General features: G+C 55.6%; 51 protein-coding genes and 8 pseudogenes (2 of these 59 cut by a window edge). 27 read left to right on the forward strand and 32 right to left on the reverse strand.

What is annotated here, in order from left to right:
* Positions 1-787: the 3' portion of a LysR family transcriptional regulator gene (locus tag J3P79_RS15530; RefSeq protein WP_045156204.1), read on the forward strand. 125 nt of this gene lie to the left of the window's left edge; the window shows 787 of its 912 coding nt (coding positions 126-912); its start codon lies beyond the left edge, outside the window; its stop codon occupies positions 785-787.
* A gap of 23 nt (positions 788-810) precedes the next feature.
* Here the strand turns inward: J3P79_RS15530 and J3P79_RS15535 are convergent, their stop codons facing one another.
* The gene (locus tag J3P79_RS15535; protein WP_434611496.1) at positions 811-1,674 is read right to left on the reverse strand and encodes a methyl-accepting chemotaxis protein; all 864 of its coding nucleotides are present in this window, start codon (positions 1,672-1,674) and stop codon (positions 811-813) included.
* A 42-nt stretch (positions 1,675-1,716) separates the two neighbouring features.
* Positions 1,717-2,742: pseudogene (locus J3P79_RS15540) on the reverse strand (methyl-accepting chemotaxis protein); the annotation flags it as partial.
* A 431-nt stretch (positions 2,743-3,173) separates the two neighbouring features.
* Here J3P79_RS15540 and J3P79_RS15545 point away from each other — a divergent pair.
* Positions 3,174-4,331 carry an alpha/beta hydrolase family protein gene (locus tag J3P79_RS15545; RefSeq protein ID WP_434603902.1) on the forward strand — a complete coding sequence of 386 codons (1,158 nt, stop codon included), beginning with the start codon at positions 3,174-3,176 and terminating at the stop codon, positions 4,329-4,331.
* A 289-nt stretch (positions 4,332-4,620) separates the two neighbouring features.
* The gene (locus J3P79_RS15550) at positions 4,621-4,839 is read left to right on the forward strand and encodes a DUF7660 family protein (RefSeq protein WP_434603904.1); all 219 of its coding nucleotides are present in this window, start codon (positions 4,621-4,623) and stop codon (positions 4,837-4,839) included.
* A gap of 558 nt (positions 4,840-5,397) precedes the next feature.
* On the opposite strand, the gene J3P79_RS15555 is transcribed toward J3P79_RS15550, so the two are convergent.
* From J3P79_RS15555 to J3P79_RS15565, 3 genes are all read right to left on the reverse strand, one after another.
* Entirely contained in the window at positions 5,398-5,727 is a 330-nt protein-coding gene (locus J3P79_RS15555; protein WP_434603906.1) for a hypothetical protein, read from the reverse strand.
* A gap of 75 nt (positions 5,728-5,802) precedes the next feature.
* On the reverse strand, positions 5,803-6,528 hold the full coding sequence (locus tag J3P79_RS15560) for a ferritin-like domain-containing protein (RefSeq protein WP_434603908.1): 726 nt from the start codon (positions 6,526-6,528) through the stop codon (positions 5,803-5,805).
* Entirely contained in the window at positions 6,525-7,700 is a 1,176-nt protein-coding gene (locus J3P79_RS15565; RefSeq protein ID WP_434603910.1) for a hypothetical protein, read from the reverse strand. The genes J3P79_RS15560 and J3P79_RS15565 overlap by 4 nt, the downstream gene beginning before the upstream one ends.
* Positions 7,701-7,997: 297 nt before the next feature.
* Here J3P79_RS15565 and J3P79_RS15570 point away from each other — a divergent pair, with 297 nt between their 5' ends.
* Positions 7,998-8,681 carry an SOS response-associated peptidase family protein gene (locus J3P79_RS15570; protein WP_434603912.1) on the forward strand — a complete coding sequence of 228 codons (684 nt, stop codon included), beginning with the start codon at positions 7,998-8,000 and terminating at the stop codon, positions 8,679-8,681.
* Between the two features lie 490 nt (positions 8,682-9,171).
* Here J3P79_RS15570 and J3P79_RS15575 read toward each other — a convergent pair.
* The 3 genes and pseudogenes from J3P79_RS15575 to J3P79_RS15585 all read right to left on the reverse strand — a co-directional run bounded on the left by J3P79_RS15575 (position 9,172) and on the right by J3P79_RS15585 (position 11,304).
* Positions 9,172-10,148 (reverse strand): annotated as a pseudogene (locus J3P79_RS15575) (saccharopine dehydrogenase family protein).
* Positions 10,145-10,546, reverse strand: a complete 402-nt coding sequence (locus J3P79_RS15580) for a VOC family protein (RefSeq protein WP_434603913.1) — start codon at positions 10,544-10,546, stop codon at positions 10,145-10,147. The pseudogene J3P79_RS15575 and the gene J3P79_RS15580 overlap by 4 nt, the downstream one beginning before the upstream one ends.
* 14 nt (positions 10,547-10,560) lie before the next feature.
* Entirely contained in the window at positions 10,561-11,304 is a 744-nt protein-coding gene (locus J3P79_RS15585; protein ID WP_434603915.1) for an SDR family NAD(P)-dependent oxidoreductase, read from the reverse strand.
* Between the two features lie 139 nt (positions 11,305-11,443).
* Between J3P79_RS15585 and J3P79_RS15590 the strand changes: the two genes are divergently transcribed.
* Positions 11,444-12,337, forward strand: a complete 894-nt coding sequence (locus J3P79_RS15590) for an AraC family transcriptional regulator (protein ID WP_029240836.1) — start codon at positions 11,444-11,446, stop codon at positions 12,335-12,337.
* Positions 12,338-12,342: 5 nt separating this feature from the next.
* Here J3P79_RS15590 and J3P79_RS15595 read toward each other — a convergent pair whose 3' ends face one another.
* Together J3P79_RS15595 and J3P79_RS15600 are read right to left on the reverse strand one after the other, a co-directional pair.
* A complete protein-coding gene (locus J3P79_RS15595; RefSeq protein ID WP_434603918.1) occupies positions 12,343-12,561 on the reverse strand; it encodes a nuclear transport factor 2 family protein in 219 nt (72 codons plus the stop codon).
* Positions 12,562-12,603: 42 nt separating this feature from the next.
* Positions 12,604-12,807 carry a hypothetical protein gene (locus tag J3P79_RS15600; protein WP_434603920.1) on the reverse strand — a complete coding sequence of 68 codons (204 nt, stop codon included), beginning with the start codon at positions 12,805-12,807 and terminating at the stop codon, positions 12,604-12,606.
* A gap of 122 nt (positions 12,808-12,929) precedes the next feature.
* Here J3P79_RS15600 and J3P79_RS15605 point away from each other — a divergent pair, with 122 nt between their 5' ends.
* Positions 12,930-13,313, forward strand: a complete 384-nt coding sequence (locus tag J3P79_RS15605) for a winged helix-turn-helix transcriptional regulator (protein ID WP_434603922.1) — start codon at positions 12,930-12,932, stop codon at positions 13,311-13,313.
* 14 nt (positions 13,314-13,327) lie between these two features.
* Here the strand turns inward: J3P79_RS15605 and J3P79_RS15610 are convergent.
* From J3P79_RS15610 to tnpA (J3P79_RS15625), 4 genes and pseudogenes are all read right to left on the reverse strand, one after another.
* Positions 13,328-13,660: pseudogene (locus J3P79_RS15610) on the reverse strand (hypothetical protein); the annotation flags it as partial.
* A 31-nt stretch (positions 13,661-13,691) separates the two neighbouring features.
* Positions 13,692-15,224: an IS66 family transposase gene (tnpC, locus tag J3P79_RS15615; RefSeq protein ID WP_434603924.1), complete on the reverse strand. Its 1,533-nt coding sequence runs from the start codon at positions 15,222-15,224 to the stop codon at positions 13,692-13,694.
* A gap of 63 nt (positions 15,225-15,287) precedes the next feature.
* Entirely contained in the window at positions 15,288-15,452 is a 165-nt protein-coding gene (tnpB, locus tag J3P79_RS15620) for an IS66 family insertion sequence element accessory protein TnpB (RefSeq protein WP_434603926.1), read from the reverse strand.
* Between the two features lie 9 nt (positions 15,453-15,461).
* Entirely contained in the window at positions 15,462-15,782 is a 321-nt protein-coding gene (gene tnpA / locus J3P79_RS15625) for an IS66-like element accessory protein TnpA (protein WP_434603928.1), read from the reverse strand.
* Between the two features lie 176 nt (positions 15,783-15,958).
* Between tnpA (J3P79_RS15625) and J3P79_RS15630 the strand changes: the two genes are divergently transcribed.
* Complete coding sequence (locus J3P79_RS15630) at positions 15,959-16,228, forward strand: DUF6555 family protein (protein ID WP_434575625.1); 270 nt, start codon at positions 15,959-15,961, stop codon at positions 16,226-16,228.
* 445 nt (positions 16,229-16,673) lie between these two features.
* On the opposite strand, the gene J3P79_RS15635 is transcribed toward J3P79_RS15630, so the two are convergent.
* The 3 genes from J3P79_RS15635 to J3P79_RS15645 form a co-directional block, all read right to left on the reverse strand.
* Positions 16,674-17,996 (reverse strand): APC family permease, encoded by a 1,323-nt coding sequence (locus J3P79_RS15635; RefSeq protein ID WP_434603930.1) that lies wholly within the window; start codon positions 17,994-17,996, stop codon positions 16,674-16,676.
* Between the two features lie 913 nt (positions 17,997-18,909).
* Positions 18,910-20,616: a diguanylate cyclase gene (locus J3P79_RS15640; RefSeq protein ID WP_434603933.1), complete on the reverse strand. Its 1,707-nt coding sequence runs from the start codon at positions 20,614-20,616 to the stop codon at positions 18,910-18,912.
* Positions 20,617-21,122: 506 nt separating this feature from the next.
* Positions 21,123-22,058, reverse strand: a complete 936-nt coding sequence (locus J3P79_RS15645) for a LysR substrate-binding domain-containing protein (RefSeq protein ID WP_434603936.1) — start codon at positions 22,056-22,058, stop codon at positions 21,123-21,125.
* Positions 22,059-22,202: 144 nt separating this feature from the next.
* On the opposite strand from J3P79_RS15645, the gene J3P79_RS15650 reads away from it, so the two are divergent.
* The 5 genes from J3P79_RS15650 to tnpC (J3P79_RS15670) all read left to right on the forward strand — a co-directional run bounded on the left by J3P79_RS15650 (position 22,203) and on the right by tnpC (J3P79_RS15670) (position 26,578).
* Positions 22,203-23,402, forward strand: a complete 1,200-nt coding sequence (locus J3P79_RS15650) for an MFS transporter (RefSeq protein ID WP_434603938.1) — start codon at positions 22,203-22,205, stop codon at positions 23,400-23,402.
* Positions 23,403-23,926: 524 nt separating this feature from the next.
* Positions 23,927-24,166, forward strand: a complete 240-nt coding sequence (locus tag J3P79_RS15655; RefSeq protein WP_434603940.1) for a hypothetical protein — start codon at positions 23,927-23,929, stop codon at positions 24,164-24,166.
* A 136-nt stretch (positions 24,167-24,302) separates the two neighbouring features.
* Positions 24,303-24,635, forward strand: a complete 333-nt coding sequence (gene tnpA, locus J3P79_RS15660; RefSeq protein ID WP_003173944.1) for an IS66-like element accessory protein TnpA — start codon at positions 24,303-24,305, stop codon at positions 24,633-24,635.
* Positions 24,632-24,967 carry an IS66 family insertion sequence element accessory protein TnpB gene (tnpB, locus tag J3P79_RS15665; RefSeq protein WP_003177794.1) on the forward strand — a complete coding sequence of 112 codons (336 nt, stop codon included), beginning with the start codon at positions 24,632-24,634 and terminating at the stop codon, positions 24,965-24,967. The genes tnpA (J3P79_RS15660) and tnpB (J3P79_RS15665) overlap by 4 nt, the downstream gene beginning before the upstream one ends.
* An 81-nt stretch (positions 24,968-25,048) precedes the next feature.
* Entirely contained in the window at positions 25,049-26,578 is a 1,530-nt protein-coding gene (tnpC, locus tag J3P79_RS15670) for an IS66 family transposase (RefSeq protein ID WP_042944682.1), read from the forward strand.
* 17 nt (positions 26,579-26,595) lie between these two features.
* On the opposite strand, the gene J3P79_RS15675 is transcribed toward tnpC (J3P79_RS15670), so the two are convergent.
* Complete coding sequence (locus J3P79_RS15675; RefSeq protein ID WP_003429427.1) at positions 26,596-27,054, reverse strand: winged helix-turn-helix transcriptional regulator; 459 nt, start codon at positions 27,052-27,054, stop codon at positions 26,596-26,598.
* A 96-nt stretch (positions 27,055-27,150) separates the two neighbouring features.
* Between J3P79_RS15675 and J3P79_RS15680 the strand changes: the two genes are divergently transcribed.
* From J3P79_RS15680 to J3P79_RS15690, 3 genes are all read left to right on the forward strand, one after another.
* On the forward strand, positions 27,151-28,098 hold the full coding sequence (locus J3P79_RS15680) for an aromatic alcohol reductase (RefSeq protein ID WP_003173940.1): 948 nt from the start codon (positions 27,151-27,153) through the stop codon (positions 28,096-28,098).
* 381 nt (positions 28,099-28,479) lie between these two features.
* Positions 28,480-28,713: a hypothetical protein gene (locus J3P79_RS15685; RefSeq protein ID WP_434575618.1), complete on the forward strand. Its 234-nt coding sequence runs from the start codon at positions 28,480-28,482 to the stop codon at positions 28,711-28,713.
* Positions 28,714-28,825: 112 nt separating this feature from the next.
* Positions 28,826-29,839 (forward strand): chemotaxis protein CheB, encoded by a 1,014-nt coding sequence (locus J3P79_RS15690; protein ID WP_434603944.1) that lies wholly within the window; start codon positions 28,826-28,828, stop codon positions 29,837-29,839.
* A gap of 589 nt (positions 29,840-30,428) precedes the next feature.
* On the opposite strand, the pseudogene J3P79_RS15695 reads toward J3P79_RS15690, so the two are convergent.
* A pseudogene (locus J3P79_RS15695) lies at positions 30,429-31,011 on the reverse strand (AraC family transcriptional regulator N-terminal domain-containing protein); the annotation flags it as partial.
* Positions 31,012-31,030: 19 nt separating this feature from the next.
* Here J3P79_RS15695 and J3P79_RS15700 point away from each other — a divergent pair.
* The 3 genes and pseudogenes from J3P79_RS15700 to fnr all read left to right on the forward strand — a co-directional run.
* Positions 31,031-31,594, forward strand: a pseudogene (locus J3P79_RS15700) (ABC transporter permease); the annotation flags it as partial.
* Between the two features lie 382 nt (positions 31,595-31,976).
* Positions 31,977-34,136 carry a methyl-accepting chemotaxis protein gene (locus J3P79_RS15705; RefSeq protein WP_434603946.1) on the forward strand — a complete coding sequence of 720 codons (2,160 nt, stop codon included), beginning with the start codon at positions 31,977-31,979 and terminating at the stop codon, positions 34,134-34,136.
* Between the two features lie 152 nt (positions 34,137-34,288).
* Complete coding sequence (fnr, locus tag J3P79_RS15710) at positions 34,289-35,038, forward strand: fumarate/nitrate reduction transcriptional regulator Fnr (RefSeq protein ID WP_434603948.1); 750 nt, start codon at positions 34,289-34,291, stop codon at positions 35,036-35,038.
* A 32-nt stretch (positions 35,039-35,070) separates the two neighbouring features.
* On the opposite strand, the gene J3P79_RS15715 is transcribed toward fnr, so the two are convergent.
* Positions 35,071-37,629 carry an EAL domain-containing protein gene (locus J3P79_RS15715; RefSeq protein WP_434603950.1) on the reverse strand — a complete coding sequence of 853 codons (2,559 nt, stop codon included), beginning with the start codon at positions 37,627-37,629 and terminating at the stop codon, positions 35,071-35,073.
* A 392-nt stretch (positions 37,630-38,021) separates the two neighbouring features.
* Complete coding sequence (locus J3P79_RS15720) at positions 38,022-39,539, reverse strand: sensor domain-containing diguanylate cyclase (protein WP_434603952.1); 1,518 nt, start codon at positions 39,537-39,539, stop codon at positions 38,022-38,024.
* A 665-nt stretch (positions 39,540-40,204) separates the two neighbouring features.
* On the opposite strand from J3P79_RS15720, the pseudogene J3P79_RS15725 reads away from it, so the two are divergent.
* A pseudogene (locus J3P79_RS15725) lies at positions 40,205-41,140 on the forward strand (nitrate- and nitrite sensing domain-containing protein); the annotation flags it as partial.
* A 201-nt stretch (positions 41,141-41,341) separates the two neighbouring features.
* Positions 41,342-42,049 carry a methyl-accepting chemotaxis protein gene (locus J3P79_RS15730; protein ID WP_434611499.1) on the forward strand — a complete coding sequence of 236 codons (708 nt, stop codon included), beginning with the start codon at positions 41,342-41,344 and terminating at the stop codon, positions 42,047-42,049.
* A 35-nt stretch (positions 42,050-42,084) separates the two neighbouring features.
* Here J3P79_RS15730 and J3P79_RS15735 read toward each other — a convergent pair.
* Positions 42,085-42,201, reverse strand: a pseudogene (locus J3P79_RS15735) (nitrate reductase cytochrome c-type subunit); the annotation flags it as partial.
* A 1,018-nt stretch (positions 42,202-43,219) separates the two neighbouring features.
* Here J3P79_RS15735 and J3P79_RS15740 point away from each other — a divergent pair.
* From J3P79_RS15740 to J3P79_RS15755, 4 genes are all read left to right on the forward strand, one after another.
* Positions 43,220-43,660 (forward strand): response regulator, encoded by a 441-nt coding sequence (locus J3P79_RS15740; RefSeq protein WP_434603954.1) that lies wholly within the window; start codon positions 43,220-43,222, stop codon positions 43,658-43,660.
* Between the two features lie 883 nt (positions 43,661-44,543).
* Positions 44,544-45,179 carry a chemotaxis protein CheB gene (locus J3P79_RS15745; protein WP_434603956.1) on the forward strand — a complete coding sequence of 212 codons (636 nt, stop codon included), beginning with the start codon at positions 44,544-44,546 and terminating at the stop codon, positions 45,177-45,179.
* A 67-nt stretch (positions 45,180-45,246) separates the two neighbouring features.
* Positions 45,247-45,477 carry a DUF6555 family protein gene (locus J3P79_RS15750; protein WP_434603958.1) on the forward strand — a complete coding sequence of 77 codons (231 nt, stop codon included), beginning with the start codon at positions 45,247-45,249 and terminating at the stop codon, positions 45,475-45,477.
* A gap of 220 nt (positions 45,478-45,697) precedes the next feature.
* Positions 45,698-46,390, forward strand: coding sequence for a DUF421 domain-containing protein (locus J3P79_RS15755; protein WP_434603960.1), 693 nt, complete (start codon positions 45,698-45,700; stop codon positions 46,388-46,390).
* A 166-nt stretch (positions 46,391-46,556) separates the two neighbouring features.
* On the opposite strand, the gene J3P79_RS15760 is transcribed toward J3P79_RS15755, so the two are convergent.
* Positions 46,557-46,922 (reverse strand): histone-like nucleoid-structuring protein, MvaT/MvaU family, encoded by a 366-nt coding sequence (locus J3P79_RS15760; protein WP_434603962.1) that lies wholly within the window; start codon positions 46,920-46,922, stop codon positions 46,557-46,559.
* A 946-nt stretch (positions 46,923-47,868) separates the two neighbouring features.
* On the opposite strand from J3P79_RS15760, the gene J3P79_RS15765 reads away from it, so the two are divergent.
* The 3 genes from J3P79_RS15765 to J3P79_RS15775 all read left to right on the forward strand — a co-directional run bounded on the left by J3P79_RS15765 (position 47,869) and on the right by J3P79_RS15775 (position 49,537).
* Entirely contained in the window at positions 47,869-48,111 is a 243-nt protein-coding gene (locus J3P79_RS15765; RefSeq protein ID WP_434603964.1) for a hypothetical protein, read from the forward strand.
* A gap of 180 nt (positions 48,112-48,291) precedes the next feature.
* Entirely contained in the window at positions 48,292-49,155 is an 864-nt protein-coding gene (locus J3P79_RS15770) for an alpha/beta fold hydrolase (protein ID WP_434603966.1), read from the forward strand.
* Positions 49,156-49,324: 169 nt separating this feature from the next.
* The gene (locus tag J3P79_RS15775; RefSeq protein ID WP_434603968.1) at positions 49,325-49,537 is read left to right on the forward strand and encodes a hypothetical protein; all 213 of its coding nucleotides are present in this window, start codon (positions 49,325-49,327) and stop codon (positions 49,535-49,537) included.
* Position 49,538: 1 nt separating this feature from the next.
* Here the strand turns inward: J3P79_RS15775 and J3P79_RS15780 are convergent, their stop codons facing one another.
* From J3P79_RS15780 to hppD, 9 genes and pseudogenes are all read right to left on the reverse strand, one after another.
* Entirely contained in the window at positions 49,539-49,919 is a 381-nt protein-coding gene (locus tag J3P79_RS15780) for a hypothetical protein (RefSeq protein ID WP_434603970.1), read from the reverse strand.
* Between the two features lie 247 nt (positions 49,920-50,166).
* Positions 50,167-50,874, reverse strand: a complete 708-nt coding sequence (locus tag J3P79_RS15785; protein WP_434603972.1) for an RES family NAD+ phosphorylase — start codon at positions 50,872-50,874, stop codon at positions 50,167-50,169.
* Positions 50,867-51,538 (reverse strand): hypothetical protein, encoded by a 672-nt coding sequence (locus J3P79_RS15790; RefSeq protein WP_434603974.1) that lies wholly within the window; start codon positions 51,536-51,538, stop codon positions 50,867-50,869. The genes J3P79_RS15785 and J3P79_RS15790 overlap by 8 nt, the downstream gene beginning before the upstream one ends.
* Before the next feature lie 356 nt (positions 51,539-51,894).
* A complete protein-coding gene (locus J3P79_RS15795) occupies positions 51,895-52,218 on the reverse strand; it encodes a hypothetical protein (protein ID WP_434603976.1) in 324 nt (107 codons plus the stop codon).
* A gap of 495 nt (positions 52,219-52,713) precedes the next feature.
* Positions 52,714-52,971, reverse strand: a pseudogene (locus J3P79_RS15800) (Arm DNA-binding domain-containing protein); the annotation flags it as partial.
* Positions 52,972-53,433: 462 nt separating this feature from the next.
* Positions 53,434-54,078: a Qnr family pentapeptide repeat protein gene (locus J3P79_RS15805; protein ID WP_434603978.1), complete on the reverse strand. Its 645-nt coding sequence runs from the start codon at positions 54,076-54,078 to the stop codon at positions 53,434-53,436.
* 82 nt (positions 54,079-54,160) lie between these two features.
* A complete protein-coding gene (locus J3P79_RS15810; RefSeq protein ID WP_434603980.1) occupies positions 54,161-55,450 on the reverse strand; it encodes a PLP-dependent aminotransferase family protein in 1,290 nt (429 codons plus the stop codon).
* A gap of 42 nt (positions 55,451-55,492) precedes the next feature.
* Entirely contained in the window at positions 55,493-56,575 is a 1,083-nt protein-coding gene (locus J3P79_RS15815; RefSeq protein ID WP_434603982.1) for an alpha-hydroxy acid oxidase, read from the reverse strand.
* A protein-coding gene (hppD, locus tag J3P79_RS15820) for a 4-hydroxyphenylpyruvate dioxygenase (RefSeq protein WP_434603984.1) crosses the window boundary here: on the reverse strand, positions 56,572-57,001 show its 3' end. Its footprint extends 617 nt past the window's final position; only the last 430 of its 1,047 coding nucleotides appear in the window; the start codon falls outside the window, past its right edge; its stop codon occupies positions 56,572-56,574. The genes J3P79_RS15815 and hppD overlap by 4 nt, the downstream gene beginning before the upstream one ends.

Raw genomic sequence — 57,001 nt, forward strand, 5'->3', positions numbered from 1 at the left:
CAGGCTGCGCCTCTACTTCGAAGATGAGCTGCTGGCGCAGGTCGGACGCAAGATGCAGCCCACGCCTTATGCCCGCGAACTGGCGGCGCCAGTGCGCCAGGTGCTGCTGACGATCCAGTCCTCGATCACCGCCAAACCGGTGTTCGACCCCGCCACCAGCAAGCGTCATTTTCGCCTGATCACCTCGGACTATCTGATCAGCGTCCTGTTTGCCCGGGTGATCCAGAAAATCTCCCTGGAAGCCCCGCACATCACCTTCGAACTGCTCGGCCCCGGCGACACGTCCACCGAAATGCTGATGCGCGGTGAGGCCGACATGATGATCGTGCCTGAGCACTATCTGATCGAAGGCCACCCCTCGCAGCTACTGTTTGAAGAAGAGCACGTTTGCGTCGTGTGGGACGGCAACACTTTGGTAGGCGACAGCATCAGCCTCGATCAGTACATCGAGATGGGCCATGTCTCGGTGATTTTTGGCCGCAACCGGCAACTGAGCGTCGAAGAATGGTTGATGAGCCAGTATGGTTTCACCCGCCGCATGGAAGTGGTGACCCATGATTTCAATACTCTGCCGCAGCTGATCGTCGGCACCCAACGCGTCGCCACCATGCTCCAGCGCATGGCCAGGCTCTACGCCAACTACCTGCCGCTGCGCATCGTACAACCACCGGTGAAAATCCCGGTGATGCGTGAGTTCATGCTCTGGCATCGGACCATGGAGGGGGATCCGATGCACCGTTGGCTGCGGGCGAAAATCAGCCAGATCATCAACGAACTGGAGCAGTAGTTACTGCGCTAGCCAAAGGCGAGTCAGGTTCGAAAGTGCCCGACGGCCGCTTTGAGCTCGCCGCCAACCCGTTGCAAGTCGGCCGTCGAGCCTTGCAGTTGCAGGCTTTCCCTGGCACTGCCCTCGGCCACTTCGCGCACCCGCGCCATGCTCTGGCTAACTTGCTCGGCCACCACGCTCTGCTGTTCGGCGGCCGCGGCGATCTGTTGGTTCATCTGCTCGATGCTGGACACCGCTCGGGTGATCCGCGCCAGCGCCTGGGAGGCTTGCGCCGCAAGCACCACCGTTTCATCGCTCAGCACATGGCTGCCTAGCAAACGCTCGGCGGCGTGTTGGGCTACAGCGCTCAGACGAACGATCAACCCTTCGATTTCCGTGGTTGATCGCTGGGTACGCCGTGCCAGGCCACGCACCTCATCGGCGACCACGGCGAAGCCACGTCCCTGCTCGCCCGCCCGCGCGGCCTCGATGGCGGCATTGAGCGCCAGCAGGTTGGTCTGCTCCGCCACCGCTTTGATCACATCGAGCACACCTCCAATCGCCGCGCTCTCCACCAATAGCGACCGCATGGCTTCAGCGCAACCGCCCATTTCCACAGCCAAATGGTCAATCTTGTCACTCGCCTGACGCACCAACTCATCGCCCTCACGCGCCTGTTGGTCGGCATGCGCCACCGCTTCGCTGGCTTGACCCGCGTTGCGCGCGACTTCCTGCGCTGTGGCGGCCATCTGTTGCATGGCGGTGGCGGCCAGCTCGGTTTCCTGGCGTTGGTGTTCGACACCACGGCTGTTACTCAGGGTCACTTCGGCCAGGCTTCCGGCCATGCCGTTGAGCGAGCCGACACCGCGGTCGATGCGTCCGACCAAACCGCGCAGGCTGCCCAGCATGTTGCCCACGGTGCCCAACAGTTGACCCAACTCATCACGACGACCACTGCCTGCCGGCGGATCACTCAGGTCCCCCGCCGCCACGCGCTGGACCAACTGCACAGCCTGGCGCAACGGCTGCACAATCAAGTGACGGATCAGCAGACTGGCGCCAATTCCCAAGGCGAGCGCCAGAACGGTGATCAAACCCAATTGGCGATCGGCATCGCGATTATCGTCCAGGACCGCCTGCCTTTGCTGCTCATCGGCCTGGGCCAGTAGCTGGCTGACCTGCTCGGTTTGCGCACTCATCGCCGCACTGCTTTGCGCACTTTGCTCACGGCTGTCGACGAACTCGAGGAAGGCTTTGCGGTAGTCGCCCAAGGCAGTGTTCGCCTCCTGCAGCGACGCACCTTCCTGCTCATCAAGATCGAGCGCCTGCATGGCGGCCAGCAGGTCACTCATGCTCATTTCCCAGTCGCTGCGGTAACGCTCCTCGCCATCGAGCGAGTAGTACAGCTCGCTGTCACGCAGCTTGGCGAGCTTGTCCCGCAACGCCGTCGTCTGCTCAAGCAAAACCATCTGATCGCTGCTCGGCGGCGTCCCCTGCCCTAACCGAGCATTAAGCGCATCCAGTTGGTCGAGAAACAGCAGAGTAAAACTGTCGCCAGCCGTCTGCGCCCGTGTCTGCATGCGCAGGCGCGTTTCGCGAGCCCGACGCAACGAATCGGCATAGCCGAGGAACTGCTCCAGGTAAGCGCTGACGGCTGTGCGAATCGTGGTGTGCGTTGCGCTGTTGATCGGGTGATCATCGAGTTGCTGATTCAGTTTTCCAATTGTCTCGCGGACGTGCTCCAGGCGCTGCGGGGCCAGATCCAAAGCGAACGCTTTCTCGTCGATACGCGCACGCAGGATCAGGGCCTGAACCGCTGACTCCTGACGCGACTGCTCCCCACGTTGCTGCAGCACACCCAGGGAACGAAAAGCAGTCGCCGCTACCGCCAACGTCACCAGCAGCACCAGGCCAAAGCCCAGCAATAGCTTGGCCCCCACCGACAGATTTCCGAGAACGCGATTCAATATGAGCATGTCCAGTCCCTCGCACGGACGTGGAAAAACAGCCTGCCCTTGGCGCACAGGCTGATCGCTGTGCCGGATCTGGACTCACTCATCTGCCGATACCTTATTCTTGTTGTTGTGTGTCCCCAAACGCCAACCGACGGCGCGGTTCAGCGCCAACTCTAGTGAGTCGGACCTCAACGACACCAATCACATCCTGCGTTATGAGCCATCGCAAAGCACGATGGCAGGTATCCGGAGTTGCGGCTTGAGCGGTGCGTAGCTCCCCCCTTGGACCAACGGTGCACACGGCCCTATCTCCGTTCGCAATACCTCCCATCCCGACTCGCGATTGGCCAAACAAGGGGCCTGCCCTTAGCCTGCTTCGAACCGTCAGGTCTGGCGATCCCCCGCTCCGGCCCTGGCCGCCCGCCTTTGCTTGCACAAGGACAATAACAATCATGTTTCGCTACTTCCCGACCAACTACGTGTGGAATCTTTCCGTCGACCTGGCCATTGAAATGGGCGCCCGCATCGGCGAAATCGAAGAAATGTGCGCGCCGCTGCAGGAAGCCGCCAAGCAACCGGACGCCGCCGGCAGCAAGGCGTTTCGTGAGACCTGGGCGAACATGGCCGACAAGCTGTGCGGCCTGGCTGAAGAAGACGAAGGCAAGGGGCGAATGCTGTCAGCCGGTGAAAAATACAACCGCGCCGCGACCTACTACCTGAGCTGCGAACGCCTACAGGCCCACGGTGCCCCTGGCCGCGCCGAGCTGTACCAGCGCTTTCTGCGCACGTTCCAACGCGGTATCGACCTGGCACGAGAAAACTGCGAGCGCGTGGAAATCCCTTACGAAGGCAAACATATTTCCGGTCTGTTGGTCCGTGCCGAAGGTGTCAGCGGCCCAGCGCCGATTCTGGTGCAGGTCAATGGACTCGACTCCACCAAAGAAATGAAATATCGCGTCGGCCTGCCCACCTGGCTGGCCAAACGTGGCGTGTCGTCGCTGATCATCGACCAACCCGGGACAGGCGAAGCGCTCCGGCTACATAACCTGACTGCGCGTTTTGACAGCGAACATTGGGCCAGTCGCGTGGTGGATTGGTTGGAAACCCGCGACGATGTCGACGCCAAACGCATTGGGTTGGAAGGCGTATCACTCGGAGGTTATTACTGCCCGCGCGCCGTGGCCTTCGAGCCGCGCTTCGCTTGCGGTGTCGTCTGGGGGGCCAATCATGACTGGCGCGACGTGCAGAAACGCCGCTTGGAAAAGGAAGGCAGCTTCCCGGTCCCGCATTACTGGTCGCACGTCTCGTGGGTATGGGGCGCCAAGGACACCGACGAATTCATGGCCATCGCCGAAAATGTGCATCTGGATGGCATCCTGGATCGCATCAAGGTTCCCTTCCTGGTCACCCACGGTGAAAAGGATTCGCAGATTCCGTTGAAGTGGGCACACCGCACTTACGAACAATTGGTCAACAGCCCAAAACGCGAACTGAAAGTCTTCACCGAGCGCGAGGGTGGCGTACAGCACTCGAGCTTCGATAACAGTATCAATGCCGGCCAGTACATCGCCGACTGGGTGGCTGAAGTGCTCGGTGGTCGCACTGCATGACAGGTATGAAATTCATGCTCCGGCATGCGGCCGGGGCCTGAGCGTCCGGTGCGACCGCGCGATGGGCATGAATGCGTGCCCATCGCCCCGCTGTCAAACGTGCTTCGGTGGTTGCGCCTATTCGATCGGAAGCAGCTTTTAACGAGGGTGTCGTCCGCATTGTGTACCCATGATTTTGGGTACTGCTTTAACCAACCTTTAGATTTTTGACGTTAACGAGGTGCAAGGCAGACGGAGTAAAACCGTAGACGACGAACAGCCATTCTTCGGATTCATTGAAGCTCTAGGTATGGATTTCGCCGATGAGCGTTTGCTGGAAGAGACCTCTCCGTCGTCTCCCTATGGACCGGGGGCGTTGGGATGGGAAAACGGCTCTATTGATACCTTTCTTGATGCTGCCGCAGCGTGGGCGACTGCCAGCTCACGCAGTTCCCCTGTGAGGGCCAGTAGATCAAACGTATGGCAACGCTGTGCGGCCATTTTGCTGGCTGGTAAATTTTATGAGTGAGCCCAGCCATTGCTGTTCGAAGGACTACGACCGAACAAAGGCTGCCGGTCGTGAAAATCCACTATCGACTCATACTGCTTCAAACCGCAGGTCTTGAACTGCTCGGCGGTGTTTTCACACAGGCTGGGCCCGAAGTAGCCTGTCGACATGAGTGCAGACATTTTTTAGGCACAAAAAAAGCCACTCATCTGAGTGGCTTTTTTCTGAATCTTGGAGCGGGAAACGAGACTCGCATCTGATGTCCGACCCATTGAAATCTAAGGGGTTTCCTTTCTTGCCGAAGCAGGAAAAGACTCAATTCTGGACTTGTTTTTGGGGAGTATCAAGGCCAAGAGGAGTGATGCCGGGCTGCGCCAACTCATGCGACCCATAGCCAATAGGACGGGTGCCTTGGCTCTGGACAATCATCCTGTCAAATGATCCAGAACCCATCGGCGAAATCCGGCTAGCTCGCAGGTCACGATTGCATCGTCCGCGCCGCGAATGCCATGCATATCAGCAGTTACATTTGCGCCTGATTGGCGCCCACGACGCCCCCTCACACCGAGCCTTAGTCGCTCACTTTTTCATACATTGAACGAGGATAGACGACCCTACGCATTCCTTTCGCTCCCCCGTCCCTCCCGTCCCAAGCAGGCACAACGAGGCTAGGTTGAGACAATCGTGCTGATTGCGCGCCAGCATTTCCACCGTCAGTTGATAAGCCTGGTCGGCCGCATCTTTGAGCAGTTGCCAGTCCTCCAGGCTGATAAATTGATGCAACACCAATTCATCGGCGCGCCGAATCAGCGTGTCGCGATAATTCTCGGGAAAGTCCAGGCGATACGCGTCGTCTTCGAGCAAAAGCCGCCAGGCTTTCAATTCCATCTCAAGGTCGGTTTCACTCACGGGCGGTTGTCCTTTTGGAGTTCGAACCAGCGGCCCACCCCGGGTCAACCAGGGTGGAGCCAGTTACAAGCAAGCTCAGCTCACTTGCGCAAGCAGGTCTTGCTTGATGAAGTTGCGCACCGTGGCCAGGTGCGTTTCCTCCTGTTCCAGCGCATGGCCGAAGCGCTTGGCGATCAGCGGATGACCACCCTTGTGCGCCAGCTCGATCAGCAGTTCCCAAGCCGCGTTGTCTTCCAGTTCGATGGTCAGGATCGCGCTCATCGATTGCGAGACGGTTGTGCGTGGGTCAGTCAATACTTGCAACACGCCCATGGCCTTGACGCCCGCCACGTCCGCGCAAGGCGTCATGGCCGTCGGGTCGCCGCCGAGGGTTTCGATGGCTTCGCGCACGATGTTCATGTGCTCCAGTTCCTCGGCCTGGATCTGACGCAAGGTTTCCACCAATGCTGGGTCGGCACCGGGCGCGGACGTGGCCTTGGCGACCATCGCCTCATACAGCCTCACGCCGGTGCGTTCGAAGGCCAGGCGTTCGCCGAGCTTGTCCAGCAGCACTTCCGGCGCCTTGCCGATGGTTTTGTCCAGTGCGGTCTTGACCATGCCTTTGACCGAACCCGGTGCCGGTACCGAGCCGATCAGGTCGGCCTCGCGAATAGCGCGCTCGCGCTCTGCGGTGTAGTCGCTCATGTCGCCCGGCACATCCGCCGGAAACAGGCGGGTGGCTTCCAGTTGGCGAGTAGTGTCTTCGGGAGACATCTGGGCGCCGGTACGATTCATGCCGATGATCACTTGATGTTCGCTCATTGCTGTTCTCCCACTGGGTTGAGTTCGGTGCCGGGCTTGAAGGTGTAGCCGGCGGAGACGATGTTGGCGGGCACGCCTTCGCTGTTGAGCTGGGCGCGGTAGTCGAGGGACGCATGGCCTTCGCGCTCCTTGGGCACGTAGTCTATGCCATGGGCGCGCAGGTCGACTTCCCGGGACAACGTCTCGCGGACAAAATCGCGCTGGCTCTTGAAGGCAATCATGCGTGGCAGCGGACCGGCCAGGATTTCGGCGGGATCGCGCCGTTCGTGTTTCTTGAACAACTCGCAGGCCAGGTTCAAGTGGCCCAGTTCGTAGTCGAGGAAGCGTTCCCACATCGCTTTGATGCGCGGGTTTTCTTCCTGCTCGGCGCAACTGGCGTAGGTGTAGACCTCCATCGCCTCATGCACCAGCCACTTCTCCATGAAGGATTCGCTGGGGTCCTGCAGCGAGCCGTACTGGGTGACGTGCTGTTCCTCCACCGAGGCAATCTCGGCGTACAACGCCCGTGCCACCGGGTCAGCGAACAGCGGGCCGATGTTCATGTAGTAATCGTGGGTCTGGTATTCCGCGCCGGTAATCAGCGCGGCATGGATTTTGGTGATCAGTGCGGCGCTGTCCTTCTGATAGTTGTTTCGAAGGTCATCGCCGGGGGCGCGGTGGTGCTCGCTGGTGGGCCGGCCGGGCACGATGTCGGTGTAGCCTTGCAGGATGTTATTGGCGTCCTTGCCTTCCAGGCGATCAAGCATCGCGGCGTAACGGTAGAGGTGGTCGAAATCTTCCAGCAAACCGAAGCGGTATGTCTGCGCCTGGTAAGGATCCGGCTCGTTCTGGGCCACCGCGGCGGTGACTTCGATGGCGACCTGTTCGTAGGCCACGGTAGTTTCAAGAGGCGAATGATCAGCCGACAGCAGCCAGTTTATCGCGGTCATCTGATGCTGCTCGGCACGCCTTACCTGGGCCAGGGGCAGTTGCAATTCCTTGTGGAAACGCGCGCCGAAATGCTTGAGCCGCAGCGCGTCGGATTCGACGCCGTTCATCAGGATCACCCGCACCCGCGTGAACGCATCGTCATCCAGTTTGCTGATGGGTTTGCCGGCCAGGTCACGCCAGGTGAACGTCTGCTTGTCCAGCGGCGTCCCTTTGTTATCCAGCAGGTTGTCGATTTTGGTCATGGGTCATTTCTCCTTCATCAGAAGCCTCGCGATACGCCGTCGATGCAACAGCAGCGGGGACAAAACGAACGGACCTTCGGAAATTGCGCGGCTCTCCGTGCAGACGATGAGCGGTCGCATAAGCGGATGAAACGCCGCTTGATTTTTCCGCTCATCCGATGACGATAAGGATTTTCGAACCAAGCTTTGGCGCGCCGGCTCGGAGCTACATAACACCGCTGCAACCGACCGAAGACGACTCGTTTTTTTTCGGCTTCAACGGCGGGTTGTAGTCCATATCTGCCTGGAGTTTTCGCGATGTGTGAATGTTTCGTTCAGCCTGTTTCTTCCAAAGATTCCCTGGCGTTCTTTGCCCAGCGCGAGCCCTTCAGCGCCAACTCATCAAGCTTGCCCGCCGACAGTCTTCACGCCGCGGCGGCGCCCGCGCTGCATCAGCGACAAAGCGTGATCAAGCCGAACATGCAGGTCAGCGCCATACGCAACCGTGGCGGGCGGCTGGAGTGCATCAAGGTGCGCTGGGGGTGGTCGCCCGTCTGGTCGATGGGCACGATGCCGCCGCTGACCCACCTGCCCTTGCACCTGGTGATGCGTTCCAAAGTCTTTGACCGGGTCAAGCGCGACGGCAGAGTCTTGATAGCGGTCGATGGTTGGTATGAAACGTTAGAACCTGACGTGGCTGTACCGTCCCGCCGCCTCAGCTACACGACCTCCCGCCAGTCGTCACCGATATTCCTTGCGGCCCTAGCCCAGGCCAGTGAAACGCCAAATGGTTGCGATGGCCTTGCCCTAGTGACCTACGGCGAGATCGTCAGCGAGCAGCAAAGAGTGCTGGCCTTTACCCGCGAAGATGCGTTGGTATGGCTCCAGCCCGACTTACAATGGGGGCAAGCGCAGCAGATCGCCATGCATATGGCGATTGCCGAACCGCAGCTTGAACACTTATTGACAACTGAGCGACGGGTCCTAGGAAGGCGAGGATGACCGCTATATGGTGTTGGAAACATCTCTATAAGGAAGGACTTTTATCCGAAATTGTTTACAAATTTCTGACGGTCCGCTGCATTGCGTTCGAGCCGTCGTCACATACCGCAACCGCCACCGCAACAATTCTGGAACGCAGGAAAAAGGCACCGCCGTCGGCAGCCCTAGCAATCCATTGCCGCTCCGGCCACCGAGTCAACGATAACTCAATTTTCCGTTGGCTACCGCGCCGACCATCAATAGCTTTGCCGGGATTGTATGCCTGTTATTCATCGCCAAAGCTGATTAGGTATGCACCTCGGCGCCTACGTCCGTAAGCGTCCGGCTAACTCACCTTCCGAAGTCCAGCATTAAGGGCGATGGTGTTCGCGTATTTTAAGCGGGCGCGATGACCTTATCTCTCAACGCCTGATCGCCCAAAGTCGCCCCTTAGTCGTTGTTTTTCGATTAATCACGTCAGGGCAGCATTCACTCGGCTGCCCAACTCTGGCTAGAAATCGGTGATTGTTGTACCGGCAACGGTTTCGGCGAAACCGACGCCGAGCAGGTGTGCCGGGGTTTCAAAAACTGCGCGCCGTTCCCCGCTCAGCACTCGGCGAGCCGCCTCAACCGCCGCCAGCGGTGTGTAGGTGTACCCGTTGACGGTCTCGATCACCGAGCGGGCCACACTGCTATCTGCATCCACGACCTCGGCCACGGCCAATGCTCGATGCGCCAGACGCTGCTCTTCACTCGGGCCTTCCGGCAATAGCGAGAGGTCGCCCTCGGGAAAGGCGGCATCCGGGATGTGCACGTACACGGCTATGTTAGGAATACCTGTGGAGCGCCAGCCCGTAACCAGATCCCCGAATGACAATGGCACACACAGCTTTGGGCCAGCGCCAAAATCAAACTCGCGGGGAGGCTGGTCGGGGACTGCCACGAGTTCCCCTTCAATACGCGCCAGAACCCCTGCGCCGATGATCTCACTCACGCTTGATGCCGAGCCGCGAGACATGGGGCCTGCCATTGCAGCGCCACGTTCAACGATTGGGGTTGTTCAACCCTGGCTGAGACATGCAGAGCCAGGCAGTCGGTCGGCACCACGTCCCAGCCAACGCCAGGCAACAACATGACACCCGCTTGCGCAGCTTCGAGATTCAATGACTCGGCCAGCCGGTAAACGTTGATCTCTGCGGTGATGTCGAGGTAGTCCACCCCTGTCCCGATACAGGCGCGCATCAAAGGCTCTGCGGTATATGCGAATGGCCCGGCGAAATTCAGCAGCACGCTGATACCGTCCAATGCGTCTGCCGTCACACCTTCAGCGCCAAATACGCGAAATGGCAGCTCCAGTTCGGCAGCCAGAGGCGCCAGTCGGTCAGCGCTACGGCCTGCCAGAATCAGATCCAGGCCCACCGCTTTGGCGTGCTGCGCGGCCATGCGTCCGGTATAGCCGGTCGCACCATAAATCATCAGAGTTTTCATTGGGCGTGCTGCCAATTCTTGTAAACGAATTCGAGGCTATAGCCGTCCGGGTCGAGGACGTTGGCCGCGTAGTAGTTCGGGTCGTAATGCAGACGTGCGCCGGGAGGGCCATTGTCTGTTGCCCCTTGGGCGATGGCCGCTGCATAGGCGACATCGACCTCGGCACGGCTATTGGCCACGAAACCTACGTGCACCGCCTGTCCCTCCACCACCCCTTCGCGCAGCCAGAAGAACATTCGGCCATGGGCGCCAAAGCCCTTGAGGTCAGGATGACCAGGAGGCCCGTCCTTGCCTTCGTAATCCAGACGCGCCGTGATGCCAAGCGGCGTCAGTGCTGCCTCATAAAAGTGTATCGAGCGCTTGATGTCGCTTACCGAGAGAAAAATATGATCGAGCATGGAGCCTCCATGATTCAGATGATGTAGCCGCCTGCGACTTCGATGGTTTGCGCGTTGATCCAGGCGCTTTCCTGAAAGAGCAGCATCGCAATAACACGAGCGACGTCTTGCGGCTCGCCCACCCGGCCCAGTGCTGTCTGACCGGCCAGCATGGCTTCAAACTCATCGTTCAAACCGCCCCCCAGCTCAGTACGAATGGCACCAGGCGAAACCGCATTGGCACGAATACCGCGCTCACACAATTCTTTCGCCATGTAGCGGGTCAGTACTTCGAGACCGCCTTTAAAGGCCGCATACGGCGCGACCCCTGCTGTCGCGACGCGCGTTGTGGCACTGGTCAGGTTGACGATGCTCGCGCCATCTTCAAGTAGCGGCAGCAGCGTTTGAGTGAGGAAGAAAGGCCCCTTGAGGTGCACTGCGAACAGGCCGTCGAATTGCTCCTCGCTGACTGACTCAAGCGGGTTGAACAGACCGTAGCCTGCGTTGTTTACCAGACCTGCCAGCGTGTTTGTGCCCCAGGTAATTTCCAGAGCGGAGACCACGGCATCACGAAATGCAGCAAAGCTTGAGGTGTTACTCACGTCCAGTCGCAGCGCAACCGCCTTGCCGCCAGCGGCCTCGATTTGCCGGACGACCTGGTGAGCTGCATCAGGATTCTGGTTGTAGGTAAGGATGACGCCCATGCCCCGTTCGGCAATATGGAGAGCGCCGCTGGCGCCGATGCCGCGACTGCCTCCGGTGATAACGATGACGCCCATGGTGCACTTCCCGTGTCGATGACTTGAGCCTCCACAGTAGAGTCTCCGGCCATCCAGAACGTGGCCATTCCTACTCGAAACCTGCCTGTTTCTGCTTTTTGCTTGCCAAGTCCCAAACGAGCCGGGCAGGATCCAGCCCATGACCACACAATTGAATGAACTGCGAGCCCTGACCTCAAGTGCTGAAAATCGGCGCACTGAGACAGGAATTCCCAGGGTAGCCATGGTGCAGGGTGAGATTCCCGAGCACATGCTGGCCGCCGTCTACGAGCCGATGATCAACCTGATTCTCCAGGGCAGTAAAACCATGACCGTCGGGGAGCAGACGTTGCACTATGACCCGGCGACGTACTTCGTGATGTCCATCGAGCTGCCCGCCGTGGGCACAGTTCATCCGGCGTCGACCGGAGAGCCTTATCTCGCGGTAAGCTTGACGCTCGACCCGGTGGCGCTAACCACGCTGCTGGCCGACCTACCTCTTCCGGCTGATCGCCATGACCAAGATCCGGGTTTTTCAGTAGCGCCGGTCACGCCTCAGTTGATGGACGCTTGGGTGCGCCTGCTGCGCTTGATGGGTGACCCGCAAAGTATCGCCGCCCTGGCGCCCGCATACGAACGCGAGATCCTCTACCGTGTACTCCAAGGCCCTCACGGCTGGATGCTGCGTGAAATCGCCGCGCCGGACTCTGCGATGGCCCGCGTCAATCAGGCCATTCAGTGGATCCGCCGCGACTTCGCCGAATCTATTCGGGTAGAACATATGGCAGAGAAAGCAGCGATGAGCGTTTCGGCATTTCACCGACACTTCAAGGCGGTAACCACACTGAGCCCTCTGCAATATCAGAAGCGTGTACGCCTGCTTCAGGCTCGCACCCTTATGGTTGCCAACGCCAGAAGCGTCACTGCGGCTGCCTTTGAAGTCGGGTATGAAAGCAGCACCCAGTTCAGCCGAGATTACGCAAAAGTCTTCGGGCTACCGCCCTCACGAGACGCTGCGCGCATTCAGCACGAGAGTAAAGTTTCAAGGGCCTGATCAGATCAAATACCGGCGAGGACTGCGGGATCTCCCGTCCGCCAGACGTTGTCCACCACGAAGTGCTGAATGCGCCAGGTTTCACCCTGCCTGACCAGCTTCACGTCGTAACGGTTTTTCATGAGATAGGAACGGGAGTGATCAGTTTTCAAAACATGTTGGGCTTCTACCAACGCATCCAGCACCGCCTTATCCCCTTCAAGGGCGACGCGGGGATTGTTCACAGAGTGCGTGGTATCGACTCGGCTAAGTGACGTCATGAGGGCCTATACGATGGTGTCACGACCTTCAAGAACAGGGTATTCGAAACCGGCTTTGGCTGCTGCGGGCCGGAAATCAGAAGCGGCACTATCTGTAAGCACCGAGGCCATAAGACCGGCATCACGAAGATCAATACTTGCAGCGTAGTCATATAAAGCTTCGGCGACTGCAAGCTTGTCAGCGGTTTCTTGATCGTATTGAGAGGACATGGCTAACACCCTAAGTTAACTAAAGCCTCAGGGTATAAGATGCGGATCAAATAACAATTACGCACTTTAAAGTAATCAGGTATATCCAAATACACCACATGCGCGAGCGCGAGGCGTGATCCATGAATAATACCAACATCGACATATCAAGCGGGACGGCCAGCTGTCCAAGCCGCTATTTGTTGGATCAGATCGGTGACAAGTGGACGATGTTGATTCTCACGACACTGTGTGAAAAGCCGCTTCGCTTTAACGAACTGAAGCGGTGCCTGGACGGTATCACTCAAAAAGCGCTGACCCAGGCGCTCAGAAGGCTCGAACGCAACGGGTTCCTTGCGCGCCGTGTCATACCCTCTTCACAAGTGGGGGTGGAGTATCGAATCACGCCGCTGGGGCGGACACTGGAAGAACCTTTCAAAGCTCTACATATCTGGACGATTGTGCATCTGGCGACAGTCGTCAAGGCGCAATTGGATTTTGATGAGCGCGAAACAGAAGCGAAATGACACTGTTGGATCACTCAGCTAACAGATGCAAACATGCCAGCGATAATCCTGGCATCGAGCAAAGCGTGGTGGGACAGCTCCGCACCTTCGCGGGTTGGCTTGAGCGTCGTTGCATCGGTAGGAAAATTACGAACGATCCTGGGCCAGCGTCCGTCCTCATAAACCAAGTCGCACAAAGGCTCCCAGTCGTAATTAGGGGCGTCAGTGACGATCTCGACTTCTTCTTTGAACGACGTCAGAAATCCGAGCAGCGTTGACCCAGCGTCAACAATGGGCCGTGAGTACCTCCCGCCCCATAGCTGCTGGAGCACGATTTCCTTAACGAACTCATTAGAGTCTTCTTCTCGCGTAAGCGTCCGCCACCTCGCCTCGCGTAAGTCAGGCCGGCCCCCACTGATGCGGCAGCAGCTGCCCGATCTCACTGGCACGCTGTGTCGGCAGCCGCGTCAGCACATCTTTGAGATAGGCATACGGATCATGCCCATTCATGCGCGCCGACTGGATTAGGCTCATGATCGCCGCCGCCCGTTTGCCACTGCGCAACGACCCGGCAAATAACCAGTTCGAGCGTCCGAGTGCCCATGGCCGTATCTGGTTCTCGACCTGGTTGTTGTCGATGGGCACAGCCCCATCGTTCAAGTAGCGCGTCAGCGCTACCCAGCGTTTCAGGCTGTAGTCGAGGGCTTTGGCCGTGGTTGATCCATTGGGCACCAGGTCGCGCTGGGCCAACATCCAGTCATGCAGTGTTTTGCTGATCGGTACCGCCATTTCCTGACGTATTCGCCAACGTTCGTTGCTCATGTCCCGAGCCTGGCGTTCAACCTCGTACAAACCGCCAATTGAGTGCAGCGCCTGTTCAGTCAGCTGGCTTTTATTGGCTATATGCAGGTCGAAGAACTTGCGGCGAGCATGAGCCATGCAGCCGATTTCCGGGATGCCCAGCTCGAAGCTGGCCTTGTAACCGGCGAAGTCGTCACAGACCAACTTGCCGCTCCACGTACCCAGAAAATTACGCGCATGTTCGCCGGCACGGCTTGGGCTGAAGTCGTAAACCACCGCTTTGAGCGCCGAAAACGGCGTAGTGCTATAGGCCCAGACATACGCTCGGTGGGTTTTCTTCTCGCCCGGCGCAAGCATTTGTACCGGTGTTTCATCGGCGTAAATTACGCTTTGGCTCAGCACAGCTTCACGCAGTGCATCGACCAGCGGCTGGAGCCGCACACCGGTTTGCCCGACCCACTGGGCTAAGGTAGAGCGAGCAATGGCCAGTCCGGCACGACCAAAGATCTTTTCCTGCCGGTACAGCGGCAAGTGATCGGCAAACTTGGCCACCATGACGTGGGGCAGCAGGCCTGCGGTCGGGATACCTTTGTCGATAACCTGCGCCGGCACCGGCGCCTGGATCAGTGTTTCGCACTGACGGCAGGCCCATTTGTCACGTACGTGTTGCTCAACGGTAAACACGCCTGGCGTGTAATCCAGCTTCTCGCTGACGTCTTCGCCGATGCGCTGAAGTTGGCAGCCACAGCCGCACTGAGTGCTTTCTGGTTCGTGTCGAATCACGGTGCGTGGAAACTGCGGCGGCAAGGGCGCACGTTTCGGGGATTGCCGGGCTTCGGCCTGCGGCGAAGCTGGGAGAAGCTGTTTCAGCTCGGCCTCGATCGCTTCAAGATCAGTATCGAGCAGGTCATCCAGCAAGCCGCCTTGCGCCGGGCTGATTTGCTCGCTGCGCTTGGCGAACTTGTGGCGTTTGAGAAGGGCGATTTCGTAAGTGAGCTGCTCGATGATGCCTCCATCGTTCTGAATCTTCTTGCTCATCGCCTCGACCTGGGACTGCAACTGCAACGCCTGTGCCGCCAAGGCACGAAGCTGTTCCGGCGTCATCTGGTCGAGGTTGGGCGAGAAAGTCATGCCGCCGATTGTGCCAGAGCAGGCACGTAACGACGACAAGCAGACCGGCCAAATGGCCGACGTTTACAGCATGCTGATCACACCGCCTGCGCCGACGCGCTGCCACGGCAGGCCCAGCACCAAAGCCTGGAGTTGTTCACTGTCGAGTTCGACCTCGCAGCCATGGCGAATGCCGGGCCAGTGGAACTTGCCTTGATTCAGCCGCCGCGCTGCAAGCCAGACGCCCATCGATGCGGATCATTGAGCGACAGCCCGGATAAATTGCGCGCAGCCCTCGGGATCTGAGGTTGGCCATTTCACTGTGATCACTTGGCCGGCCATGGGCAACTCGATGATCACTGACGCTTCGGCAGGCCGTTTAGGTGCGGCTTTTAGCGGTACGAATGCCGGTAGTGAAGTCGCTGGGGGCTGATCTCGATAGAGTGGCATCCATTTGCAGATGACGTTGGCATTGATGCCGTGGTTGATGGCGACACTGGATACGGTTGCGCCAGGTTGCAGGCATTCCTGAACGACTTGGGCTTTGAATGGTTTCGGATAAGAGCTTCGTTGGCGCATGGAAATCCTGGCGATGAGGGTGATCGCGTCCGCTTAAAAATACGCGGACACCTCGCCCTTAAAGCTGTAGTTCGGAAGGTGAGTTCGCCGGACGCTTACCTACGTCCAGCCTCGTCAGATGGATTGAATTAAAAGCCCTCCAAGTACTCAGTAACTCCTCACCGGGAGGAATAACGATGCCCTCAGCCACGTTGTACATAATCGATTACGAAATACATGGAGTGCCGAAGTCTTTCATCATTCGCTTAGACATCATGAATAACGCTGAGGCATGGCATTGGGCGAGTTGCGATGCGGGCGTGGGCCGGATTCCGAAGTTCGGTCGAGAAAAGGTCAGGCGTGTCAGCAAACCCCTCGCGGAGCGTTTAGGCATTTCCAATGTTCGCTGGCGCTTGTCGGGCGCAGAACCTTTCAAGCCCGCCGCCTACGTCCCACCAAGGTATTAGCTCCTTCATGAAGAGGGTGGTCCTTAAGCTGATTCGCGACCGCCCTCCACCATAAAGCGTCTGGTATCTGAAGGACCTTCTGACTCCTTTGTCGACGCAACGGAAGGGGGATACCGAAGGATTGCGGCCGCATAAATGGTCGATGCTGAGCGGCCTCATGACGATGATCTGCCATGATGATCCGAGTCTCGTATTACATCATTCAGAGCTAAGGGTCTCTGACTTAGCGGTGCATACAAAACACTGTTTAATTGTCAGCATCGTCTCGATGCGGGCAGAAGCACTTCCCCTACCCGCCCAAGCCCCTAAACAAATGCTTGAGCTACTCGATTGGTGCTTTTTCAAGTTAACGAACTCAGCGAGTCAGGCAGGAAGAGTACTCTTCCTGGTCCCCAAAACAGGCGGTCCACTCAAAATCTACGCTTTAATCGTGCCATTTACTCGGCTAGTTAAGCTTAACAACGGTAGGCACGGTAAGCCGGGTAAACACATACAGCAGCACACCCACTAAAACAAGTGCCCCGCCTCGCAGCCAAGTGCCCATGTTTTGCTGACTCAGCAATACGAGGCAAGACAGGATCGCCAGCCAGGGTACCCAGGTGGGAACCTGAAAATGTTCCTCTGCAACCTTGTCCTTGCGTAACACCAGCACGGCCATGTTGGTGCTAAGGAACACGAACAATAAAAGCAGCACCACGGTTTGCGCCAAGGTCGCCAACGTTCCTGTCAGCGTCAGTGCGATGGCGACGAGCGTCGTTGCAATAATCGCCGCCCACGGTGTGCGCCTGTGCGGCAGGACCCGTCCCAGGACATCTGGCAACAGCCCCAGATTTGCCATCCCATAGGTGAGTCGACTGGCCATGATCATGGTCAGCAGCGCTCCGTTGGCCACCGCGATGAGCGCGATAAAGGCGAACAGGCGCGGCGAAACGTCGAGCCCGGAAGCCCGAACCACTTCGAGTAATGGGGCCGATGTGGCGAGCAGTTTCTCCGTTGGCAACACTGAGGACGCGGCGACCCCAACGGCCATGTAAACCGCCCCTGCGGTAATCAGCGCCGCGAACAAGGCCCGTGGGTATACCTTGCGGACATCCTTGATTTCTTCCGCGAGATTAGCGGACGTCTCAAAACCCACGAACGAATAGAACGCCAGCAACGCCGCGCCCAACACCGCCAGTATTGGACTGACCCCAGGCTTGAACTCCAGCGCCCTTGCCAGTTCAGCTTCGCCAGAACTGAAAAAGTAACCCGCAGCAACGATGACCAACATCAGCCCTGACAGCTCGATCACGGTCATCAGCAGATTCGCCCCCAGCGATTCCTTGATCCCTCGCGCATTTAAGAGGGCAATGACCGGCAGGAAGACCAGCGCAGCAACGTGGGGTGATACCTGGATGAATGCGCCAAGATAATCCCCCGCGAAGGCCAGAGAGAGACCGGCGGCGCTGGTCACCGCCGCGGCGAGCATGCAAAAACCGACCAGGAACGATATCAGCGGTGACTTGAAAGCCTTTTCGGCAAACACCGACGCCGCACCCGCGTGAGGATATTTCGAGACAAGTTCGGCGTACGATCCTGCCGTCAGCATGGCGAAAAACAACGCGATCAACAACGGCACCCAGATCGCCCCGCCTACCTCTCCGGCGATGGTACCCGCCAGCGCATAAACGCCAGCGCCCAGTACATCGCCAAGGATGAACAGAAACAGCATCGGCCCCGTGACGGCGCGGCGCAAAGAGGGCTTGGGTTGTGACGGGTTTATTGTCATTTGAGGCTCTGCCAGGGGATTTTTTTCGCAAGATTCATCCGAGCGTCATGCCCTCGCATAACCTCTGAGCAGTGGAAAAATTCGCAGGCTAAAAGTTCACTTAATCGCCGATGGAGGTGCGGCACAAGAGTGGATTAGCTCGCGAACCGCCAGTCTCAAAGGCTCAAAATCCTCAAGTGGCACAAGCGGCAGCGCTTTCGGTCGGCCAGTCACTTTGACGGTGCCCCGCGGGTACGGGATTTAAACGCAAATGCTCGATAAAGAAGCCTCGGAATGCGCTCCGACTACTGCAAAGTAAGCGTAATGAAAGCAGGTGGTAGCGCCATGGCTTTGTCCGTTTGCACTCGAATCCATTTAAGGACGAGTCGGGCAATTACTGCCACATAAGTGGATGCCAACTCGATGTGCGTGATGTGAGCGATGCGTAGGCTGACTGCTTACGGTCAGTCTCGACGTTTAGCTCTTTGAGAACACCCTATAGCCGCGAAGACGCAGCCTGGTATCCAAAAGCCAGGATTGCCGGTGCCTAAGCCTACGGCAAGTAGCGAGACGCCTATTGGGAGCATGATGCGTTCTCCATAACCGAACAATCCATTCATAACTGATCTAAATTTAGCATAGGCCCATCGCAATAGTGGAAGAAACCGTCATTTTTGCAGGAACCATGAGACTCATCAGATCGCTAAGATGAGTAAAAAACGTAGATATCTCCCATGCAAGATGAGATGCCTGGGCGGTTACTGTGTTTTGCCCTAACGCCAACTTTGCTTTTTCCATTTGTTGGACCGGGCGCTCGGGTTGCGGGTACTCAACTGTGACACCTTTGCGGTGTCTGCGGCAGCCAACCAGTCATCGCTGGTGCTTCTGATCGGGCGACGAGCAGCGATCAGCCTGCTGCATCCCATCGAAACTTCTAGCGCTCATGCTTCACCTGAGGCCAGCATTCAACTCTGTTTTTCCCCAACCGCTTGGCTGCGTAAAGCGCTGAGTCAGCTGCCTTCAAAAGAGAGCCTTGGTCCAACCCGCTGGTTTCTGTAGAAGCGACCCCGAACGAAGCAGTCACTGTGAATGTCTGACCGTGATCCGTAAGACTCAACCCTTCAAGAGATGCTCGTATGACCTCAGCACGTGACGTAGCGCTCTCTGAGGAACATTCTGGAAGAATCACAATCAATTCCTCTCCGCCAAATCGACATGCGATGTCTGACGATCTCAACGATCGCAAAAGCAAAGCGGAAACCGCACGAAGCACAGCGTCGCCTGCTGGATGGCCATAGGAGTCATTTAGATGTTTGAAGTTATCGAGGTCTAGCATGACGACACTCAGGGCTGACCCGTTGCGCTCAGAGCGCGCCAGTTCGCGCTTTAACGCCTCGTCCATGAACCGCCGGTTATACAGCCCTGTCAGCGGATCCTTGATGGATTGAGTTTCCAATACTTGGCGCATCCGGCCATTCGCCAACGCCAGAGCCGTTTGTTCCGCCACAGCCTCAGCAATCTGTAACCGCTCTTCGGATAGGTCCCGCAGTCCAACCTGACGGATATGCAACAGCCCCAGAATCTCGCCATAAGCCATTAAGGGCAAACAGCAATCGGTCACTTGGTCGGTGCCCGACGCCGCTGGATAATGGCGACAGGAAAGGTCGTGGTGATGCTCAGTCAAATGCCATCGCCCTCGCCGGATCGCCCAGCAGTCCTTGGGGTTGAGCATCACATCAGCAGCCGTCCCTTCAGCTTGGCCCCACGACGCCGCACACTGAAGAACATCCGCCGAGTTGCGATAGAGAAAAAACTCCCCTTCACTGGCGGGTATTAGTCGCTGACAGTAGGTGCTGGCCAGTTGGAGCGTTTCCGTTTGAGTCAACTCCGTCTGCGCCAGTCTTGCCATTTCGGCGAGAAGGCCTATCTCCCCGTTGCGCCGCTTCAACCGCTCCAGGCTCTGGCTCAGTTGATCACTGACGAGGATGGCCGCCGCGGCGGACTCCGATTGACGTCGCACGCTTCGTCGCATGGATATATAGATAAAGCGACCTAAGCCCAAGGTCACGATAAAACTGACGATGGAGATCGCGACGGCCCAGCGGATGTTGCTTAAAAGTTGACGCTCGAGAACCGCGAGCTCCTCTGCTTCGTCACTGATCAGTTCTGCACTGATGGTGCGCACAGTGTCCATCAGGTCCTTACCACCGCCTGCGGCAATCTCAGCCTCTGCCGCATCATTTCCGTGGAGGCTTACCAGCTTCACCACCCGATCCAAATGCGTCATTTTCAGTTCAGCGTGGCGGATAAACTCTTCAACGCGACCAATCTCTTCGGCGGGATCGCCTTGATAGGACGCGCGCAGGGCCTTGAGCGCCGAAGGCAGTTGGGACACCGCGATGTAATAAGGTTGTAGAAAAACATCCTTTTCGGTCAGAGCATAACCACGCTCACCGGTCTCGGCATCAACCAACAAGCCCTGTACAGCGCGGATACGATCTATCTGCGCCTCGACAACGTTTCGCTCCAGGCGCGTCTCATTTGTCCAGAACAGCGTGGTGGGACTCACGGCCGCGGTGACGGCCATAACAATACTCGCGGCAGCGGTAGCGAAGAGAAGGCTTGCTTTACGATCAGGCATTAACGATCACGCTCTTGGGGGCCAATGATGTCGGCATGCAGAAGAAAACGGCAGGAGGCGGAGGCAGTTAACAGGTTATCGCACCCAATAATAAGGCAAGTAACCGCTATCGCCAGGTGTCGGGGTAGCTAGGAGATTGCGCTAAGAAGCTCCCATTGAATCCTTGAGGAACCACTCATCAGATTTAGACGCTGGACGAGGTACTGCCTCGCTACGAGGTTAAGGGGCCGGGGCCAGCATGCGCTGTTCCACCCAAGGGGCGCCCCGCACGGCACAATCCGTCGACACAATCCCGAACTATCTTCTCGCAGGCAAATCGGATAATAGGCCAATGATCGAGAGAAATCTGTGGCACTGGGCGGGACATGTGAGGGGGAACCCGGCTTATGATCCCACCACCATTCCAATTATCACGGTGCCTACTTTCGAGATCTCGATGGCAACAAGCTGTGCGTCTGCTGTCATGACTCGGTGCCGACTGATTCTGGCACCACGGGCAAAAGCCTTTATAACCGTTGCGCCCGCCCTCCTACCGCCTGAGTCAAATTGGCCGTCAGTAAGTCTATTAAAACAGCGACCTTGGGCAGCGTCTCACGGCTTTTCTGCCAGGCAAGATTGATCGCCATCCCATCTGTTGCCAACTGGGGCAGTACTTCGACTAATGTTCCTTCGTCCAATTGCCGTTGGACCAACCAGGACGGCAACTGGACGATACCGCAGCCCGCCAACACCGCAACCACCAAGCCCTCGCCATCGCCCACCACCAGCGTTGGAGCCACCTGCATCCTGGCCGTTTCGCCCCAGTGGCGCCCGGCGAAATTCCAAGGGCTGACATTTCCATCCCGCCATCCGTAGGCGATGCACCGGTGCTGTTCCAGATCAAGGTCCGTCAGGGGCGTGCCATGCCTGGCGAGATACGCAGGTGATGCGCAGAAAATATACCATTCGCTACCCAGGTACCGATGCCCCAACGTGTCCGGCCATACCTCTGCGCCGCCCAAACGGATAGCGATGTCCACACCTTCCTGTACGGCGTCGATGAAACTGTCGGAGAACGAAATGTGCGGGACCAATTGGGGGTATCGCTCCAGGCAGCGCAAGACGACAGGCAGTACCTGGGAACGGCCGAAAGCACCGGGAAGGTCGATCCGGACCCTGCCACGGGGCTCGGCGTTTTCAGCCTGTAGCGACAGCTCGGCTTCTTCGAGGTCGGCAAGCACGCTTGTGCATGTGCGAAAAAAGGCGCCCCCTGCATCGGTCAGCGAAACACGTCGGGTCGTACGGTCGAACAGTCGGACGCCGAGCCGGCTTTCCAGGCGAGCAACGCTTTTACTGATGGCAGAACCCGTGAGGCTCATCCGTTCAGCAGCAGCCTTGAAGCTGCCGGCTTCAGCGACGCAGACGAATACATCGATGCCCTTCAATCGTTCGGAGGAAAACATGGACACCCTTGATTCATGATCCTAATTCACTCAATGCAAGAAAAAACATCATAAATCATAATTGAAATCCTCAGTAAGCTTAGCAGCCGCCTAATCACTGCGCGATAAACGCTGTGCATGAAATTCCGCTCGAATGAGGCAAGGATGCTCACCACCCTTAAACGCTATCCCCCGTCAGTCAATTTGCTGCTTTCAGCGTCACTCATCTTGACGCTGGCCCGGGCAATCACGCTGCCCTACCTGGTAATCTACCTGTCGGGCAACTTTGGATTGAACGTCGCCGACATCGGCCTGGTGATCGGCAGCACATTGATCATCGGTTCCCTGTTGAGCCTCTACGGCGGCTTCCTGGTGGACAATATGCCCAGCCACCGACTCATCCTGGGATTCAGCGCACTATTCACGGTGGGGTTTCTCGGGATGTTTCTGGCTCGCGAGCTCTGGCTGTTCTACGGTTGCCTGATACTGGTCAACCTGGCTTATGCCGTCATCGACATCGCGGTCAAGGCAGGGTTTGGCAGCGTGGTTGCAATCGCCGAGCGCAGCGAAGCGTTCTCAATCAAATACACGCTGACCAACATCGGTTATGCCGTTGGGCCGTTTCTGGGGGCGGGCATGGCCAAGCTGGACATCAGCTTGCCATTCCTGTTGTCCGGCATGCTGGGTGCCGGATTCTGCCTGGTCTATTTCGTCTGGGGCGACAGAGGCCTGACGGTCGTTGATGCGAGCCACAAACCTGTGCCTTTCCTGGCCGTAGGCAAGCTTTTGCTCCGGGATTACCGCTTAGTGTGCTTCACCCTCGGCGGTCTGCTCAGCGCGGTGGTCTTCGGCCAGTTCACGGCCTATCTCTCACAGTACCTGGTGGTCACGACATCAGCAGAGTTCACCTATCGCACCATCAGCGCCATTGTAACGACCAATGCGCTGATGGTGATCAGCCTGCAATACGCCATTGGCCGAAGAGTCTCTCAACATCATCTGAACCTGTGGCTGACGGCGGGGCTGAGTCTGTTCATCCTTGGGTTGGCCGGCTTTGCCCTGGCCGATACCCTCGTGCTCTGGGTGATTGCCATGGCGGTGTTCACGCTCGGAGAGATCATTGTCTTCCCCGCTGAATACATGTTCATCGACAACATCGCGCCCGACCACTTGCGAGGCATGTACTACGCTGCGCAAAATCTTGGCAACCTCGGCGCCGCCTCCGGACCGGTGCTGTGTGGCCTGGTATTGGCGACGCAACCGCCTCACTGCATCTTCTACATGCTCGCCCTCTTCATTGTTGCCGGTGGCGTGTTTTATTTCCTGGGGGCTTGGAGGCTGGTCGACTCGCCGGCCAAGAGGTAACGCACGGCTTGTCACGGGCCGGTAAATAACGACCGGACGGGGCGCTAAAGAGAGCAAGACTGGCGGAGCGTATTGTGCCCGTTGGCCTCATGCTGGGTCCTCTCCAGGGGAAAGACCATGACCGACACACAAACAGATGGTTGCTGCGGTGTGAATTGCCCGACACTCAGGAGCTGAGATTATTCCTGATGAGCAATGCCGCGGACGTCGAAGTCGTGTCGCCCGCCCCCCCTTCGCTGTCATGTCCGCGAGCAATTCGAAACAGCGGTCCAGCCTGATGAACTCCTGCAACACCCGTTCATCGGCGCGCCGAATCATGTGGCGTGGTAATCCTCGGGAAACTCCGGGCGATAGGCGTCGTCTTCGAGCAACTGCCGCCAGGCTTTCAGTTCATTTTCAAGTAGGTTTCACTCACGGGCGGTTGTCCTTTAAAAGTTCGAGCCAGTGGTCCCACCCCGGATAAACTAGGGTGGCGCCAGATGGTAAGCAAGGCTCAGCTCACTTACGCAAGAAGATCTTGCTTGATGAAGTTGCGCACCGGCCAGGTGCGTTTCCTCCTGTTCCAGGGCATGGCCGAAGCGCTTGGCAATCAGTGGATGGGCCCCCTTCTGGACCAGTTCGATCAGCAACTCCCAAGCGGCGTTGTCCTCTCGATTGTCAGGATCGCGCTCATCGATTGGGACACGGTCGTGCGTGGGGCGGTCAATACTTGCAGCACGCCCACGACCTTGACGCCCGCCACCATCCGAATCCATTTGCATTAAGCAAAAATTGCGTCCATAAACGTAAGCTTCGAGGTAACCGTCCGAGCAACACATCTTCCTGATGCCATCGGTTAAGGCGATGGTGTCCACCTAAATTTAAGTGGACACCATTTTTAGCCTTTTTAAGCGGACGCCAATGCCACAAGAACGCCGTTCCTATTCCAAGTCCTTCAAGGCCCAGGTCATTACTGAGTGCGCCCATCCTGACACTTCAATTGCCAATGTCGCCTTGACCCACAACCTCAATGCAAACCTCGTCCATAAATGGATTCGGGTGCATGCGCAGAAAAACCTGGCACTGCAAACTGCCTTCATCCCGGTCAAGACTTCGCCGCCGGTGCCGATGCATCAGGCCCTTCCTGCCACGATCCGAATCGAAGTGCCGCATCCAAAAGGTGTAGTCGTGGTGAGTTGGCCAGCAGAAAATGCAGCGGCGTGTTCTGCTTTCCTACGAGACCTGCTGCGATGATCCGCGTCGATTCCATCTGGCTCGCCACCGAGCCCATGGACATGCGCGCCGGCACTGAAACCGCGCTCGCACGAGTCGTGGCGGTGTTCGGTGCGGCGAAGCCGCACTGTGCCTATCTGTTCGCCAACCGCCGCGCCAATCGAATGAAAGTGCTGGTGCATGACGGCGTGGGGATTTGGCTTGCCGCCCGGCGTTTGAATCAAGGACGCTTCTTCTGGCCGGGTGTGCGACACGGCTCCGAAGTTGAGTTGGATGCCGAGCAACTTCAGGCCCTGGTGCTCGGTTTACCTTGGCAGCGCGTCGGTGCAGGCGGAATCATCTCGATGCTTTAACATCTGCCATGGCGTGCTTGCCAGCGCAATTGGCCCATCAGTCTATCGTCGCCATCAGCCCTCTCTGGCAAAATCGGCGGCATGACTTTGCATCCAAATCTCGATCAATTAAACCCTGAACAACTGCGTGCCCTGGCGGCGCAGTTGATCCAGCGCGTCGAGACAATGGACAAGCAAATCACTCATCACAAGTCGGTCAACGAGAAACTGGCCCACGAGATCGCGCTGCTCAAACGCTTCAAGTTTGCCAAGCGCAGCGAGCAGTTGAGCCCGGATCAAGCCAGCCTGCTCGACGACTTGATCGATACGGATATCGCCGCTATCGAAGCCGAACTTGAGGCGCTGCAACCGGCACCTGTCGAAGCCAAAGTGCGCCAGCAACCCAAGCGCGCACCGCTGCCACCGCAGTTTCCTCGCACACTGATCCATCACGAACCGGACAACAGCCACTGCCAGTGCGGCTGCGCCCTCAAGCGCATCGGCGAAGACGCCAGCGAAAAGCTCGACTACACGCCCGGCGTATTCACCGTCGAGCGTCACATCCGTGGAAAGTGGGCCTGCGAGCAGTGTGAAACGCTAATCCAGGCGCCGGTACCGGCGCACGTCATCGACAAAGGCGTCCCGACCGCAGGCCTGCTGGCCCACATCATGGTGGCCAAGTTCGCCGACCATCTGCCGCTGTATCGCCAAGAGAAAATCTTCGGCCGCGCCGGGCTGCCCATCGCCCGTTCGACACTGGCGCAGTGGGTGGGTCAAACCGGCGTACAACTGCAACCGCTCGTGGAAGCACTGCGCGAGGCAGTGCTGGCCCAGCGAGTCGTCCATGCCGATGAAACACCCGTGCAGATGCTGGCACCGGGTGAAAAGAAAACGCACCGAGCGTATGTCTGGGCCTACTGCACGACACCATTCTCGGCACTGAAGGCGGTAGTCTACGACTTCAGCCCGAGCCGTGCTGGCGAACATGCGCGCAACTTCCTGGGCACTTGGAACGGCAAGCTGGTCTGCGATGGCTTCGCAGGCTACAAGGCCGGCTTCGAAGGGGGCATCACCGAAATCGGCTGCATGGCCCATGCTCGCCGCAAGTTCTTCGACCTGCATGTGGCGAACAAAAGCCAACTGGCCGAACAGGCGCTGCACTCAATCGGCGGCCTATACGAGGTTGAACGAAAGGCCAAAGAGATGAGCGATGAAGATCGCTGGCGATTACGTCAAGAAATGGCGATTCCTATCGCGGAGAAGTTGCATGAGTGGATGCTGGCTCAGCGCGAACTTGTGCCCGAGGGCTCGGCCACAGCCAAGGCTCTGGATTACAGCCTGAAACGCTGGGTAGCGCTGACGCGCTACCTCAATGATGGTGCTGTGCCCATCGACAACAATCGGGTCGAAAATACGATCCGGCCTTGGGCCCTTGGCCGTTCGAATTGGCTCTTCGCCGGATCACTGCGCAGCGGTAAACGAGCGGCGGCAATTATGAGCTTGATTCAATCGGCACGCATGAATGGGCATGATCCGTTCGCGTATCTCAAGGATGTACTGACGCGGTTGCCGACACAGAGGGCCAGTGCAATTGACCAATTACTACCGCATCAATGGGCACAGGGCTCCTAACACGCTATGAGCTACATTCAGTCCGACGCGTCTGAATCTAATGGTGTCGATGGAGGTATTTGCCATGCGGGTTTTTTGTCATCCTGACTGTCGAAAATACGCCGCGCCTTGCGGAAATCCTCAACGTTCTCGACAACCCAAGTCCAGATAGGTGACATGCGGATCAACAGTCCCATACCCAGCGGCGTCAGCTCATACTCGACACGTGGCGGAATCTCACCGAACTCCCGCCGAACCACTAGCCCATCCCGCTCCATGGAGCGTAGCGTCTTGGTTAACATCCGCTGAGTCACCCCAGTCATCTGCCTTTTTATTTCGGCATGGCGCATCGTGCCGTAAACCCCCAGGGCATGCAGAATACCTAACGACCAGCGGCTACCTGCGTGAGCAAGCACTTCTCGTCTGACGCCATCATCGTCTTCTCTAAGCGTTCGGCAAATTGTTTCTGCCTGGCTGAGAGCCTCCTGATCGGTCATTTCATTCTCTGGTATCACAGGTGTGCCTTCTTACGAACGTTGCCTAATCGTGCAAGCATTTGTTCATCTTACAGGCAACAGGTCTCAGGAGAAATCATGACCGAAGTGACCCAGCTTTCCCCCCAATCCATTCTCGTTCTAGGCGCCGGTGAGCTTGGGCTGCCGGTTCTGCGCAATCTTGCGCGAGTAGCAAAGCGCGCGCCCGGCTCCACAATCAGCGTCCTGCTCAGGGATTCGACCATCAACACTCAGGTGCCCGAGAAAAAGGTCGAAATCGATGAGCTTCGAGATCTTGGCATCCAGATGGTGGCCGCAGATCTCGTGAATAATTCAATCGATCAGTTGGCTGAAGTGTTCGCACGGTTCGATACCGTAATAGGCTGCGCAGGCATGGTTGCAGGCCGGGAAACCCCGATGAAGCTGGCTACAGCAGCTCTCAAGTCCGGTGTGAAGCGCTACTTTCCTTGGCAGTTTGGTGTCGACTTCGAGGTAATCGGTCGGGGCAGTCCTCAAGATCTGTTCGATGCTCAGCTTGATGTACGCGAATTGCTTCGCGCCCAGGATAAAACTGAATGGGTAATCATCTCGACGGGTATGTTCACCAGCTTTCTATTCGAGCCAGTATTCGAGGTGGTTGACTTCGAAAACGATACCGTGAACGCGCTAGGCAGTCTTGAGACCAGCGTGACGCTCACGACTCCAGAAGACATTGGTGCGTTGACAGCGGAAATTGTTTTCTTCGAACCTCGCTTCCGCGATCAGATTGTGTACCTCTCGGGAGATACAGTGACGTACGGAGAGGTTGCGAGCCTCCTCGAACGTGTACTGGGTCGCCCGTTCAAACGTAACGTGTGGACTGTTCCGTACTTGCTCCAAGAATTGGAGAGAGACCCAACGCATCACATCAAGAAGTACCGCGCTGTGTTCGCCCAGGGCAGAGGCGTGGCCTGGCCTAAAGCAGGCACTTTCAACGCGCAGCAGTCGACTCAAGTCACGACCGCTGAGGAGTGGGCCCGTGCAAATCTGGCAACCTCATCAGCATAAGGGCAGTAGCTGAACGAACGTTCTCGCGCTCGGAGTTGACCTGCTAAAAAGCTCCTCAGTCTGATAATGGGCGCTGATAACCGAAGCTAAGGCGCGGAGAATGGGTCTGGTAATCCAAGACGACCGAATCTTTATCTTATCCGCACCATCTGCCGAGGTCTGAGGCGTCCCACTTCACTATCTATTGAGTTTTCTAAGCGCGAATTCCGAACCACGGTGACTTAACCAAGCGCTTACTAAAGCCTTGCAAATGAGCGTGGTTTTGAGGAGCACGGGGGAGAATGGTGTGGTCAAGGTGTGTCTGCCGGACGCTTACGCTTCGAGAAACTAAAGGCGCTCCTCTCTTACCAATCAAAGGCCGGATGACACGCGAGGACGATCATGAGAAATAACGCCATTATTTCCGCTTGGCATGAAGCCACCGACCGCACAAACGAACTGTTTCGAGAGGCTGATCGTCTCAACGCGATCGCTTATGAACTGCTAACCCATGCCACAGATTCGCCTGAAGCCATGATCGCGTTTCAAAACGCGCGCGCAGCAGCTGATGCGAAATGCCTTGAAGGCAAAAAAGCCTGGGACCAGGCGAGGGCCGTATTTCGGAAAAAACACTGATCGCTAGTCGCGCTTCAATCGAACGTTCACCCGATTTGTGAGGAACTAAACCTTCCATCAGGGTGTGGTTGGTAATCTTGTGTTTCGTTTTTAGAGAGGGAGGTGTGTATCTATGCAACTCGATAGCCACTGTCGGAATATTATCGTTATTGGGGCTTCCGCCGGTGGAGTCGAAGCATTAAGGAGTCTATTTCGCTCCTTACCCTCTGACTTGCCAGCGGCTTTTTTGGTAGTGCTACATATTCCTCCGCACTCGCCGAGTGAGCTAGGCAGGATACTTGCTCGTGAAACCAGCATGAAGGTCATTTCGGTCCAAGCCAATCAACCGCTCAAAACCTCAACCGTCTACGTCGCCAGCGCTGATCACCATCTGCTTGTGACGAAGGAGGGGGTCCGCCTTACTCGCGGACCGAAGGAATGCAGAGTTCGTCCGGCTATCGATGTACTCTTTCGCTCAGCGTCGATGGCTTATGACTCCAGGGTGATCGGAGTGATACTGACCGGCGCGCTAGACGATGGAACTGCGGGGCTTTGGGCGATAAAAGACAGAAACGGTACGGCACTTGTGCAGGATCCTTCCGAAGCTACTTATGATTCCATGCCCCGTAGTGCAATAGAGCACGTCGAAACAGACTTTGTAGGCACACTCACTGAGCTGGCGAATCAGATAGCAACGCGGGTTAGATTGCCGATCAAGCAACTGGCCACAAGGCCCTTAAACGAGCGCCATCTGATCGAGACGAGCATCAGTGAAAATGGCAACGGCTTGGAAGCTGGCGTCATGAGTATAGGGAATATTTCGAGCTATACATGCCCCGATTGTCATGGAGTTTTGGTGCAGATAGAAGAAGGATCGATTGTCAGGTTTCGCTGCCATACGGGCCATGCGTTTTCGATCAAGACCCTAATCGCTGAAATTAACGCCGCGATTGATACTGGGCTCTGGGATGCGCTCAGGGCGGTTGAAGAAAGAATTCTACTGCTTCGTCAAATGGGCGACCTGGCAGAAGCGCAAGGTTCTAAGAAAGATGCCGAGCGTTCCCGTTTCCGGGCCAAGGACGCAGAAGACCGCTTGAAGCCGCTCCGCGAACTTATACTGGACCCAGACTTTTTTCGCACCAGCTGAGTGACCTAATCACTCAAGTCCCATAACGGCGATCGAAAAGCTATTTCGTGGCTTTTCAAACGCCGCCCCAAAGGCATGCCGGTAACGAAGAAATCAACGTCAGAACATCTATTATGACGTGTTGGAGTTATCGGCGATGGGCCGCACTTAGTGGGCGCGTGAGAATACTTGTTCATATGGCCGCGGGTGACGGTCAACCGCTCACTCCGTGCAAGACTATTTTCGCATCAAATAAAGCATCCGTTCCAGATCTGGCCTATATGGCGATTTATGAGATGCCAATAACCACCGATTCAATTTTCTCTCGCTCAACGGTTTGCGTTTACTGAATTTGGCTGTGAGGAACGATTCAACTCTCACGATACCATTAGCCTATAACCGAAACAGGCCTGCACGTTCGGCCTATCTTACCTAACAGGTCTCCAGTAGCGCATTGTCTGACGCCAACGGCCGAGTTCGGTACAGAAGCAGCCATTCGTGAACGACCACTTCCGAGCCATAGCAGAGCCAAAGTCTTGCCAATTAGTGAGGCATATCTAAGACCGGCGGCTAAGTACACGTGGTGTTTGATGCTAAAAAGTAAACTGGTTTACCTTCTCTCGCCTCTGGTTTCCCCCAGAATTCGGGCTGCATCGCCCGCTGGTGGCAAACCAAACACCCGTACGTAATCGCGACTGAGTTGCGTAGCGCTTTCACAACCCACTTCAAGCGCCGCACGGGTGACACTTTTGGCACTCGACTATCAGTGTCCGTGTCTGTAGCAGGCGAACCCTTTTCTGATCCTGCAAAGGGCCCAGTGCTGTAACAGCTTTGAAGTGACGGTAGAAGGCTGAAACACTCACCGCAGCGCGTTGCGCCAATGCCTCCGCTCCTATGGATTCAGGGAAGTCACGGCGCATTTATTGAATGGCCAAGCTGACCCTAGCCATGGCGCTATCGGGGGCCCCGATGTCACGCAGCATCCAGCTGTGAGGCCCATGCAAGACGCGAAACGAAATCTCACGTTCGTAGACGGGTGCCAGGGCCGCAATCTCTTCGGGCCGATTCATCAAGCGCAGCATGCGTACCCATGCATCCATCAGATCAGGTGTAACCGGGGCTACCGAGAAGCCGGCATTCTTGTCGTACTGCCCGTCGGGTTTTGGAAGGTCTGCCAATAAGGTTGCCATGATGCAGCTGATCGATTACGTCACCACGGTGTCGATCATCCTCACGGGCGCCGCACTGATTCGAGAACGTGAACACGGCACCCTTGAACACCTGCTGGTGATGCCGCTGCGCGCGTTTGAAATCATGATAGCCAAGGTCTGGTCCATGGGCCTGGTGGTGCTGGTGGCCACCGCCTTCGCCGTGTGGGTGGTCGTGCGAGGTTGGTTGGCGGTGCCTATCAGCGGCTCGATCGGGTTGTACCTGTTGGGAACCGCATTGCATCTGTTCGCGACCACCTCCATCGGCATCTACTTGGGCGCGGTGGCGCGCTCCATGCCGCAACTTGGGCTGTTGAGCATTTTGATCCTGATTCCACTGCAGTTGCTTTCCGGAGGGGCAACACCCCGTGAAAACATGCCGGATCTGGTGCAAAACGTGACGCTGGCCGCCCCAACCACACACTTTGTCAGCTTCGCCCAGGGCATTCTGTACCGCGGCGCGGGGCTGGCAATTGTCTGGCCGCAGTTCCTGGCGATTGCAGCTATCGGTGCACTGTTTTTCTTCGCGGCGCTATTTCGGTTTCGCCAAGCGATAACGCAAATGGCCAGAGCTCGGGCAGAACCCTTCTTCCAGCCTCGGCCTACAGCGGCAGCGGCCAATGCCGCTGGAACCTGTACAAAAAGGATACCAAAGTACAATTTATTGATGCCTTTGTGCCATCAATAATCCCGCCCAACGTGCCTGATCCACCTGTTCAGGAGAGGCCCCACATTCACCGGGGCGCTCCTGCACGCTCGAATCAACATCATAAGACTGTGGAAAGGACCTCCCGCCAGAGCCAAGAAGTAACGTCGCTACATGCGCCAGCTGAGCCATCTACCTGGACATGTCGGGTGCCAACCAAGCCAACGTTATTGGCCGGACCGTGCAAAACATAAGGGTTGTTGCCGCGATCTCGGCACACCCAACGATTGGGCTGGGAGGCTTTATGAAACTCAAATCGCTGCAAATCAGAATCTGCGTGACGGCGGGCATCTGCCTGTTTGTTTCATCACTGAGTCTGGTGCTCTACGGGCTATTCTCCTCCAGGTCCAACGAGCAATACGTCGCCACCGAGGTCTCGGCCTTGGTCGAGCGTTCGACTATCCGGGAGATCCAGAACCTGGCGGAATCCCGGGCCAACGCCATCCAGGCCAAATTGCAGAATGCCCTGGATGCGGCGCGTACCATGGCCAACGCGTTTGCCGCGAGCAAAACCTCACAAAGCCCTCTAGTAATGGGCCGGGAGCAGATCAACGCCGTATTGCTCGGGGTGCTCAAGGATAACCCTGACTTCAATGGCACCTATTCCTGCTGGGAACCGGACGCATTGGATGGCCAGGACCTTGCGTTTCGCACGGCCCAGGATGGGAGCAATCCGGAGACCGGCCGGTTTACACCTTATTGGACGCGCAGCGCAGGCGGCCACATCGCGGTGCAGCCGCTGGTTGAATATGACTCCTTGGACCGCCATCCCAACGGCGTGCCTAAGGGCGGTTGGTACAGCGGTCCCCGCGACACCCTGAAAGAAAGCGTGCTTGACCCGATTCCGTACGTGGTCCAGGGAAAAAATGTCTGGCTGACCACCCTGTCGGTGCCGATCGTTTCAAACGGCAAATTTTACGGCGTGGTCGGGGCCGACTTCGACATCGCCTTTATCCAGAAACTCAGCGAGCAAATGTCCGCTGAGCTTTACAGCGGCAAAGGCTCGGTGTCGATTCTCAGTAATCAGGGCTTGGTGGTGGCTGACAGTCAGCGCACGGACTTGATTGGCCAGCCCATCAAGGCGTTGCTGCCTGAGTCCTGGGAAACGGTGCTGGGCGCGATTCAGAGCGGGCGCGGTAATGGCGTGCTCAACACGCAAACGCAACAAATCGAAGTTCTGATGCCCATTGAGCTTGGCCGCACCGGTAAACCGTGGGCGGTATTGATTCGTCTGCCCAAGGCCGTGGTCATGAGCCAGGCCATTGCCCTGGAGCAAGAACTGCAGGCGCGCAGTCTTCGTAACAGCATCTGGCAGGTCTCTGTGGGTTTGGGCATCTCGTTGCTGGCCCTGGTCGCCTTGTGGTTCGCCGCCGCGAAAATCGTCGGCCCGATCCGCGAAGCAGCTGCCCTGGCCGCCAACATCAGCCTGGGGGATTTCTCGCGGCGTCTGGTGCAGAAAACCGAAGATGAGGTAGGACAGTTGTCCCTGGCCTTGAATGACATGTCTGAAAGCCTGCAAAGGCAAGTGCGGGTCGCAGAACGCATTTCTGAAGGTGACCTGGACCTGGAGGTTCGTTTGTCCTCGCCCAACGACACCTTGGGCAAATCGCTGGAAAAAATGGTCAGCAACCTCAACCAACTGATCTCTCAAGTTCAGTCCAGTGCAACCCAGATCACCGGAAGCTCGGCGCAGGTCACCGACCTCAGTCAGTCGTTGTCTGAAGGCGCGGCGAACTCCGCCTCGTCCATCACCGAAATCAGCGCGGTCATGACCCAAATGGCCGCCCAGACCCGAGACAACGCCGCCAACGCCAAGCAAGCGGACGAGCAATCCCAGGCATCGCGGGCCGACGCGGGAGAAAGCGATCAACTGATGGGCGAATTGATTGCCGCCATGGCCGAGATTGACGACTCGGGCAAAGACATCACGGCGATCATCACGACCATCGACAACATCGCCGCGCAAACCAATTTGCTGGCGTTGAACGCGGCCATTGAGGCTGCCCGGGCGGGTGAATTGGGACGAGGTTTTGCCGTCGTCGCAGACGAAGTCCGCAGCCTGGCGGCGCGCAGTGCCGAGGCCGCTCAGCAAACGGCCGCACTGATCGCCGACTCCTCGAGCAAGACGCAACGCGGCATGGTCATCGCGAGCCGAACCGCCGAATCGTTGAAGAATATCGTCAATGGAACCGGCGCGGTTTCCAGCCTGGTGTCGCTGATTTACCAAGCCTCCAGTGAGCAAGCCTCGGGATTGCAGCAAGCGAGCATCGGGCTTGAGCAAATCGATGAAGTGACCCAAAAGAACCAATCCAACTCGCTGGAATGCGCGGTGGCGGCCAAGGATCTTTCGGAACGGGCGGCACTGATGCAGAAGGAACTGAGTCGTTTCAAGGTGAAACATTAACGAGCGCGACGAAAATAAGGTCCCTGCTGATGTGCCAGCCGTTCATAGGGTGCGGCACCAATAGTCGACTCGCGTTCTAAAAGATAAAGAAACACAGGGTGCGATGGGGTCTTCTATCATCATTGGCTGCCAACCAAAGGAGGATCCATCCCATGGCTGAGTACAAAACCCTTGTGCGCGCACAGTCTCTCAAAAAAGCTTGCGCCAATTGCGGCGTGCTTGAGTTATGCCTCCCTATCGGGCTGACAGGCAGCGAGGTCGATCGGCTCGATACGCTAATCGCCCAGCGCATAAAAATAAAAAAAGGGACGGCGCTCTATCGCACGGGCGATCCGCTGCATTCTCTGTATGCGGTTCGGCTCGGTTTCTTTAAAACCAGTGTGTTGTCGATGGACGGACGCGAACAAGTCACTGGATTCCAAATGCAAGGTGAAATGCTCGGCCTGGATGCCATCAGCACGAATCACTACGCCTGCAATGCGATAGCACTGGAAGACAGTGAAGTTTGTCCAATTCCGTTCAGTCATTTGGAAAAACTTGCCCGCGACTTGCCATCCCTGCAGCACAATCTCAACAAGCTATTGAGCCAGGAAATTGTTCGCGATCACAGTATGCTGCTGTTGCTAGGCAATATGAATGCTGATGAGCGCCTGGCGGCGTTTCTGCTGAACTTGTCCCAACGGCTAAATATGCGCGGCTACTCACCCAGGGACTTTGTGCTACGTATGAGCCGCGAAGCCATGGGCTCCTATCTGGGACTGCGCCTGGAGACCATCTGTCGCTGTATCGCTCACCTTCGCCAAGAGCAACTGGCTGATGTGCACGGACGGAACGTTAGTATTCTGGACCTTCCAGGCTTAAAGCGCAAAGTCGCTGGCTGCCACCGGCATGCAGAGCTATGAACAACTCATTTGCGCCTGTTTACCGTATCAGGTCAGGAGGTCTGGTCATGAAACGCATAATGATCTTCAAGCCAACGCTCCATCTCTTTTGCGCCCAGCGGCCTGGAAAATAGAAATCCCTGAGCGATCTTATATCCTTGATTCATCAGGATCCGCTGTTGCGCCTCGGTCTCGACGCCTTCGGCGACCACCCGAATTTGCAAACTTTCGCCGATGCGGATAACGGCTTCGCTCAATGCCTGACTTGTAGTGTCGCTTTCAAGGTCATGGACAAAGCTGCGATCCAGCTTAAGCTCCTGGATCGGGAGGCGCTGCAAGTAACCAAGGCTCGAATATCCGGTACCGAAATCGTCCATCGCCAGGCTTATACCTAGCTTATGCATCTCTTCAATGGTGGTCAGGGTATCGGGGTTGATATCCATGAGCACATTCTCCGTAATTTCCAAGGTCAGGTCCTTTGCCTGAAGACCGTACTGCTCAAGCGTACGGACTACCATCCTTGAGAAATCACGGTTATGAAAATTAGTGGGCGACATGTTTACTGACACGGAAGGGACCTGCAGGCCCTGCTTACGCCAGGCAGACAATTGACAGCAAGCCTTACTCAACACCCATAAGCCGAGTTCGCTGATCAAGCCACATTCTTGCGCCATGGGAATAAAACTTAACGGGGAGATTTCTCCTAGCTGAGGATGAGTCCACCTCGCGAGCACCTCCATGCCGTACAACTTCGAGTCACTCAGGTCGATTTGTGGCTGGTAGACTAAATGAAGGGATCGTTGGTCCATCGCTTCTCGTAACGCAGCTTCGAGACGCAGGCGGCCTTGTGTCAGTTGGCCAAGCCCATCGTTGAAAAAGCAAACGCTTCCGCGCAGACGCGTCTTGGCTTGATACATGGCCATGTCGGCACGTTGTAACAATACCTCCATCGTGTGGCCATCTTCTGGAAACAAGCTAACCCCAATGCTCGCCGAGGGTTTGAGCGTCACCCCGCAAATCTGGCAAGGAAGACAGAGTCGTGCCCGCAGCTTTTCGATGAGGTCAATTGCGTGTGCCAGCGTACATTGTGGCAGGACTAGGACAAATTCATCGCCCGATATTCGGCTGACAATATCGCACTCGCGCCGATCCTCTGACAAACGATGGGCGATGAGGCGCAAAAATTCATCTCCTGCGGGATGCCCCAACGAGTCGTTTACCTGTTTGAATCGATCCAGATCGATGAACACAACCGCCAGATTTGATTTATGCCGCGATGCCTGGGCGATAGCCTGCTCAGCCCGTGCATGAAGCAAATTGCGATTGGCCAGGCCAGTCAGTTCGTCATAGAACGCCAACTGGCGTATATGCACACGCGACTTTTCTCGTTCCAGCGCCAAAGCAAACAAGTAAATGCAAGCTTCGACGAGCAGAAGATGTAATTTGCTGGGCTGACATAAGTCGCGGTAGTAGAAAGCGAACATGCCGAGCAGCCGCCCATCGTTGGACCTGATTGGCGTCGTCCAGCATCTCGTCAAACCGAGTGGCTGCACTAACTCTCTGAAATCGCTCCAAAATGGGTGGACAGCCATCTCGCTGATCATAGTTGCGTCAACGCTGATTACCGATGCCGCAGGACCATCGGGCTCGACGCCAATCACTGTCCCATCCAACGAGCTGGAAAACACCGACGGAAGACCCGGTGCCGCCAACGTCTGTAAACAACCCCGGTCATCGACGCGCAAGACGGTTGCAATCACTTCCGGTGCAATCCGCTGGACTTCCAGGCACGCGAGGTTCGATACGGTTTCCAATGACTCCTCGCGAACCATCGCCTCCAGTATCTTATGCCGTAGTACTTCATGCATCCGCGTATGTGTCACGTCCGTCAACACGCTTACGGTGTTGGTCAGATGTCCATGGTCATCGTGAACCGAGTGGATGGTGACGTTACACCAGACGCGTGAGCCGTCGCGGTGGACCCCATAGTCTTGGCCCTGATAGGCGTTACTTTGGCTAACTTGACAACGAATCGCTCCAATACGTGACTCATCCAAGTACGGCGCCAGGACTTTGATGGGCGTTTTGCCGATAACCTCTGGAGGACTGTAACCAAACATCTGACAGAACCCGTCATTGACAAAAACTATCAGCCAAGCGGCATCGGTTATGATGATGGCGTTTTCCGTTGTGTCGACGACTAATGACAGAAGATACAAACGGTGCTGTTCTACATGTTGTTGGGTGATATCTTTAATGAAGGCGGTGTATAAAATTTCCCCTTGATGTTTAATTTTCGAAATAGACATTGCCCCCCAGCGCCGGGTGCCGTCCTTGCACTCGATAGGTACATCACGACTGGTGCCAACAATTTTATTGACCCCTGTGCGGCGGTTGGCCTCGATATAACCATCATGATGGACGCGAATGTTTGCAGGGACCAGAACATCGACATTTCTGCCCAAGACTTCCTCTTTGCTGTATCCCCAGAGTTTCTGTGCAGCCACATTGAACAGAATAATTTTGTTGCTCTTATCGATCACAACAACGCTGTCGACACTCTGTTCCAGCGTTTGGATGAAAACCGTTGAGAGCTCCTTACGGTACGACATAGCACTTACCCACTCTGGAGGGAGATGAGCAGAATCCCTTGCATATTTGGCATTTGGAGGAGTGGGTCCAGCCACTCCTGAAGAACATGGAGGCATTCGAAATATGGGGAGCAATGACCGGTTGGATAGTCGTGTCGAGACCGCCGAAATGAGACTTTGAAGTCAGCGCAATGTCTACAAAAAAAGCGGCAGGTTAGCATAAAAGGTTTGTCTCTTATTAGTAATTGTTCCGACCTGAAATCAATCTGCCACTATTCAAAGCTATGCGCTTGATTTAGATCAACAAACGGGTATCAGCGCAACGCGGCGGCTTGAGTAGCAATCAATGAGCTTTCGCTTGAGATTCGGCAGTTGGGGCTGCTTGCTTGCCTGGAAAACAAGGGCACCAACATTCATGTCTTGCTGTCGGCCGGTCTGCTTGGTGACTCCATCGTCTCATTGACAGAGGCAGCACATACTCTGTTCCGGCCCGCATGCTTTGCTCTATACAGCGCATCGTCTGCCCGGACGATCAGTTGAGCGGGACTGTCGCCTTGGGGTAGCAGGTGAGCAACTCCACAGCTAATTGACACCTGAAGAGGACCACGTTCCGTTGGGATAATGGCTTGTTCAATAGTCAGCCGTAACTTCTCGGCGACGTCCAAGGCATCCATTCCGTTTGTTTGAGGCAAGATGACACCGAACTCCTCGCCCCCGAGCCTTCCGAATACGTCATGGGCTCGTAGAACTCCACTACAAAGGGTCCCCACGTGTTTTAGCACCGTGTCACCGACGGGATGGCCGTATGTATCGTTCACTCGTTTGAAATGATCAAGATCTAGCCATATCAGGCTGAGTTCCGTGCCATGACGCTTCGCCCGACTGAACTCCGTTTCCATCGCCTCCAAGAAGTCCCCCCTACTTCGAGCTCCCGTCAGGAGATCGACACTGACAAGTTTTCGCAATGCGCTGTGGGATTGTTTAAGTGCAGCGGCATTGCCAAAATGTTGCCGACTGACAAAATATAAAAATACAGCAAACGCGAGCAGTAATGCGGACGTAACGGTTGCAGAAAACAGCAGGAATTGACGTCGTACGTTGAAGGAGGATAGATAGTCAGCAGGTGAAAGCTGCACCAGAACAATGAGCTCGCTATATTCTAAGCGACGGTAAGCGATCAAACTGTCAACCCGATCGAAGGGGCTTGCCCCGCGATACACCCCTTCGGCAGGATTGGCGTTATCGAAATAGGGCTCATACTCAGAAAGAACTGTTCCATCCAAAACAGTGTTGTGTCCGGACTTGGAAGCCACGGTCCGCGGAACACGATCCTTTCCCACCAACGCGATCAATCCGCTAGGGCCGACGTTAATCTTTCGATAGACATCCGTAAAAAAGCTGACGGGTATCGAGAGCACAAAGACCCCGGCAAACTTTCCTTCAGCGACTATCGGCCGGGTAAACTGTATCGACCAGATACCCGACACACGGCCGAGCACTGGCTTGCTGATAAACAACTTATCGTGCGAAGGATTTCTCAGGTGCACTTGAAAATGTTCTCGACCACTGAGATCTACGCTTTTGTCTACAGGCCCCAACGATGAATAAACCAGTCTGCCTTCCGCATTAATAACAGCAATTTGAGCGATCATATTTCCATCGACTTGAAGCTCTTCTTTTACTACCTCCTCGAAATCTTCCGGATCTTCAATAACATCTTCACGTATGTCTTGAAGCAAAGCGTCAGCGTAACGGACCACACTTTGGATGTGTTCCTCAAACGCAATGGCAAGATTCATGGCGTCATTGCCCGCCGCTTGCTCTACCAACACCTGCTCGTGCTTAAGCCACGCATTTAGAGCGACCCACATTGGAACCAACGTGATTAACAAGACAGCTATGGCGATCAGCCCTGCCTTAGTCTTGGTCACTCGATGTCGTAACAAGCGTGGTCTCCAGCGAAGCGTCATTATTTAGCGCGGGCCATCAAGCCAACGAGATGCGTTGCCGTCAGGCCGTTCCGCGACGACATGGCACCACGATATCACTCATTTTTCGAGGCGCAACAATAGATTCAGTGAGGTACCCCAGGTTTCGCGGAATTGCTGGACGTGGGATTCTTATCCACGTAAGGAACTGGCTGGTCAGTGGCTGCCACCCCGCGCCTGACTTAGCAGAGTGAGGAGGAACCTGGCCTTCTCCTCCAAAAATCGTAGCGCATGGCAAACGATTCAGCCTCTCATTGCCTTATGTGCCAGGTGCCAGGTGCCACTCATCAGATTTGATCGCTTGGACAGGTTTTATCCACTTGAGATACTCAAGGAGATGAAGACCGGACCGATAAACAGAGCAGAAAATCAGCGTCCCTTGCGTGCAGCAGCCCCATGGCATCTCCTGTTCACGTGCGCCCACTATAAGCACGACTTCAGGACTCTCCTACCCTCGCGTCACACTGATGCGAATGACAAGGTAATAAGTCGTGTTCAGAAATATTTCATTGAGCTTTAAGCTGATCTTGATTGTGGTGTTCCCATTGATCGGATTCCTTTGGTTCGCAACCCTCCATGTCATCGATAACTATCACACGCTTCGAGAAATGGAGCAGACGCAGGAAGCCAGTACTGCGGCCCGGACGTTCAGCCAATTGATAACAGTTCTGCAGCGTGAGCGCGGGGCGAGCGGCGTTTTTCTGGCCAGTAAAGGAATGTCCATGCGGGACGTGTTAATTGGGTTGAGACAGCAGACTGACAAAGCCATCAATGCAGCCCGCCGCTTACCTGCGCTGGAAAATAATCAAGTCCGCCAAGCCACTGCGGCGCTGGATTCTTTGCAGACCATTCGTAGCCAGATTGATGCGCTGGCGCTCAACAATCGAGAATCGGGCGCTCGGTTCACCAAAATCATTGAATCCTTGATTGCTTATACACATGCACTCCAACGCAGTGTGAAAAAGCCAGAGTTGGCGCGAAGTCTCTCCTCGCTCAATCAGTTCATCGAGATGAAAGAGCGAGCCGGCCGGGAACGCGCAACATTAGGGGTGGTGTTCAACCAGAACCGTGTAGATTCAGACCTGCTTTCAATCTTCAGCCGAAACCTGGGCGAGTTTTCAGCTTATGCAGAGGCATTTCGCAGCAGCGCCGATGCAGCTTATGTCCGTCAACTGGACGATAAGATGGCGGCAGCCGACGGTATGGAAGTGGCCAGGCTTCAGCGATTGATTTTCGATACGCCTATAGGCCAATCACTCGACGTCTCGGCCGAGTCATGGTTCAAGCTATCGACGGCCAGAATAGATCAGATGAGTGACGTCGAAAATGCGCTCAGCCTACACATACGCGACTTGGCCAATCAGGAGCATGTCCACGCATATTTCGTGTTATGTATTGTACTAGCCTCGGTTGGGGGCGCAGTGGTAGCAGTGGTCCTGTTATCGTCCCTTATCATCCGTAACATCCGGACAGCAGTACGGGAAGTTAATAGCGTGCTGATCGCTCTCTCCGAAAGAGACCTCACCAGCCGAGCCACCTATGTGGGAAGAGATGAGTTTGGCACAATCGCCAGCAACCTCAATCGCACGGCTACCGAGCTCAGTCAAATCATTCAAGAAATAGGAACCGCGACCGCACAAGTGGCGACTGCCGCTGAAGAGGCTTCGGCTGTCACGCTTCAGACCAGTCAGAGCCTTGTACGCCAACGCCAGGGAACAGAACTGGTGGTCACTGCCATCAACGAAATGAGCGCCACCGTTCGTGATGTTGCACAGAGCACCGGCGATGCGGCAACCTTGTCACAACAAGTGAACCAGAGCACCGAAAAAGGCAGAAAGGAAATCGAAGCGACCGTCCGTGTCATCCAGGACATGTCCGAGCAAGCGGATGAAACCGCTGTCATTATTGGCGAGCTAAAAAGTGAAAGTGATTCGATTTCAACGGTGCTGGATGTCATCAGAGGCATCGCCGAACAGACTAACCTGCTCGCTTTGAACGCAGCCATCGAAGCTGCGCGGGCAGGCGACCATGGACGTGGTTTCGCGGTGGTCGCGACTGAAGTGCGTACGCTTGCTCAAAGAACCCAAGAATCCACTGGAAACATCCAAGACATGATCACCAAACTGCAGGCTGGCTCGGATCGCGCAACCAGTTCGATGAAGGAAACCCTGAGCAAGACGCGCACCGGTGCCTCCAATATCGAGCGCGCGGGGGAACTACTGGCGGAGATTGCCGTGAGCGTCTCTAGCATCAGCGATCGCAACATGCAAATCGCCACCGCTGCGGAGCAGCAAAGTGCCGTTGCGGAAGATATCAATCGAAACGTGATGGAGATCAACGACGTAGCCATTCAGGTCAGCGCCGGAGCGGATCAAACAGCAGCGACTAGCCAGGAGCTGGCGAGGTTGGCCGAGCACCAGCAAGTCATCGTGAGCCGTTTCAAATTGAATTGACAATGCTGCAGCATGCCGCCCTGATGGCTGGGGGCCATGCTCTGGGCCAGCGTGTCGCCGGAACGGCCTCCGTCCGGCGCTGGTGCATCGAGTGGGTAGCCGATTTCAGCGGAGATTGCTACGCCGATCACCGCCAGCAGGAGCAACGGCAGTTCGAAAAGGCATCACGGTTCCCCCTCCTCAGGCCACGCTGACCAACTCGATGCATATCGTGCGTTTTTATAGTCGGTCTGCTTGGAGATCGGGGCGGTGGCAACAAGCGCGACCTTGTTGATCAGCTTTTATCCTGTACCGGCATGCTGATATCGACGTACTTCATTGCTTTCCCCGGAGGGCAAAAGCTTGCGAGCATTACCGCTTCGTGTACGTCGCCGATAAACGTTTTGCCCTGCCCTTGCATGAACACTGACTGGTGCGCATTGCTGACGTCTTCAAGCAAACGGCCGATGGTAGCAACGACTGCGCGCTGGGCGTCGGTGAGCCCGATCCATGAATAGCTAGGGGACTGAGCATTAAGGTGGCTGAGCAGCCTTCTTGCTTCACCTATGTTTGCAGAGTCGCGCAGCGTCTCCAGTGCGCTTAGAACGCCTAGCTCCTAGGAGCGGCTGTGCACGTCACGATTGGGAGCTCAATCATCGAGGCGGCATATTCCGCAAGTTGATGGCTTGACTGCTCCTTATGACTCGAAATCGCGGATACACCAATGACAGTGCCGAAGATGTAAGTAAGAACCAGCACAGCGAGGGCAACAATAACCGTAAATTTCGCTCGCTGACTTTGAAAAAAGAGCGGGATGAAGGATAGGCCCAGTAGATCAAACGCTTACGATACCTGGCACCCCCTGAAAGGATTATCGGCCTGCAGCGCCCTCGCTCTAGCCAATTCAGGGGGCCTCCCTTGTACGCGTCTCAGATTTAAGAGCGCATCGCCAGAAACCTGTAGAGTTGGGGCTGAGGCGGTCGCAAGCGCATTTGATTGTCTCTAATATCGGCAATCAAGCCCCTCTGTGCGTACTGGGACGGTCCAAACCTGCCCGCCTACAACTTGAGGCTTTTTATATGAATGTCGAGATTACTCACATCCATGCGACTGGTGGAGAAGCGAACGCAGGTACGGTAGGAAAATTGAGTCTACACTCCCATACCTACCGTTCGTTGCCTAAGGCCTGCTATGACCGCTAATTGGAAAGCCCTAAAACAAATCGAAGGAGAAATTCTGATCGTAGAAGACGATCCGACTCTGCGTGCGCTAACAAAGCAGATCGTAGAAGAAATAGAGATAATAAGTGCGGAGACAGTAACTTTTGAAACCGCCGATCAAGCGTTGGTTTATCTGCTACAATCAAGACGGCCTTGTAGTCTTGCAATTGTTGATTACGGGTTACCGGGTCAAATTAATGGAATGGATTTTATACGGATGGTCAGAAATAAATGGCCATCAATAAAAACAATACTCATGTCTGGCTATGCGCTGATGCCAGAAACCGTTCCTTCTCCGACGGTTTATCTGCAAAAGCCGTGGTCAATGAATGACCTAACCAACGCTGTGACTGACCTACTTCACCCTGATTACCCGGCAACAGAACGATCGCGCCTTTTTAATAATAATTAGTTAAAGCTCTATTGTATGCACCCAGTGCGCTACTGAGATGTATTGCTAGGGCAACTTCAATTTCATCAGCTGCGCCACGTCCGAATTCAGGCTTAGTCCATTAGCATGGCTACCGCTTACAACCCCCCTCCTAATAGGCACATAAATAATCGTTGTCAAGCTCCCATCTTACCTGCGACTGCAATTACCGAAAGAAGGGCCTGTTGCTTTAGCGCAGCCGCTATACCCTATCGTCAATAATCGCAAAACTTTCAGGTAAACATACCTACCGCCCGACGGCCCTTATGACGCGAATTCGTTGCTTGAGGCGCTGTTCATCTATACAGAATTAGCAAGCGACCGGCTCTATCAATGTTGAACAAGCCAAAGCGCTGAAGTCCAGCAGTGGCGCGACATGCTTGATGATTATGACTTCTGGATGCAAAACCCGAGGCGTATCGGTCCAGTGTGCTCCGCAGGTGCAAGGCTGGCCGAGGTGCGGCTGTTCGGGCGGTAGATTACCTTATAACCGGAATTGCGAATGTTTAGTCATGAGTGATCCGTTTGGATACACACTGCAGGTGCATGCAAGCGGTAGTAAACCGCACTCTATGATGAGTCGAACTTCAATACGGAAATCATGGAGCTATCCGAGGTTCTTTTTGAGAGCTGTCCGAGGCCGTGCTTTTACAGGCGCTTGGGCATCCGCTACGCGAGCTAATATCGTCACATCCGATGAAGGCGGGATCAAGCATTAAATCATATACAGGTTGGAGACGTCTTCTGGTGATCGCCGTTATTGGGCTGGCAGGCTACACTCGATTGCGTGGAGTCCGCAGGACGATTTTTAGGCCGCTGCATCCTCATGAAAAAAGTACGTATCCCCCGAGCAGGAGAGAAAATAATGTCAGACGATATGGTCCAGTACAGAGACATCGTCGTCATCGGCGGGTCAGAGGGTAGTATTGAGCCATTGAAAGAAATTCTCGCGGGTTTGCCACCGAAATTTCCCGCCGCAATTTTGATCGTTTTGCATACTCACTCTTCAAGCCTGAAGATGATGGCCGCCATTCTTCAGCGATCCTCATCTATGCCGATAGCTTATGGCGCGAATGGCGACGCTATTCTGCCTAGCCGTATATATCTGGCTCCGCCAGACAAACACCTTGAGGTTTCGGCACCTGGCTTGGTTTTTTTAAGTGACGGACCGAAAGTGAATTTTTGTAGGCCAGCAGTTGACCGTCTCTTTCAGACCGCCGCTGAAGTCTTCGGCCCCCGAGTGATCAGTGTGATCCTATCCGGCAACGGGGCTGATGGAGCAGACGGAGCGATTGCGGTTGGGGCGGTGGGTGGTTTGAACCTCGTTCAAGATCCGAGCGATGCTGACGTAGCGAGTATGCCTGTTGAAGCTATCGTTAAGGATCACCCGGACGTCTTAGTCAAAGCGAAAGCATTAGCAACCGTTCTGATTCACGCAGTTAGGCGCTCTTCGGGCCGGTCAGCCCTGGATAAGGCGTCTGCCACTGTGCGTCCCATCTAAGATTCCAATTCATTTGAATTTTTTCCAGCCTGATGACTCCGTTAGATATGAGCAAATGGAGCCACTCATGGACAACAACCTGTTCGTCATCGCCTACAAACTTCACGGCGAACCAAAATCCTTCATCATCCGCAGCAAAACGATGCGAAACGTAGAGGCCTGGCACTGGGCAAGCTGCGATGTTGGCATTGCCCCCATCCCCAAGCCAGGCCGTCCGCCTATGAAGATGGTCTCAAAGCCCCAAGCTGAGAAGTACGGCGTCACTGAGGTCACATGGCGAGCGAGCGGAGCTCAGTAGCTCCAGGCTTCAATCCTGGCGCTATCTGGGAACATCAATCCATTTGGCGGTCAGCTATGTAAACTAGGCAGACGCCTAGTTTGTTAAGCATTGCGGGAGCTTGCCTCATCATGCTGAATGCGTTCCTGTTTCTGTTAACTAGCAGATGCGCTCCGAATCGCAGGTCTGGCGATGGAATGCACCGCTATCCCTTGGCCGTTCTAAATCAATAGAGGCAATGATGTCACCCTTCGATCTACAGCGAATGTTGATAGATGAGTTCCCATTGCCATTCTTGTTAGAGGTAGGCTTCAGAGCAACCTATGCCTTTCTCGCTGTTTTTCTATTCTTAAAATCAAGTGGTAGGCGGGGCATAAGGCAGCTATCACTCTTTGAGCTAGTCGTCATTCTGACCTTGGGCTCCGCTGCCGGGGACGTGTCCTTCTACCATGACGTCCCGCTGTTGCCGGTAGCAATGGTTTTTCTAACGCTCCTGCTTCTTTATCGCACTACCGTACTGATCATGACGAAGAGCAAAAAATTTGAAGCGTGGATTGATGGCTTGCCTGTGACTGTCATCATCGAAGGCCAATACGAGCTCAAATCGTTAGAGAAGCTGAACATTTCATCGAGCGAGCTGCTGATGGAGTTGCGGCAACAAGGCGTTGAACACCTAGGCCAGGTGAGGCTGGGGCTAATGGAGACTGACGGCGATATCAGCCTTTATTTTTACGATCATGAGGACCTACGCCCTGGGTTATCCGTTCTGCCTGTGGAACATCGCCCGGAGTTCAAAATAGCACCTATTTCCGCGCTCTATTGCTGTGTGAATTGCGGTTTCGCGAAGCATCTCCAGGAAGAGCAAGGCGGCCATTGCTCCCGCTGCGACCATGACATATGGTCTACCGCGTTAAGCAGTCCAAGATGTAGGTGATGGTATTGAGATCAATACCACCCTCACCATTTCCACTTGGGATAGGTGTACGGCGAAAAAAATCAAGGAGCGCCAGTCAAACCAGCGCCTGAAACTGATTCAGGCGGCTCGCGGGAAAATCGAGAACCGAAAGAGCCCGCAGCGCTCCTTTGTATTCAACACCCAGTCACTTGGCCAGCCAAGACTCAACGGTGTCTGAGCCGTGTTCAGCCTTCCACTCTTTCAAGCCTTTGTGATTGCCACCTTTCGTTTCAATGATCTCGCCTGTGTGCGGGTTTTTATAGGCTTTCACCTGGCGAACTTTCCGCGGGCCAGATTTTAGAGTCGCCGCTGCAGCGCGACGTCCCCCCTGTGGATCAAGCAGATTGATCACGTCCCTCAGACTGTAGCTGTATTTTTCTAGCAAATCGCGGAGCTTCGTTTCAAATTCAATTTCTTTCTTAAGCCCAGCATCGCCTTTGAGGGCTTCAAGTGCTTGGAGCTGTTCAGCGAGGTGCTTCTCGAGCTGGCGAAATTCTGCGAGTTTGGACATGGTAGGTCTCGTTTTGATGGTTACCTTAGAGTGTATTGCAGATCTAGAGCTCGCGCTCGGCTTGTAGAGCAGGTATAAAAAATCATGTCTCGGCAACCGTTTTGGCTGAGTCATAACTCAAAACAATTGGTTTACCATGCCTTTGACGCATCCAAAACACACCAGCGCTTCCCTGTCCGAATTCCAGTGCATCGCGCTCCACTAATGCGCTCAGTCACGCCCATTCATCATGCGCACGAAGGTTGCAACCCATCACCTAACGGCGCACGACTGGATAGCCATCCCCAGGCCCGGTATCGCTTGAGGCAGCACAGGTCACAAAGCTTCTCTCCACCGTCGGCGCCTGAACTCATGTCAAATTTGAGACTTGCCAGAACCACCAACGCAAACGAAAAATAGCCTCATTCAACGCGTTCTGTTTACAGCGTGTCCGAGCGGCCAGCCAACCAGCTTTTCAAGTGGCTCTCGTAGCGGCTTCTCCCCTGCAAAAATTGCGCTGTATCTTTCCACGATGGGAGTGCAATTTTGAACGTGAATGTGATTGAAATGGTCGCGCATGCGCTCGACGTCAAACTTCCTGCCTAGGTGACTTTTTACGAAGCGGCGGCTGATTTTGTAATGACCACAAGCGACGCAGATGATGTCGTCCCAATCACCGTATAGGCCTTTTAGATACGCATCGCCCCAACAGATCCAGCAGCCACACTTCATTACTACCCTCCCGTTGCCTAGATAGATTTTTTGGAAACGGATTGGGTTCCTTCGGGAAGCATGCACGCAGCACCATTCGTCGCCTAACCCAGGTGCTTAACGGCGCAGGGCCCTGGGAGAGCGCTACAAGCTAAAGGATCATAGGAAACCCTACCTCGCCTAATAGGGTCGATGAGAATAGAGGGCGATACGCCCCAGCCCAGCGAAGGGCAAACTTGCGTGTACGGAGTATAGAATGTCCAGCGAACCTTTCGACTTGCCAGTCGGGGCGGTACGCCCTGCCGAGAAAATACTCAAAGAGATCGAGACTGCCGGATCGATGATCCTAGCGGTGAAAAACGGCGCAAAAGCTCATGGGTTTGTGATTGGCCTAAGGTGTGCTGGAGCTATCACAGAGGAACAAGCCGATGTGATTCTGAGTCGGTTTGACCACGCAACAGAGAGCAGGCTCAGAGAGTTGACGCTTTACACTAAATAAAATTCTTCCTGAAGATTAAGAACCGTAGCGGCCACGCAAGCTTGAACCATTGGCTGTCCTACCCTTACGCTGGGGCCAACACCGTATGATGCATCCTGCGGAGGATTCAGCCGCTCGTCCGACCTAGCTACCGTATCCGTGATCTATTGTTTGGAGTGGAAAGCCTCGTTAGGAGTGACGATGTTCGAAGGTTTCCAGCTAAAAATGATTGACTTGCCTGAGGCGACATTACGCGTTCGCTATGGTGGCTCGGGCCCGCCGTTATTGTTACTTCATGGGCACCCGCGTACGCACACGACTTGGCATAGGGTTGCACCGCTGCTCGCCAGTTCTTTTACGGTGGTCTGTCCCGATTTGAGAGGGTTCGGCAAGTCCAGCCGGCCTGCGCCCCCCAATGACTACGAAGCTCATTCAAAGAGAGCGAAAGGGCGAGACTGCGTTGCCCTCATGGATAGCCTTGGGTTCGATAAGTTTTACCTAGCGGGTCATGATCGAGGTAGCTACGCTGCTTTCCGCTCAGCGTTAGACCACCCGTCACGCGTGCTAAAACTGGCAATCCTAGACGGTGTGCCTATCTTGGAGGCTCTTGAGCGATGTGACGCGCGGTTCGCATCCAAATGGTGGCACTGGTTTTTCTATGCTCAGCCCGACAAGCCAGAGAGGGCAATCCTCGCGGATCCAAAGGGTTGGTATGGGGGTTGCTCAGAAACTATGGGACGGGAAAATTACGAGGATTTTCAGGCTGCGATTCACGATCATGAAACTGTTATTGGAATGCTCGGTGACTATCGCGCGGGTATCGAGCTGGACTACCTGCATGATCGGGAAGACCGTGAGGCTGGTCGAAAACTTCAATGTCCGCTCCATGTTATTTGGTCGTTAAGGGATGACCTAGAGGACCTGTACGGCGATGTAGTTGCAGTTTGGGAGCCATGGGCAGAACTGAAAGTCACCGGAGAAGGTATCGACTGCGGTCACCACATTGCTGAAGAAGCTCCGGTCGTGTTGGCTCGTGCACTGAAGGCATTTTTCACCGAGCGATGACCATCGCGACGCCGTTAATGACCGCTTCGGTCTGGAAACAGCTCCGCGTGAATGTCGCATTTGGCCGATCGCTGTCTTTAGACCCTGCAATACTCGCTAGCCCGCACTGACCTTTGGTTTCTGTCCCTTACGCTGCTACGCTTTCGACTCCTTGATTGGAGTCGAGATAATGCCCACCGAATATTCCCTTTCTGATGTTCTTGAGCGGCTTTACCAAAATCAGCTCGCCTTGGAGGCCGCGGTGATGGAGCTGACCTTGAAGGTAGAGGGCCAAGGTGCGAAAGACACCGGCGATAATGTCCGCGGTGCGCTGCAAATGATCGGAGAGAACGCCGGACATATCAAACAGGGCTTGGCTAAGTTGAAAGCCCAGGGTCACTGATTTAACGGACCCCTTTCGATAGCGAGCTTGGCGGCCATCTTTCGCGCACAGCACAAAGACTGACATTACGAATGTCAGATTTCCCGCGCGTTGCGCGGCGACATCGTGAAGATATGGGCGCTCTCGCCGCTCGATATGAAAAGCGGCGCACCTTGATAATCCTGCCCGAAGCTACCTTATGCTTGGGCTTGGCCACTCTAATAACCGTGTGTTGACCATCGGCCGTTGTTTCAACTAGCACGCCATCACGGACCTCCATCACACTGAGTCCGGCCGCCAGCATATTGATATAAGCGGCATGAATTGCGCCCTTCGCCAGGATTGGGATTTTTTCTTCCAGCCGGCTCACAAGTTCATCATTCAACGGTTGGTTGGCGATCATAACGAGCTCCGTGTCCAAGGCCAGCGCGGAGCCAGCCATCGTGTTAATTCTGCGCTCTGGGACAAACACCGTTCGCTCATGGGGAGCACACGAGGACCTGTTAGACGTCGATGCTTCATCAGGCCCGTACGAAAACCACCTCCAACGCCTTTTAAAAGCCCGCCGACATCAGCGAGATTTTAAGATTAGGGGATGGCAATCCTACCTCAAAGAGCGAATTCGAAGGCCATTGCACAGTCGTTTCGACTCAGATTTTTCCCGCTATAATGACGACCCCGATCCGCTCTGCCAGATCGAGCACCGTGTCGAACACAGTCGAGTCTTCGGTCAAGCTGCGGGACGTCCCCTGCGGGTGGAGCGCACCGTCAGGAATCCGGTCACCGAAGAGCACCACCGCACGTGCCGAATCATCTTGTCGCGACACCCAAGACAGCCCTTGGGCATCTGGACACTGACGGTGGATTGCCTCGGCCCATTTGCGCGTCGCAGGATATTGATCTTTCTCAGTGTCGATCAATTGTTTGCGCGTGATGCCCAGTTTCCGCAGGGGCACGCTGGACAGATCGACCAGGTGCAGCGGTTGGCTAACCTGGACGGCAGAAAGCACCTGTCCAGTCAGCTTGCCTTTGTCGAAGCTCTTAAACCCAGCCGTATGGGGAACGTCGTGGAAGACGGTCTCCATCAAGGCGCAATCGACTGTCGTGCCTCCATACAAGGTGGGAATCGCCCGTCCCTGATCATCCTGAATGGGGCTGAAGCGTGCATTGCCGTGCACACCAGGATTGAATTGATCAGGCTGATACTTATCCTGGTGCACACGGTGAAGCACATCGCCTTTGGCGATTACGGTGAAACTGACGTGCAACGTAGCCGCAGGTACCGGGGTAACGGACGCCGCCAAATCCGTGGGAGGCGTCGCCCTTCCCTCACTGGACTCGGTACGCTGCTTAGCCATGGACAATGCCCTGGGTCTCATCCAGTGCGGCAGCAATCACCCGATCAGGCGCCGATGCCAGCAGGTCCTGGGGCCTTTTGCCGCCCAGAAAACTGTTATCTGAGCGGAACCAGTAAGCCATCCCCCAGCCGTCCTTGTAGCCAGCGAAAGCCTCAATGACTTTGGCTAATGCCTTGAACGGCCGATAGCCCGCATCCGGATCCAAGCCATAACCAGGGAAATAGTCGACCCCACCGTGACTGATGGCAAAGATCTGCCGCTGCTTTTTCCATTTGTTGGGCTGGGCACTCGGGTTTCTAGTACTCAACTGGGCCACCTGGGCGATGTCTGCGGCGGTCAGCCAATCACCGCTTTCCAACACCGCTTTGCGGGCTTGGACCAGCATCGCCGCTTCCTTGAGCAGGCGAGGCGAAGGCGGCTTACGCGTCACAAACACCTCGGCCAGGCGCTCGAGCGACTTCGGGTCCTGACGCTCCTGCAGCACCTCATACATCGAAGAAGCCACATTGGCGAAGTTCTCCGCCAACGCCTCAAATACGCTGAGGTTGACCTGATCAAAAGACACGACCAGTACTCGGTCCGCATGCGAGCGGCTTAAGCTCGCCCGAGCCTCCTTAGGCGTACCGATCAAGGTGGAGACGCCCGATTGCTCTGTAACGCTCATGGAAATCTCCTCATCAGTTATCTACGCTATCTAATCCTAGCATAGTCTTGATAACCCTAGCTCTGCCCTGCCCCCGCTCATCCGGATGTCTAGATAGGTTGAGGGGCACGCCGTGCCGTCGATCAGCGTCGTGGCGTTGAGGTGTAAGTCGGCGTGAGGAGAAGGTTACACCGTTCCTCCTGGTAGCGTTGTCGACCACGGCATCAGTCCTCATGAGCCTGAAAATAGTGCCTCACGCCTCCTACGCTAGCTGCCACGAGGGGAGACACCAGATTAACAGGCAAGCCGCTTCAAAGCGCTATCCCGTAGCGCTTCATCCCGTTAATCCCTAACAAAACTCAGCCTGCGACGATGCGCTAAACATCACGCTCATTCGCAGGCGTGGGCACTGGGCTCCCTAGATGTATCGATGCAATTAACGACTCCACGGGCTCGTCTTGCAGGGAGGGGACGTAGCTGCCTTCTGCGCGCCCATCCAGAGACGGCATGGGATCGATTGCAGGCTTATAGAGAAAAACCGCCCAGGCCTCATAGGCCTGTTTCTGTCGCTTGGCGGCCTGATCCCACAGATGGCCTGCGGCTTGTCGACCCGCTATCAACATCATCATTTGGTTTGTTGCCGCGTCCAGCTCGAGCAAAAGGTGGTGGGCATGGAAACGAACATCGATTGAGTTATTCATAAAACGGACACCCGTTACAGGCCTGGCATCGGATAGAGCCAATGAACCTGCCACAGCAGTCTGCCATCATTCGAGATGATCAAGGTAACAGCGCGACCGTCGGCCGCCTCGACAGGCGGTTATGAGCCGTTGATATCAACCGGGTGTCCACCGCTTGTTAGTAAATTTAGTGCGCGCATCAGCGCAAGGCAACGCCGAGCCACGCATCCAGCTAGAACCAGTCGAGTGACTGCCAATAAATGACACATCCAAGGGTCACCGGCGCATCCAACCCTAGTGCGAAGCCCCTATGAGTGAGCTTCACACACGCCTTCATACACACCCGTCACGCATCCAGGATGCCCATCAAATCACTGTGCGAGCACTCCTCTGCACACACGAGGTTACGCCACCAGGTTCGCACTTCTGGTCGCAACACCATTGCTTGCGAACCGCCCCGCTTACAGATTTTTCGCGACCCACTCCTAAAACCGGATCGGTTGCATCGTGCATTAAGCGGAGCTGATCGCGGGGATCAATCCCCTTCGCGACCAGCGCCCTGGCGATATCACGCAGAACGCGAGCATCGCGTAAACCAATTTCAGGATAGGTACCGAAAGAAATACGGGGCTGCTTGCCCGCCCAAGAAAAGCGGAAGTGCCAGCTCTTGGTGCCTTTCGTGCTTACGAAAAGCGCAAGGCCATCAAAATCAGGAAGGGTGTAGCTTTTGGCGCGAGGTTTGGCATGTCGGACCGCCGTATTGGTAAGGACCATCGCACTAACTCCACTCATATGAATGAAGGAGTGTTGTACCGTTTTCAGAGTGCCCAGCAACTATAAAAAACTGATTTACTAAGCGTCGGATTGATGTACTAAAAAATGTACTAAAATATCGTGGCTATTGATGTATCAGAATAGACTTTACTGGAACTAAAAAAGAGGCCGGAGCCTCTTTTTATGATTTTTACATACTTCAATGGAAGTCTATAGAAAAATAATTGGAGCGGGAAACGAGACTCGCATCTGGCGTCCGACTCATTGAAATATAAGGGGTTTATTTTCTTGCCCGGGCAGGAAAAGACTCAATTCTGGAATTGTTTTCGAAGTGCATCAACAGACGAAAAACCTGCATTTAAAACTATCAATCACTTGGCAAATTCCGCCGCTTTAGCGAACCTAAAAATCGGCCTCTCCCATCGGTCTTCATTAGACGAAACATACCACACCTTCAAGTGCTCACACCACCTCAACCCCAAGCGCTCTGGCCAAGTTGCAAACTTGCTCAACATCCAACTTTGCCCTGTCAAGACTTACTCTTCTAATATCAAGCACCCCTAACTCTGAGTTCCTTAGATCGCACCCTCTAAAGTCCGCATGCTCCCACTCAAACGAGTTAAACTCCCCACCTGACAGATCTGAGCCATTAAAACTCGCACCTTTAATATTTGTTCCAACCCATCTGTTGCCCCACAACTCACACTTTTCCAGTATCACCTTCGAAAAAATCGCGTATGAGAGGTTACAGTCCGTAATCGTTGCATGGCAGAACCAGCTCTTGTCTGTAATCATGTTCATAAAACTTGTATTGGAAAAATCGGCACCTTGCAATTTGCAACCAGACATCTCTATGCCTAGCGCCTTTGCAAAATTAAAGCTGCACATTGTAAGATCACACTTTGTGAACACAGCTCTCGCTAAAGATGCACTTCTGAAATTGCAACCCAACTCAGTGTCATAATCATAAAATTTACAATCGACAAATTGCGTCTCACTCAAGTCAGCTTGTGAAAAATCACAATTATAAAATTCAGCACCGACAACCTTGATGCCACTGTATTCATTTTTTTCCATCTTTCTGTCCCGATGGATAAAACCATTCATAATGACGTTCCATCCTTATCGTTTAAAATCAATCCCTTATAGGATCGAAAACGAGCGATTAATAATTTGTCCAACACAACGTTCACCCACGTTCGATCCTCATCCGAATAAAACGCGACAGACGCTCGATACCATCCTCTATCTGCTCGGGGCTCAAGGCACTGATAGATAAACGTATCTGGTTCGCCCCGCCCTCTCCCAGATAGAAATGGGTCATGGGCGTCCATATGACGCCGAACTCATGCGCACATTGCGCAAGGGCTGCTTCGTCAGCCGCGAACGGTACCGTCAGCACAAGAAAAAATCCGCCCGCTGGGATGTTCCAACTGACGGGTAAATCATGCCCCCCCAGTTTTTCTGCCAGGGCAGCCAGCACGGCCATCCTGTTGCGCTCGTAGATGCCGCGCAGATCACGTGTCGCGGTAGAGAGACTGAGCCGATGCTCGATCAATTGCCCGCCGATGATGGCTTGCACAATCGGGGACGTGTTGACCGTCACCATGCTTTTGACTTTGGCGATTTGATCAGCCAGCAAACCGGCTGTGCCTGCGGGCTCAATGAGCTGGTCGGCGACCACGAAGCCAACTCTTGCCCCGGGAAATATGGTTTTCGAAAAAGACCCCAGGTAGACAACCTGGCGGGTTTTATCCAACGCCTTCAACGTCGGCAGTCTGATGCCATCCCCGTGGAAGTAGCCGTAGGGGTTGTCTTCGATGAGGAACAGCGCTTCATCAGCCGCGAATGCCAGTAACGCCTGACGCGTTTCCAGACTCATGCTCGCCCCAGAGGGGTTTGCAAAGTCGGGCATCACATAACAGGCCTTGGGCTTGCGTCCTTGAGCACGCAAGCCCGCGACGACTGCCTTGAAGTCAGCGAAATCAACGCCGGTCGCGTCGGTGGCAACCGCCACTACCTCAATATCGAGCAGGCGGGCAGCTCCCGTCAGCCCGACATAGGTCGGATTGATGGCGAGAAGCACATCACCGGGGTCACGACAGAGTGCGCGCAATGTCAGCAGGATTGCTTCCTGGCATCCCGACGTGATCACAATCGCGTGCGGGTCAACCTGCAGGTCTTCGTCGATGGCCAGGTGCTCGCTGATCAGTTCCTGGATGATGCCAGCGGTAGGTCCGTACTGGAAAATGGTTCGCCGTACTTTCTCCTCGCTCATTTGGCAGTCATCAGTCAGATAACGGGTAAACACACGAATGGCTCGATGAACTGTCTCCAGTTCAAAGAAATTCTCGTGAGGACGGCCAGCGGCAAGGGAAATGGCTTGAGGATATCGCTCGGCCACTTCATTGAGGAAGTTCATGGAGTTGAGCGCCGGGTCAGTGACGCTGGTGTGCAGATCGTCCAGATTCAGATTCATTGTGCAGATTCCATCCTTTGAAATTGAACGCAAAAAGCCGACTTACCCTACAACCAGCGCTTTGGCGTCAGCGGGTGAATGACATCCGGCCAGGACCATGGCGTCCAGCAGTTCATCCTTGAGCAACGCGAGAACCTGCTCCACGCCAGGCTGACCTTGCGCGGCCAGGCCCCACAGGACCGGCCTCCCCAGCAATACACCATCAGCGCCCAGTGCCATGGCCTTCAGAACATCGCTACCGGTGCGGACTCCACTGTCAAACAGTACGGAACATTCGTTCGGGGTCACCTCGACAATGTTCGCCAGACTCTCCAGCGCTCCGGGTGCAGCATCGAACTGTCGACCGCCGTGGTTGGAAACCACGACGCAATCAGCACCGCTTTCGAAAGCCTGGCGCGCATCACGAGGGTCCATGACCCCCTTGACAATAATGGGCAAGGTCGTCATGCCGCGCAGTTGCTCGATGTGACGCCAGCTCAAGCCCGCAAGAAAGGCTTCCCGGGTGTGCCGCTCCACAGCGGAAGTGGCGGCACTGCTGGTATGCGAAACAGCATGCAGATGCGCACTCGGCGTTAGATTGGCGGCATGCACATCAGCGGGCAAGGCGAATCCGTTACGCAAGTCACGGTTACGCCGCGCCATCAGCGGCACATCGGCCGTTACCATGATGCTTTTGCAGCCGGCATCCTCGGCTCTCTTGATCAGGGACCGGACCTGAGCCTGATCCTTGAGCCAATACAACTGGAACCAGAGATCAGCGCCCACTGCGGCGATGTCCTCGATCGAAACACTGCTCAGGGTACTGACGATCAACGGCACACCGCTGACTTTTGCGGCTCGTGCGGTGGCCAGTTCGCCTTGCGGATTGAACAGCTTGTGGTAGGCCATCGGTGCAATGGCGACGGGCATCGCGCTGGCATGTGTGAACCAGGTGCAAGCCGTGCTGTGCCCGGTCAGGCCCGTCAAGACACGCGGCAACAGGGAAATGCGATCCAGTGCCGTCCGGTTGGCCCTCAGCGCGATCTCCTCGCCACTGCCACCGCAAAGAAAATCCCAGATCGAGTCGCACAAGGCCAGGCGCGCCAGTTCCGAATAATCGGCAAGGTTTACCGGAGTCGAGATCATGACGCCCTACTCATTTCTACAGAATCGTACAGCGCTTTGATATTGCTGCTGCCAAAGGTCTTGGCCCCGACACGCTCGATAATTTCAAAGAAAAAATGGCAATCGGGATCAGAGGGTTTGGCGAATATCTGATATAGCTGGCCGGCATGGTCCTGATCAGCCAGCAAGCTCAACTCCATCAGTTCGTCGACATCGTATTTGAGGCTCTCAAGACGCTCCGGCAGCTGCTGATAATAGGCGCTGGGAGACTTCAAGAAGTCGACACCCTTTTCAGCCAGGGCCTGGACCGACTTGACAATATTCGTTGTACGCAAGGCGATATGTTGCACGCCTGCGCCATTGTTCTTCTGAATGAAACTGTCGATTTGCCCTGCTTCATAGCTCAGGTCGGGTTCTATCAAGGTCAACGTCACCCGACCGGACCTG

Origin of the sequence: Pseudomonas sp. R1-7 (assembly GCF_051132105.1) — a bacterium.
Classification (GTDB): domain Bacteria; phylum Pseudomonadota; class Gammaproteobacteria; order Pseudomonadales; family Pseudomonadaceae; genus Aquipseudomonas.

Bases quoted from the DNA above. Each gene is read 5' to 3' on its own strand.
- tnpB (WP_003177794.1), top strand. From the start codon at position 24,632: ATGATCCGCGTCGATTCCATCTGGCTCGCCACCGAGCCCATGGACATG.
- J3P79_RS15815 (WP_434603982.1), bottom strand. From the start codon at position 56,575: ATGATCTCGACTCCGGTAAACCTTGCCGATTATTCGGAACTGGCGCGC.
- J3P79_RS15570 (WP_434603912.1), top strand. From the start codon at position 7,998: ATGTGTGAATGTTTCGTTCAGCCTGTTTCTTCCAAAGATTCCCTGGCG.
- fnr (WP_434603948.1), top strand. From the start codon at position 34,289: ATGGCTGAGTACAAAACCCTTGTGCGCGCACAGTCTCTCAAAAAAGCT.
- J3P79_RS15785 (WP_434603972.1), bottom strand. From the start codon at position 50,874: ATGGCTAAGCAGCGTACCGAGTCCAGTGAGGGAAGGGCGACGCCTCCC.
- J3P79_RS15775 (WP_434603968.1), top strand. From the start codon at position 49,325: ATGCCCACCGAATATTCCCTTTCTGATGTTCTTGAGCGGCTTTACCAA.
- J3P79_RS15715 (WP_434603950.1), bottom strand. From the start codon at position 37,629: ATGTCGTACCGTAAGGAGCTCTCAACGGTTTTCATCCAAACGCTGGAA.
- J3P79_RS15755 (WP_434603960.1), top strand. From the start codon at position 45,698: ATGTCACCCTTCGATCTACAGCGAATGTTGATAGATGAGTTCCCATTG.
- J3P79_RS15565 (WP_434603910.1), bottom strand. From the start codon at position 7,700: ATGACCAAAATCGACAACCTGCTGGATAACAAAGGGACGCCGCTGGAC.
- J3P79_RS15650 (WP_434603938.1), top strand. From the start codon at position 22,203: ATGCTCACCACCCTTAAACGCTATCCCCCGTCAGTCAATTTGCTGCTT.
- J3P79_RS15765 (WP_434603964.1), top strand. From the start codon at position 47,869: ATGTCCAGCGAACCTTTCGACTTGCCAGTCGGGGCGGTACGCCCTGCC.
- tnpB (WP_434603926.1), bottom strand. From the start codon at position 15,452: ATGGGCGTCTGGCTTGCAGCGCGGCGGCTGAATCAAGGCAAGTTCCAC.
- J3P79_RS15630 (WP_434575625.1), top strand. From the start codon at position 15,959: ATGCCCTCAGCCACGTTGTACATAATCGATTACGAAATACATGGAGTG.
- tnpA (WP_434603928.1), bottom strand. From the start codon at position 15,782: ATGCGCCAACGAAGCTCTTATCCGAAACCATTCAAAGCCCAAGTCGTT.
- J3P79_RS15550 (WP_434603904.1), top strand. From the start codon at position 4,621: ATGGATTTCGCCGATGAGCGTTTGCTGGAAGAGACCTCTCCGTCGTCT.
- J3P79_RS15745 (WP_434603956.1), top strand. From the start codon at position 44,544: ATGTCAGACGATATGGTCCAGTACAGAGACATCGTCGTCATCGGCGGG.
- J3P79_RS15760 (WP_434603962.1), bottom strand. From the start codon at position 46,922: ATGTCCAAACTCGCAGAATTTCGCCAGCTCGAGAAGCACCTCGCTGAA.
- J3P79_RS15780 (WP_434603970.1), bottom strand. From the start codon at position 49,919: ATGATCGCCAACCAACCGTTGAATGATGAACTTGTGAGCCGGCTGGAA.
- J3P79_RS15580 (WP_434603913.1), bottom strand. From the start codon at position 10,546: ATGCTCGATCATATTTTTCTCTCGGTAAGCGACATCAAGCGCTCGATA.
- J3P79_RS15535 (WP_434611496.1), bottom strand. From the start codon at position 1,674: ATGCTGGGCAGCCTGCGCGGTTTGGTCGGACGCATCGACCGCGGTGTC.
- J3P79_RS15805 (WP_434603978.1), bottom strand. From the start codon at position 54,078: ATGAATGGTTTTATCCATCGGGACAGAAAGATGGAAAAAAATGAATAC.
- J3P79_RS15585 (WP_434603915.1), bottom strand. From the start codon at position 11,304: ATGGGCGTCATCGTTATCACCGGAGGCAGTCGCGGCATCGGCGCCAGC.
- J3P79_RS15645 (WP_434603936.1), bottom strand. From the start codon at position 22,058: ATGTTTTCCTCCGAACGATTGAAGGGCATCGATGTATTCGTCTGCGTC.
- tnpA (WP_003173944.1), top strand. From the start codon at position 24,303: ATGCCACAAGAACGCCGTTCCTATTCCAAGTCCTTCAAGGCCCAGGTC.
- J3P79_RS15750 (WP_434603958.1), top strand. From the start codon at position 45,247: ATGGACAACAACCTGTTCGTCATCGCCTACAAACTTCACGGCGAACCA.
- J3P79_RS15605 (WP_434603922.1), top strand. From the start codon at position 12,930: ATGAATAATACCAACATCGACATATCAAGCGGGACGGCCAGCTGTCCA.
- J3P79_RS15685 (WP_434575618.1), top strand. From the start codon at position 28,480: ATGAGAAATAACGCCATTATTTCCGCTTGGCATGAAGCCACCGACCGC.
- J3P79_RS15600 (WP_434603920.1), bottom strand. From the start codon at position 12,807: ATGTCCTCTCAATACGATCAAGAAACCGCTGACAAGCTTGCAGTCGCC.
- J3P79_RS15730 (WP_434611499.1), top strand. From the start codon at position 41,342: ATGAGCGCCACCGTTCGTGATGTTGCACAGAGCACCGGCGATGCGGCA.
- J3P79_RS15770 (WP_434603966.1), top strand. From the start codon at position 48,292: ATGTTCGAAGGTTTCCAGCTAAAAATGATTGACTTGCCTGAGGCGACA.
- J3P79_RS15680 (WP_003173940.1), top strand. From the start codon at position 27,151: ATGACCGAAGTGACCCAGCTTTCCCCCCAATCCATTCTCGTTCTAGGC.
- J3P79_RS15795 (WP_434603976.1), bottom strand. From the start codon at position 52,218: ATGAATAACTCAATCGATGTTCGTTTCCATGCCCACCACCTTTTGCTC.
- J3P79_RS15790 (WP_434603974.1), bottom strand. From the start codon at position 51,538: ATGAGCGTTACAGAGCAATCGGGCGTCTCCACCTTGATCGGTACGCCT.
- J3P79_RS15675 (WP_003429427.1), bottom strand. From the start codon at position 27,054: ATGACCGATCAGGAGGCTCTCAGCCAGGCAGAAACAATTTGCCGAACG.
- tnpC (WP_434603924.1), bottom strand. From the start codon at position 15,224: ATGACTTTCTCGCCCAACCTCGACCAGATGACGCCGGAACAGCTTCGT.
- J3P79_RS15655 (WP_434603940.1), top strand. From the start codon at position 23,927: ATGAAGTTGCGCACCGGCCAGGTGCGTTTCCTCCTGTTCCAGGGCATG.
- J3P79_RS15810 (WP_434603980.1), bottom strand. From the start codon at position 55,450: ATGAATCTGAATCTGGACGATCTGCACACCAGCGTCACTGACCCGGCG.
- J3P79_RS15590 (WP_029240836.1), top strand. From the start codon at position 11,444: ATGACCACACAATTGAATGAACTGCGAGCCCTGACCTCAAGTGCTGAA.
- J3P79_RS15690 (WP_434603944.1), top strand. From the start codon at position 28,826: ATGCAACTCGATAGCCACTGTCGGAATATTATCGTTATTGGGGCTTCC.
- J3P79_RS15560 (WP_434603908.1), bottom strand. From the start codon at position 6,528: ATGAGCGAACATCAAGTGATCATCGGCATGAATCGTACCGGCGCCCAG.
- J3P79_RS15640 (WP_434603933.1), bottom strand. From the start codon at position 20,616: ATGCCTGATCGTAAAGCAAGCCTTCTCTTCGCTACCGCTGCCGCGAGT.
- J3P79_RS15705 (WP_434603946.1), top strand. From the start codon at position 31,977: ATGAAACTCAAATCGCTGCAAATCAGAATCTGCGTGACGGCGGGCATC.
- J3P79_RS15545 (WP_434603902.1), top strand. From the start codon at position 3,174: ATGTTTCGCTACTTCCCGACCAACTACGTGTGGAATCTTTCCGTCGAC.
- J3P79_RS15740 (WP_434603954.1), top strand. From the start codon at position 43,220: ATGACCGCTAATTGGAAAGCCCTAAAACAAATCGAAGGAGAAATTCTG.
- tnpC (WP_042944682.1), top strand. From the start codon at position 25,049: ATGACTTTGCATCCAAATCTCGATCAATTAAACCCTGAACAACTGCGT.
- J3P79_RS15635 (WP_434603930.1), bottom strand. From the start codon at position 17,996: ATGACAATAAACCCGTCACAACCCAAGCCCTCTTTGCGCCGCGCCGTC.